Raw genomic sequence first — 57,081 nt, forward strand, 5'->3', positions numbered from 1 at the left:
ACCCGTTGCCGAGGAGGAGAAATGTCGACATCCGTAAACCACCTCGACGAGCGCACGCGGGATTCCTCCGACTTGCTCGAAGAGATCATGCCCTCAGCCATAACCCTTGCCATGATGCTTCGCCACCGGAAAATGGCCGCCTGGCTGCGTACCGAATTTGATGGCTACCAGGATGTTGCTGCCGCGCCACCCTACCGCAGGGAGCTACACGGACACATCGTTGCCAAATCGCCCCAGTACGGCTGGATTCCTGCGCCAGTAGACGATCAGCAGAAGGAAGAGTTCGGTTACATGAATCTGCTCGAGGGTGTAAAAGCCCTTGAGAAAATTTGCGTGAACTGCAAGAAGGGCAACGGCAACCGGGTTCTCCTGGAAAAAGACGAGATGGCGGTGCTGCAGAAGCAGATCAACCTGACGGCCGAACTGGCTATCAACCTGAGCCGCGACGTTTACTGCCGCCTGCTGAGAACCGTCCGGGCCGCCATCTATCTCTGGACCCAGGAACTCATGGCCGAAGGCATTGCAGGAGAACACAACCATTACAGCCCTGACGAGCGGGCCAAAGTGGCCCACCTGGATGAACCCGAGAAGTTCTGGCGACGGGCCATGGAAGAGGTCGACAGCCTGCCGATACCGAACGTGCGGGAGGTTGGATTCTTTGAAAGGGTGTTCGGGCGCGCGGGCTAAAGCCCGCCGCCCCGCTTACCACAAGACGCTGACAATCCCGATACTGCTTACCAGCAGCAGTACCGCTCCCAGCAACCGGAAAAACACCGGGGTTTCAGCCTGGAGGATGCGGTCATGGGCGTAGAGCCCGATGATATGCCCCACGGCTGCGCAGGGCAGCAGCCAGAGATGATGGATAAGCTGGAGATCGACACCGGCCCAGACGAAAGCGGCCATCTTGATCAGCACCAGGATGAACCATAGCGCAAATAACGTATCCCTCAGTTTCTCCTTTGGCAGGTGCTGAGCTGCCACGGCAATGATCAGGGGTGCACCGATCAGGGAAGTGCCACTGATGTAACCGCCCACCATCAGGAATATCGCATCCACCGTTTTACTGCCACTGCGAAACGGCCGGTTGATGATGTACGAGACGGAGTAGAGCGCCACGATCACAAAGATGATGGCACTGAGTATGTCAGAGGGCATGGTTATCAGACCGAAAACACCAATCAGCTTGGGCACGATCATGATGCCCAGAATTCGCCACAGGTATTGCCAGTCGACGGTTCCCGATCCCTCCTGACGTTGCTCTCCGTTCCCGGTTCGATTGTTCATCCAGATCGTCAGTGACGAGAACACCAGAAGATGGACCGCAATAATCGGCAGGAATACCAGTGGCTGATCAAGAACCAGCAACAGAAATGGCAGGGACAGAACTGCACCACCAAACCCCAATCCGGAGCGGACAAAACCACTCCAGACGAAAATCAGGGCAATCAGAAAATACTGTACAAACGAAAGCTCCGACATCGGCTCCCCGGTCAAGAATAAAAGATCAGCGAATGTTACCTGCCCAGGGAGCAAGTCTGCGAAATTTTCTGGTTGATGAGAGCAAACGGCAAGGGTACCATCGAATTACTGTTCATACATACAGTATATGGATTCCCCATGAAAACTCGCGCCACCGCCCTGAATCCCCATAACCGTTTCCAGCCGATTGTCACGGACCGTGAAGTCGACCCTGACTGGTATAACGATCCCGAAGACGACCTGAACCCCGACACCATGGCCACTGAAGTCATTCAGGAAACCGCAAAATCCATCATTAGCCGCAACACGTCACCGGATGTACCTTTTGATCAGTCCATAAACCCGTATCGCGGCTGCGAGCATGCCTGCATTTACTGTTTTGCCCGCCCCACCCATGCCTATTGGGACATGTCGCCGGGCCTGGATTTCGAGACGCGACTGATCGCCAAACCCAACGCTGCGGTGCGGCTGCGAGAAGAACTGGACAGGCCCGGGTACCGGGTTTCGCCCATCGCTCTGGGCGTCAATACCGACGCCTACCAGCCACTTGAGCGGGAGCAGAGGATTACCCGACAGGTACTGGAGGTTCTGGCCGAGTATCGTCACCCGGTGTCGATCATTACCAAGGGTGCTCTCATTCTCAGGGACCTTGATCTTCTCGCCGATATGGCCTCTGATGGGCTCTGCTCTGTGCGCATCAGCCTCACCAGTCTGAGCAACGACCTGAAACGACGAATGGAGCCAAGAACAGCGGCCCCGGCAACGCGCCTGAAAATGATCCGCCAACTCTCGGAGGCCGGCATTCCGACCGGCATTATTCTCGGGCCGGTCATCCCCTTCATTAACGATCACGAGATCGAGTCGATCCTGGAAGCCGCCGCAGAGGCGGGGGCAACCCAGGCCAGCTGGATTATGCTTAGGTTACCCCATGAACTGGACGAGCTGTTCCAGGACTGGTTGCACCGGCACTTTCCGCAAAGGGCCGAGCATGTAATGAACCGGATGCGCGACTTAAGGGGCGGCAAGAGTTATGACGCCACCTTCGGCCGAAGAATGACGGGCACGGGCCCCTACTCGGACCTGATTCGCCAGCGTTTCACCAAGAAATCACGGCGCTTGGGACTCAACCTCCATGAAGTGGAACCATTGCGAAACGATCTTTTCCGGCGGCCAGGTGGGGAACAAATGCCTCTGTGGTAGCATCAAAGTATTGCCCCACCTACCACTGCAATTTAATGCCTCTCAGGGATGAGGTGGAGAACACCCATGCATGGAATCAGACGTTTTTACCTCGCCACAACATTTCTTGCCCTGTTTGCCGCCCTCTGGCACCCCGTCTGCCTGGCAGCAGATGAAGCCATTGTATCCAGGATTGAGGCCATGGAGGCCGGCTTCCCAGTGCAGGTGCTTGGAAGCAGGCTAATGGCCCACAAGGCACTGTCGGCCTTTTATGGGGCCAACGGATACCAGCGCGCCTGGCAATCGCCCGATCTTCGCCGCCAACTCATTGATGCGGTTGAACAGGCCGCCGGTGACGGGCTGAACCCGGCAGACTATCACGCAGATATTCTCTCTGGCCTTGCGCTCAGGCCCATGAGCGATTTTTCCGAAGACCTTAGGGCCGATCTGGATTTGCTCTTCTCAGACGCTTTTCTCATGCTCGGGTCACACATGCTGGAGGGCAAGGTCAATCCACAGACGGTTCACGCCGAGTGGACCGCCAATCGTCGCCAGCGAAAGATGGAATCCATTCTGACTGAAGCATTGGAACGTGGGGATATTGCCGTCACCCTGGATTCCCTGCGGCCTGCCGATCCTGCCTACCGAAAGTTGATGGCAGCCCGGCAGGATCTGACAAAATTGCTTGGCCAGCCGTGGTTGCCGCTGGCTGTGCGGCCGACAATCCGGCCCGGGGACCAGGATGACCGGATGCCTGAAATCCGCCACAGACTCTCCAGGCTGGGGGAACTGAAGGAGCAACCCGCCACAGGCGAAGACCCGCGCCAGTATGATGAAGGCCTTGAATCGGCGGTAACCCGTTTTCAGGCCCGGCACGGCCTTGAACCCGACGGTCTCATTGGCCCGGACACCGTGACAGCGCTCAACCTGATGCCAGTGGAGCGCCTGCGCCAGATTGATGCCACTCTCGAGCGTTGGCGATGGCTGCCCGAATCCCTCGGCGAGACCTACGTGCTGGTCAACATCGCCGGTTTCGAACTACAGATGGTGGAAAATGGCGAGGAGGTGCTGCGAAAGCGCGTTATCGTGGGCCAGCCCTTCCGGCAAACCCCGGTGTTCAGTGATCGCATCCGGTACCTGGTATTCAACCCCGACTGGACCGTACCCCGGACGGTAATGATTCAGGACCAGTTGCCCCAGATTATCCGGGATCCGGACTACCTCTCCCGACTCAACATCAGCGTCTACCGGGGCTGGGGCGCAGATCGACAGAAAGTGGATCCGCTGGACGTTGACTGGTCATCACTGAACCGGAACAATTTTCCTTATCAACTGGTTCAGGAACCCGGCCCTCAGAATGCTCTCGGGCAGGTAAAATTCATGTTTCCGAACCAGTATGATGTTTACCTGCACGACACCCCGGGCCGGGGCCTGTTTACACGGAGCGAGCGATCGTTCAGCTCCGGCTGCATCCGGGTTGAACAGCCGTTTGATCTTGCCCAGCGCCTATTGGCGGCATCGCCGGACTGGTCCCGTGAGAAAATCGACCGTGTGGTTTCAGAAGCCGAGCCCCGGACCGTATTGCTGCCCGAACCGGTGCCGGTGCATATCCAGTACTGGACGTCCTGGGTGGATAGTGAAGGCCGCCTGCAATTTCGAAATGATCTGTACAACCGGGATACCCCCCTGATCGATCAGCTCAGGGGAACACCCGACGGAGACGCACGCTACAATACACCGGTTGTTGGGTTGGTTCAGGAACCTGGCCCGCAATGAACCAAGGCAAGTGGATAAGCTGAGGAGATACCATGAAACAGGCCCTGCTCGTGGTTTTCGGTTCACTATTACTCTACGGATGCCAGTCACTACCCTCTGCCGAGGATGGCATCGAAGCAGACGCTGTCTATCTCAGCGCCAGTCATTGCCTGAACGAATATCTGGATGATCTCGAAAAGGTGCATTACGGCCCCTGCCTGAAGGTCATCAGCATCAACGGCGAAGAGCCGGCTGTCCGGGAAGACGGCTTCATAGAAATCCCGGCTGCAACGGCGCTGACGATCGGAGTCAGCTGCGTTTATCGCCACGCCGACGGCTCGCCTATTCCGGCAACCATGGAAAACGCGGACTTTACCGTGGGCAGAAATACCTTCGCAGAAGCCGGCCAGCGTTGGTATCTCCACGCCCATAAACAGGCCCGTGGCGTTGTCGGCTGCGAGCCCACCCTGTCGCGCTCGGTCTATCCCACCTACGACACGGACTGATTCATCATGACTAGCAAAATCGATATCCACTACTGCACCGGTTGCCGCTGGCTTCTGCGCTCCGCCTGGATGGCGCAGGAGCTGCTGACAACCTTCGATGGCGAGATCAGTGAACTGAGCCTGCACCCGGGTACTGGCGGCATTTTCGAGGTATGGGTTAATGACAGGCGTATCTGGTCCCGCAAAGAAGACGGCGGCTTCCCGGAAATCACCAAACTCAAGCAACTGGTTCGGGACCAGATTGCGCCGGAACGTTCGCTTGGCCACTCCGACGCAAAAACTGGCGCTCCGGAATAATCATTCAAAAATACTGACAGGCTGTGTCGATATTCTTCGCTTTAAGAGTCCGCGGCACGGCCCGATAGTAGATGCCCAGCAATTCACTGAAATGTGAGGGTATCTATGAGCGACGTGATGCAATCCATCAAATTCAAATCTATCGAGGTACCTAATCGGTTCGCCCTGGCACCGATGACGCGCACCAGCGCGGAGCCAGACGGCACTCCGAATGCCCTGATGGCCGACCACTATGAAGGCTACGCCAAGGGCGGCTTCGGTCTGGTGATCACTGAGGGAACCTATACCGATGACAAGGCAAGCCAGGGCTATGCCAATCAGCCCGGCATCATCAACCAGGATCAGATTGATGGCTGGAAGACCATTGTTGACAGGGTGCACGCCGCAGGCAGCAAAATCATTGTGCAGTTGATGCATGCCGGCGCGCAGTTCCAGGCCAACCGTTTCACCGAACAGCCCCAGGGTCCCAGTGAAGTCACCCCAAAAGGAGCCCCGCTGGGTTTCTATGGCGACCAAACCGAGTGGCAACCCCCCAGCGCCATGACCAAGACCGACATTCAGGCAGCTATTGATGGTTTCGCAAAATCCGCCACCAATGCGAAAGCCGCCGGTTTCGATGGCATTGAAATTCACGGTGCCAATGGCTATCTGCTGAATCAGTTCCTGAGTACCTACTTTAACCAACGGGACGATGAATACGGCGGATCACTTGAGAACCGGCTGCGCCTGGTGGTTGACGTGGTCCGTGCAGTTCGCGAGGCCGTCGGCGAGGACTTCACAGTAGGGATTCGCCTGTCCCAGGGCACAGTCACCGACCCTGACTACCAGCTTCCGGAAGGTGAAGCCGGATTCCGTCAGATTGTGGAAGCGGTCCGCGATGCAGGTGCCGATTTCGTCCATACAACCGACGGTGACGTTAACCGGAAGCATTTTGTAGAGGGTGATGAGAGTCTGGCTGGCGTGGCCGCCAGCGTTGAAGGGGTCGGTCTGATCCTCAATGGCAACATTAACGAAACCAACTGCCAGGACGTGGCCAATCATTTCCCAGGCACACTGCTGGCGGTCGGTAAGAAAGCGCTCGCAAACCCTGACTTTGTTCAGCGCCTCAAGGACGGCAAAGAGATTGCAGACATCGATTTCACGATGCTGCAGCCGAAGGCCACCATTTCCAACGAACTGGCATGGCGCAAGCAAAACGCCGCCTGACCTCTCCCTCCCGATTAATGCAGCCGGAGGAACCCAACAGGGTTCCTCCGGCGTAGCTACTTCAAGCTGCTATGCTGACATCACAAGCCAACGGGAGACTGAATGACCTCAGACATCAGTATTGTCTGGCTGGGCACAATTGCCAGCCTGCTGGCAGGCCTCGCCAGCGGTGTGGGCGCTCTGGGTGTATTCCTTGTCCGTACCCTCACCCATAAACTACGGGACGGAATGCTGGCTTCAGCCGCAGGTGTGATGCTGGCAGCTTCATTTTTCTCATTGCTGTTGCCGGGTCTGGAGTATGGTGAGCAGATTACCGGCGAAAGCTGGACCGCCGCGCTGATTGTCATCTTTGGTCTGCTCTCCGGCGCCGCCGCGCTCTATTTTGTTCACCAGAAACTTCCACACCAGCATTTCGAGCTTGGCCGGGAGGGGCCGGACGCCTCCTACATTCGCGGCATCTGGCTCTTTATCGTCGCCATCACCCTTCACAACTTTCCCGAGGGCATGGCCGTGGGCGTCGGATTTGCTGGCGGCGACGTGAATAACGGGTATGTATTGGCCACCGGGATCGGGCTCCAGAATATCCCCGAAGGGTTGGCAGTAGCATTTTCACTGCTTGCCATCGATTATTCCCGAATCAAGGCCTTCAGCATTGCTCTGATGACCGGCCTCGCCGAACCGTTGGGCGGCCTGTTCGGTGCAACCCTGGTGTGGCTTGCCGAGCCACTGATGCCCTGGACTCTGGGCTTCGCAGCGGGCGCCATGTTGTTCATCATCAGCAACGAAATTATCCCCGAAACCCACCATCGGCAATGGAAAATCATGTCTACCTTCTGCCTGATGGGTGGTTTCGCCGTGATGATGTTCCTGGACGCTACGCTGGGCTAACAGCCCAGACGCCCGACAAGGCTTCCAGCGCTTCCGCAATCAGGGGCTCGTCCTGGCGGTCGCGGTGCCATATAAAGCTGAGCGCACAGGGCAGTTGCACTCCGTCGACAATTTCCAGGCCGGTTTCCTGGCGCTCAGCCATGGCAAGTGCATCCCGCGCGAGACTCAAACCCACACCGGCCCGAACCAGGTCCAGCATGCAGGCCTCCTGATCGACCTCTGCTACGCCCCGGGGCATTAACCCAAGTGGTTCCAGAGTGCCTTTGAGCAGCCGGTGATGAACGGAGTCCACGGGTGTCACAATCCAGGGCATGATGGCCAGATCAGACCATTTCGCAGATCGAATTCTCGGTCCCCAGCCTGCCGGGGCAACGACATAATAATTGAACCGGGTCAGCTCACGATGAGTCACATCGGGTGCCAGGGGACCCGGCCCAACACCCGGCGGCGCCAGGAAAAACCCGACGTCGAGCCGGCCATCCCGGACCTGCTCCAATACGCTACCGCTCATGCCCTGCCGTAGTTCGGTTTCCAATTGCGGCGCCCGCTCGACCAGCCGGTGCAGAAATGCCCCCAGACGGATGAATTCCGGATCCACAATGGTGCCGATTCGCAAACGCCCTCTCAGGGTGCTGTGCAGTGCCCGGGCGCTCTGCTCAAAGGCCGCCACGGCCGCCAGCGCTTTCTCTGCCGTGGGCAGCAGCGCCTGGCCATCCGGTGTCAGGACCAGCCCCTGAGGTTTGCGCAGAAACAGCTTCAGGCCCAACTCGTCCTGCAATTGCTTCAGTTTCAGACTAACTGCCGGCTGGGTCAGGTGAAGGCGAATCGCAGCACGGGAAACGCTACCCTCCCGCGCTACGGTAACGAATGCCCGAAGGCTCTGAAGGGGATGCATACAAGACCTCGTTTCCAGGGCAACAATATAAGATTAACTTATATCTTGCTTTTAAAAATCTCAATTGCTTTACCCAATAGCCAGCCCTATCCTACATGGTCATATATTAACCAATGCGCATCTTTAGCCCGCAGAATCGAAATTTCTGCCACTTTCCATCGGCTAAACACGAAAAGACAGAGGCACCCATGACCGACGCGACCATCCAGCATTATATCAATGGCCAAATATCACCAGGCACTGGCAGTCAGACACAGGATGTGTTCAACCCGGCCACCGGCCAGGTAACCGGACAGGTCGCCCTGGCCAGCGGCGACGATGTGAATGCCGCTGTTGCTGCCGCCGATGCGGCGTTCCCGGCCTGGGCCGACACACCACCCATCCGCCGGGCACGGGTGATGTTCAAGTTTCTGGAGCTGCTGAATACGCACAAGGATGACCTTGCCCGCGCCATCACCGCCGAACATGGCAAGGTCTTCACCGATGCCCAGGGGGAAGTGGCCCGGGGCATCGACATTGTCGAGTTTGCCTGTGGTATTCCCCAGTTGCTCAAAGGCGATTACACGGAACAGGTGAGCACGGGTATCGACAACTGGACCACCCGCCAGCCGCTGGGCGTGGTCGCCGGGGTAACACCTTTCAACTTCCCTGCCATGGTGCCGATGTGGATGTTCCCGGTGGCCATCGCAGCGGGCAACACTTTTGTTCTGAAGCCCAGCCCGCTGGACCCCAGCGCCTCCCTGATGATCGCCGATCTTCTGAAACAGGCCGGCCTGCCCGATGGCGTATTCAATGTGGTCCAGGGTGACAAGGACGCAGTGAACGCACTGATCGAGCATCCGGATGTCCAGGCCCTGAGTTTTGTCGGCTCCACACCGATCGCCAACCTGCTGTACGAGAAAGGCGCCAAACACGGCAAGCGCATCCAGGCCCTTGGCGGGGCCAAGAACCACATGGTGGTGATGCCCGATGCCGATCTGGACAAAGCCGTCGACGCCCTGATCGGCGCGGCTTATGGCAGCGCCGGCGAGCGCTGCATGGCCATCAGCGTTGCGGTACTGGTTGGGGATGTTGCGGACAAGATTATGCCAAGACTGGCCGAGCGGGCCCGAAGCTTGAAAGTGAAGAACGGCGAACAGCTGGATGCCGAGATGGGACCAATTGTTACCGCCGCCGCACACCAGCGTATTACCGGCTACATTGACAAGGGTGTGGCCGAAGGTGCCGAACTGCTGGTAGATGGCCGCGAGTTCGATGCATCGACCACCGGTGAGGGCTGTGCCGAAGGTTTCTGGATGGGCGGTTCACTGTTCGATCATGTCACGCCCGACATGACGATCTATAAAGAAGAAATCTTCGGCCCCGTTCTGGCCTGCGTTCGGGTGCCGGATATTGCTACCGCCATCCGCCTGATCAATGATCACGAATTTGGCAACGGTGTCAGCTGCTTCACCGAAAGCGGCACCGTCGCCCGGGAATTCGGTCGCAGAATCCAGGTGGGCATGGTCGGGATTAACGTTCCCATTCCCGTCCCAATGGCGTGGCACGGCTTTGGCGGCTGGAAACGCTCCATGTTCGGCGACACCCATGCCTATGGCGAGGAAGGCGTGAAGTTCTACACCCGTCAGAAATCCATCATGCAGCGCTGGTCCGATTCCATTGATGCCGGTGCGGAATTTGTTATGCCAACAGCCAAGTAACAACGGAACCAGCTGCGGAGAAAGCGCCATGTCCGACAACAAAAACGCGACGGGACAGCAGGAATTCGACTACATCGTGGTAGGCGCCGGCACTGCCGGCTGCCTGCTCGCCAATCGCCTGAGCAAAAACCCCGACAACCGGGTACTGCTTATTGAGGCAGGAGGGAGGGACAACTACCACTGGATACACGTCCCGGTCGGCTACCTGTATTGCATAGACAACCCACGCACCGACTGGCGCTTCCGCACCGAGCCGGACCCCGGCCTGAATGGCCGTTCCCTGATTTATCCCCGGGGCAAGACCCTCGGCGGCTGCTCCAGCATTAACGGTATGCTCTACATCCGTGGCCAGGCCCGGGATTATGACCAGTGGTCCGACATCACCGGTGAAAGCGACTGGAGCTGGGACAACTGCCTCCCAGACTTCATGCGCCACGAGGATCATTACCGCCTTGATGATGGCGGCGATGCCGACCCGGAGCACCACAAATACCACGGCCACGGCGGTGAATGGCGGGTAGAGCACCAGCGGCTGAAATGGAAGGTTCTGGAAGACTTCGCAACGGCCTGTGTTGAGGCGGGTATTCCGCGAACGCGGGATTTCAATCGCGGCGACAACGAGGGCGTGGATTACTTCGAGGTGAACCAGCGCTCCGGCTGGCGCTGGAACACCTCCAAAGCCTTTCTGCGGGAAGCAGAAAAACGCCCCAACCTGACGCTCTGGCACTCCACTCACGTGCTCGGTCTGGAAACGGAAATCTCTGAAACCGGCCCCCGATGCACGGGTGTGCGCGTTGAACGGCCCGGTGAAGGCAAAGTCACGGCGAGGGCGAAGCGGGAAGTCATTCTCTCTGCCGGCGCCATTGGCTCACCGCAACTGTTGCAGCTCTCCGGAATCGGTCCCGCCGATCTTCTGAAAGAGCACGGCATTGACGTGGTTGCCGATCTACCCGGTGTGGGTGAGAACCTTCAGGACCATCTGCAGATCCGCTCCGTGTACAAGGTGAAGGGTGTCACCACTCTGAATACCATGGCCAATTCGCTGATTGGCAAGGCCCGTATAGGTCTGGAGTACCTCCTCACACGCTCCGGACCCATGAGCATGGCACCGTCACAGCTTTGCCTGTTCACCCGCAGCTCCGAGGAGTACAAACACGCCAACATTGAATACCACGTTCAACCCCTGAGCCTGGATGCCTTCGGCCAACCACTGCACAAGTTCCCGGCCATCACCGCCAGCGTCTGCAACCTGAACCCCACCAGCCGTGGCACGGTGCGTATCCGCAGTAACGATCCTAAACAGGCACCGGCCATCGTTCCCAATTACCTGAGCACGCCGGAAGACAGGAAAGTGGCCGCAGATTCATTGAGGGTGACCCGGCTTATAGCAAACCAGCCGGCGTTTCAGCAGTACCAGCCGGAGGAATTCAAACCCGGTCTGGAGTACCAGACCGACGACGAACTGACCAAGCTGGCCGGGGATATTGGCACGACGATCTTTCATCCGGTGGGCACCACCCGCATGGGGCGTGCCGATGATGACCAGGCGGTGGTGGACCCGCACCTTAGGGTTCGGGGCGTTTCCGGACTGCGTGTGGTGGATGCTGGCGTGATGCCCACCATCACCAGCGGCAATACCAATTCCCCAACCCTGATGATTGCTGAAAAGGCCGCCCGCTGGATTCTGGCGGGTGATTGAGCATTGAACTGATTGCAGTTTCCAGGTTTTTGACAATGATCAGGCTGCTAGAATTGGCGGCCTGTTTCATTTGCAAAGGACGGATCCACCATGACGCTTGCCACCTGGTTGGCTGTTGTCACTATCTGTATTCTGGGCGCCATGTCACCAGGCCCGTCTCTGGCACTGGTGCTCAAGCAGACGCTTACCGGCGGTCGCCGCAACGGTGTGATCACCGCCCTTGCCCATGGTATCGGTGTCGGCATCTATGCCTTTCTGAGCATCCTCGGGCTCGCCGCCATCATCACCGCCTCGCCAACGGCGTTTTCAATCCTGCAGTGGGGCGGCGCCCTGTACCTGGCCTGGCTGGGCGTGAAGGGACTGATGGCAAAGCGGCAGTCGGATGACGAACTGCCCGAGCCGCCCACCACCAAAAGTGCAGCCCGCGACGGTTTTCTGATCGCGTTCTTCAACCCGAAAATCGCCGTGTTCTTTCTGGCCCTGTTCAGCCAGGTGGTCGGCACTGAAACCAGCTTGCTGGCCAAATTCGGCTACGCCGCAACGGCTCTTGTCATTGATACCAGTTGGTACCTGATCGTTGCCTGGCTGTTCTCCAACCCGAAATGGCTGACCCTGCTCAGACAGAAAGCTGTGTGGTTCGAGCGTATCTTTGGGGCCATTCTCATTGGCCTTGCCGGCCGTCTGGTGGTCGGCATTCTGAACGGCAAATAGCTGGCTCAGTCTGCCAGTTGGACGATCTCATCGTATTCGCGCGTCTGGACCACTTGCTCGGCGGTGGGTTCCGCCGCCAAACGGCAGACCTCATTGACCATGGCACTGGCCACTGTTTGCGCCTCAATGCCGCGGTACTTATCCAGGGGACCAATAAGCAGACGGTTGACCAGAGGCATCGCCTTGATGCCCAGGGCCTCGGCGGTGCGCTGTTCTTTCCGGTCGCCCAACAACAGACTGGGGTGATAGATGGACAGGTAGGGGTAACCGAGATTTCTCAGGGCATCTTCAAGCTCGCCCTTCACCCGGTTATAGAAAATGGTCGACGAGGATGAGGCACCGATGGCAGACATCAGGATAAAAGCCCGCACCTCATGAGAGCGGCCCAGCTCCCCAGCTTTCAGGGGGTAGCCCAGATCAACCTTCCGAAACTGATCCTGTGAGCCGGCCTTTTTGATGGTTGTGCCCAGGCAGCAGATAATCACATCCACATCGAACAGTTCGGCATGCTCTTCCAACCGATCGAAATCGACTTCATGCTGTGCGAGTTTGTCGTGCAGCGTCGGCAGCTTGTGCCTCACCAGCGCCACCACCTGCGAAACTTCATCCCTGCCCAGCAAACCCTGTAGCACTTTGCCACCAGTCAGGCCGGTAGCGCCCAGCAACATCACCCTCATAACAGTCTTTCCCTCGGAATTCTCTATGCCCATCCTACCAAAGACGGTCAAAGCAGGTCTGTCACCTTTTGAGTCGTATTCCCGACTTTCTTTATGACACACAAAAAAGCACCGGGACAGGCCCGGCGCAAAGACTGACTGCAGATCGTCAGGTGGGAGTAATCAATCGCTGACCGGGCTCTCTTTCATAGCGGCGTTCATTCGCCGACGCAAAAGGGGGCCTACCAGGTAGGGAAGAATCAGTCCCAGGCCTGCAACGATCCAGAGCCCCATTGCAAGCGGGCTTGCCCAGAGCACGCTCCAGTCGCCATCGGAGAGCACCAGGGCATGGCCAAGGTTCTTTTCCATCTCCGGCCCCAAGAGCAGGCCCAGGATGATCGGCACCAGGGGAATTTCCAGCTTGCGCAGGAAGTAGCCGGCGACACCGAACGCCACCATGAAGTACAGATCGAAAGTGCTGTGGCTGATCGAATAGATGCCAACGAACGCCACCATCGTAACGATGGGCAGCAGATACATCGGTGGCACCGACAGCAGCTTCACGAAGAAGCCCACCAGCGGAATATTCAACACCAGCAGCAGGACGTTACCGATCAACAGGGCTGCGATGACGCCCCAGACGATGTCCGCGTTCTGGGTAAACATCAGCGGTCCCGGCGTGATGTTCAAGGAGATCAGCATGGCAAGCAGAACCGCGGTGGTGCCACTACCTGGAACCCCCAGGGTCAGCATAGGCACCAGGGCCCCCGAAGATGCACCGTTGTTGCCCGCTTCCGGCGCCACAACACCCCGGATGTCGCCCTCACCAAACTTGCCTTTCTTACCGACCACCTGCTTTTCGAGGGTATAGCTTATGAAGCTGCCCAATGAAGCACCGGCCCCAGGCAAAACACCGGAGATAAAACCAAGCACACCACCACGCAGCTGGGTCGGGATCGTCATCATCAACTCTTTCATGGTCAGAGTCAGCTTGCCCACGTTCATCTTGTCGCGGCCACGCCCCATCCGGGATTCCACGAAAAACAGCAGCTCGGAGATGGCAAACAGCCCGACAATGGCCAGGATGAAATCGATACCCTCATACAGCTCCAGAACACCAAAGGTATAGCGCTGGGTTCCGGTTGAGATGTCGATGCCGACAGTGGAGATCATGATCCCCAGTGTCGCCGCGACCACGGTCTTCATGGGATTCTTGCCGGTGATTCCGCCCAGAGTGGCAAACGCCAGCAGAAATAGGGCAAAGTATTCGGCCGGTCCAAAGGTAAGGGCAAACTTCGCCAGCACCGGGGCCAGCATGATCAGACCAATGGTGCCAATCAGACCGCCGGCGAAGGATGCGATCGCCGAGACTGCCAGTGCATCCGCTGCCCGCCCCTTCTGGGCCATGGGGTAGCCATCCAGGCAGGTCATCATCGCCGGCTCGTCACCCGGAATGTTCAGCAGAATCGAGGAAATCCGCCCACCGTACATGGCGCCAGCATAGACAGCTGTCAGCAGGATCATCGCGGTTTCAGGAGGCAAGCCAAGGGTAAAGGCCAAGGGAATAAGAATGGCGACACCATTGGCAGGCCCCAGACCGGGCAGACACCCGATCAACGTGCCCACGAAAGCGCCGAACAGAGCAAACATCAGGTTATACGGAGTCAGGGCCACCGCAAAACCGTCCATCAGGAAGCCTAGAGTTTCCATCAGTGCACCTCCAGCAAGCCGGCCGGCAGACTCAGAGACAGGCCATAGTTAAACAGCACGAAGACCACGACGGCGCTCAACAGACCGGTGAGAAACGCCGGCCTTGGCGCTGCCCCCATGCGCCAACTGAGTGTACCCACAGCCAGGGTAGTGGCGATGACAAAGCCAAGGGGTTCCAGCAGCAGCGTATAGACAACAAGAACCACCAACGAGATCAAAAGCTCAACGGCGGACTTGCCAACAGGCCACTGGGCATCTGGATCCGGTTTGATCATCAGGTAAAGACTGCCTGCCACCAGTACGACTGCCAGCATTGTAGGAAAGGTCTCCGGACCCACGGTCTCGGCGCCACCGAAAGGCTCGGGCCACTGTTGGGCTGCCCAGCCATAGGCAACGGCGAGGACCAGAAGGCCCAGGCCGAGAATGCGATCGCCGAAGCTGGTCATTTCAGTAACCCTATTTCCCGTGAAAGGTTTTCGATGTCCTGCACCTGGTTGCGCACGAACTCATCGAACTGGCTTGCCGGCGGATGAAACGGGATCAGGCCGTTGCTCTTCATGACCTTTTTCCACTCGTCACTGGCATACAGCGTATCGACGGCCTCCACCCAATAGGACTTGGCTTCCTCGCTGGCGCCTTTGGGCATGTAAAAGCCACGCCAGTTCGGGCCAACCGCATCAATACCCTGCTCCTTTGCGGTTGGGAGGTGGCTGAACTTGCCGGGCAAACGCTCCTCGGCGAGCACCGCGACGACTCTCAGGTCACCCGATTCAAGAAAGCCGGTGGCTTCGGAAATATCTCCGGTGAAAGCATCCACCTGCCCACCAACAACCTGGCTCATGGCTTCACCACCGTTGTTGTAGGAAAGGTAGGGAATGGAGGGGAGCTTGTCGGCGCCGGCCGCCTTGGCCGCAATCAGCACCTTGAGATGATCCCAGCCGCCACGGGCGCTGCCACCGGCGAATTTCACGGATTTCGGGTTGGCTTTCACTGCGGCCATCAACTCGCTGAGGTTCTGGTACTCGGAATCCTTGCCAACGGCGATGATGCCGTAATCGGCCCCCAGGGCCCCGACCCAGGTGACCATATCCGCGTTCATGCCCGGGAACTGCTTTTGAGCCAGGCGGGTGGTGGTTGCCGTCGAAGCGGCCACCAGCAGCTTGTTGTCCTCCGCCCGCTTGCTCACGGTGTGGGCATAGGCCACGCCACCGCCGGCGCCCGCCATGTTGACTGTCTGCACGCTACCATCAACCAGGCCGAGGTCCTGCAGAACATTGCCGACGCTGCGACAGGTAAAGTCCCAACCGCCGCCGGGGTCAGCCGGGGCAAGACATTCAACTTTCCCGGAGGGCTGCCAGGCCATGGCAGACATGGAGACGGCCGCGGCCGCCACAAAGGACAGGGTTCGTTTGATAATCATGGTTGTCACCTCATCAACTTGTTTTTGTGATCACTCCTGAGGCAGGACCGTGTTGGCCGGGTCCCTGGCTATGGCAGGCCAGAGGAGCGATTGCAGGCAGGTTAATAGGTGAAACCCGAGACCCGGAAGCTTGTGCACGTAACGCCTTTAACGGGCTTAACGGGCATTTTGTTCATATTGATTACGGGCAACCCGGGCGATCATGCAGTACCCTGAAAACCAAACGACAACAAGCCATGACCAATCCGTGTTTCGAAAAACCAAACTCAAAACCCGAATGATCCTCACGCTGGGTCTGCTCGGCGCGCTGCAAACCATGCTCATTGGTGGCTTTGCCGGCTATTACCTCAGCGATTCCCTGTACGATGAGATCGGCCAGCGGGCACTTATGGTCGCAAAGACCGTGGCCGCCACCCCCGCCGTCATTGATGGCGTGCGCTCCCGCGATGTGGATGGTCTGAACCGCCTCGCCACGCGACTGACGAAGACCAATGAGGCTTTGTTCATTGTGATTGGCGATCACGACGCCGTACGCCTGGCGCATCCGGACCCGGACCGTATTGGCCACTCAATGGGTGATGATGACGGCGACTTTGGCCGCAAGGCCCTTGTGGAAGGCAACGCCTATGTGGCCCTTGCCAGAGGCAGCCTCGGCGAATCCATGCGCGGCAAGGCTCCTATAACCGTTCCAGAAACCGGGGAGATCGTCGGCATCGTGTCGGTTGGCTACAGCCTTGGACAGGTAGAGGCCACGATTCAGCGCTACAACTTTGTGCTCTATGGCGTGGTAGGGCTGATGCTGCTGGTCACCATCCTGTCGGCCATTGTCATTGCCGGCCGGTTCAAGCAGGCCATCTTCGGGCTGGAGCCGGAGGAAATCGCCCGGCTATTCCGGGAACGGGAGGCAACGCTGCAATCGGTGCGGGAAGGGATCATTGCCGTCAATCGGGACGGCATAATCACAACAGCAAACCGCGCCGCCTATGAAACACTGGACCTGCCAACCGACAAAACACTTGCCGGCAGGCCCATTCTGGAGGTTCTGCCAGAAAGCAGTCTGATGTCGGTACTGTCATCCGGTCACCCGGATTTCGACCGGGAGATCTGGCTGCGCGGGCGCCAGATGGTGGTCAATCGGCTACCCGTTCGACAGGGCGACGAAATCATTGGTGTGGTTGCCAGCTTCCGGTTGCGCAATGAACTGGATCAGGTAAGCCGTCAGCTCACCCGTATCCAGCAATACGCGGATACCCTGCGCAGCCAGACCCACGAGTACTCGAACAAACTCCACACCATTGCCGGACTCATCCAGATAGGCGCCAACGAGGAAGCGTTGAGCCTGATCGGCAGTGAAGTAAGTGATCACCAGGCGTTAATTCACCTGTTATTGGAGGCCGTGCCCGATCCGGTTATCGCAGGTTGCCTGCTCGGCAAATACAATCGCGCCCGCGAGATGGGGCTACGGTTGGACATTGATCCTGACAGCCAGATGGCAGACCTGCCCGCCGCCCTGCCCCGGGATCAGCTTGTCAGCGTGCTTGGCAATCTGATCGACAATGCCCTGGATGCCACACGCCTTGAAACAGGAGCGGGTGGGCGAGTGCAGCTTTCCATGACCGACCTCGGACAGGAGCTGATTTTCGAGGTGCAGGATCAGGGCCCCGGTATTCCGGAGGCTGAGCGGCAACGGATTTTCGAGAAAGGGGTCAGTAGCAAGGAAGGAGAAGCCCGTGGCTATGGCCTGCATCTGGTCCAACAGTTTCTGGGGTACTGGGGCGGCTCGGTAACGGTCGATAACATCCCGGAAGGCGGCAGTCGCTTTACCTTATACTTACCGAAAAAGCCCGAGCGGAGGTTCGAACATTGAACACCATTCGCCTGCTGATCGTCGAGGATGACCGGAAAATCGCCGAAATACAGCGACGTTTCGTTGAACGGCTGGAAAACGTTGAACTTTGCGGCATCGCCCATACGCTTGCCGATGCCCGGGACCAGATCGAGATACTGACACCCGACCTCATTCTGCTGGATGTTTACTTTCCCGACGGCAATGGACTCGAACTGCTTCGCGAACTGCGGGCTGAAGACAGCGGCAGCGATGTCATTCTGATAACCGCCGCCAAAGAGGTCGAAACCCTGCGCAGCGCTTTGAGAGGCGGTGTTTTCGACTACATACTGAAACCTCTGGTTTTCGAACGTTTGCAGGAGGCGGTCAACCGCTACCGCGAACACATGGAGCGCTTGTCATCACTGCACCATGTTGCCCAGAAAGAGGTGGATGCACTGCTCCCAAGAACCACTAGCGAAAGCACCCAGAGCACAGAACAGCGATTGCCCAAGGGTATTGATGCCCTGACTCTGGACAAAATCCGGGCAGTGATGGCAAGCGGCCGCCACCTCAGTGCCGAGGATGTCGGTGGTGCCATCGGGGCCTCCCGAACGACCGCCCGGCGTTATCTGGAATACCTGGTGGGTACCGAAGAGCTGTCCGCTGAAGTGACCTATGGTAGTGTCGGGCGCCCGGAGCGACGATACTGTGCCCAGACCCCTTAACCAACTGCCAGATCTGATTCAGTCGCACTCACCGTATAATTGACTATCATCAAGTTAAGCTGCGCGCGATTACTGAGGCAGATTCCATGGTGGAACGCTTGCCACACCCGGATGGTTTCCGGCTGGTCCTGACCCCCAACCGCTCCCTCAGCTGGCATGGCAATGTCAGGATCTGGGCAGCCCTGTTTGTCCTCTCAGCCCTCATAGCAACAGGCTTCACGCTTATGGGCGCCTGGGTGATCATCCCGTTTGCCGGGCTCGAGCTTATTGCCCTCGCCTGTGGAATCTACCTCACCTCCCGCGAGTGCCAGCGACAGGAGGTGCTGTCCATCGACACCGACGACATTCATCTGGAGAAAGGCAGAAAGCGCAAGCAGGCCGAATGGACCCTCCCGACCCGCTATGCGCGGCTCCAAGTGCATTCACCACCCCACCCGTTCACACCTGCCAGACTGTCCCTCACCCACCGGGATACAGAGGTCTCGATTGGCGGTTTCCTGAATATTGAGGACACAGAGAAGCTCATCGGCCTGCTCGAACAAAAGGGACTGCTGATCGAACGTAAAGAGCCCGATCCGCAGATCGGGCTCTGGTTCTGAGTTGGGCGCTATTTGAGCGGAGGAGTCTGCTTGCGCGCCAGGAAGTAATAGACGAGACTGGCAACACCACAAACAATCATCACCCAGCCTGCTCCCTCGGCCATCTGCGTATCTCCGCTTCCCAGGCCTATCAGCACCACAATACCGATAATGATGCTGTACATCGCTGACAAAAACAGAATTATCAGACTTTTGCGTGGCTCGCGCTTAACAACCGTTTTCGGATCTTCCATAGTCCATCCTCCCGTTCGGTCGATGAGCGGGCAGGCGATCACGAAGCCTGCCATTTTGCAACGCTCTAGTCGGGAGTGTAGATCATTTTTTGCTCACACACGGCTTTCAGGCATAGCGAATACCACTTATCCGCTTTTCTGCATCGGCGCGCTTACTCGTAGCTGGCAGCGATTCTTTCGATCTCTCCAGCCTCACGAGCCTCATCCAGAGCCTGCTGGAGATCCTCGATCACAGCCGGATCTGTGTTGTTGCTGAACGCCAGATACATGGGCGTCTCGCGGAATACCAGCACCGGCTGCAGCCCGGTGATGCCGTGCTCTTCTTCTGCCATCAGGGGGCCCACCAGGCCATCAGTCACCCACAGATCGGCCTGGCCCAGGGTAAGGCGACGAGTGTTCACATCACCTGAAACTCCCATCACCACGTTGAATCCCTGGTCAACCAGGTACTCAGACATCACATCGCCCTTGTACCCGGCGATTCTCAGGTCTTTGGCGTCTTCCAGGGAGTCCAGGGTGATATCGGAATCTGGCGCGGCAAACAACGTCCACTTGATCGATGCCAGAGGACCTACCCATTGAAACTGATCTTCCCGCTCGTCGGTGCGCGCGGTGCAAAACAGACCATGGTTTTCCCGATCCTGAACCCAGTTATAGGCGTAACTCCAGTCCCGCATTTTCATGACATAGTCATAGTCGACTCTGGCCAGCATTGCTTTCACCATATCTGCGCAAATGCCGGTAATGTCCTCTTCGTTATGGGCAAATCCCTTTCCGGTTTCAGAAGCATTATAGGGAGGGTAGTTTTCAGTGAAGATATACAAACGCTCGGCTGCAAAAGCCGGGTGACCGATGGCCGACAGGGTCAACGCAATGATGCCGGTTTTTATGCCTTTGATTATCTTCGAGGAGACCGATGCAGTTTCTGTGGGCATTCTCTAGTCCTTTTCGACGATTCAGCTGGAACGGGAGTCAGGCGGCCGCAATTAAGAGGCCACAAACCAAGGATATGGTTGCAAAAGCGACACTCTGGCATTTAATGTCAGCCATTGTGGTTGATTATGCCAGCAAAGCCCATGATTACGCTTCCTGCCGGAAAAGTCAGTGACAAAACGTATCTGAAACCCACCACCATCGTCAGGCAGTGCCGGGAATCACGTTGTTGTTGCCACCGCTTGCGGCGGTGCTGACGACCTTCGAACCGATAACACGAAGGCTGCCATGCCTACACACTACGTAGAGAGGGGTTCGGGAGACCACATCACCGTCGGCCGTCACCGTTTTTGGTTTGCCGGTGTGTACCAGGCAGCGCTGGCTCTTGATATGGACCAGAGTGCTGGTGCGCCGCGGAGCCTGCCTGTTCAGGCGAACCATCAGAAACGTAAACAGAAGCTGAAGCATCGGGCGCGGACGGACAGCGATCATATCCAGCTGGCCATCGCTGGCCGACGCCTCTGGAATCTCATTGCCGCCACCGAAAAAAGCGCCACTGGCGACGGCAATGGAAAGCCAGCGTCCTTTCACGACGCCCCGGTCGCATTGAATCGTTGCCCGGAAACCTCGCTGTGCGTTCAACCGACGCAGCAATTCGACAGCATAGCTGAAACGCCCCAGGATTTTCTTCTCGGTACCCCGGGACTCCCGTGCAGGCAAAGTCCCCATGCCAACATGGGCGACATTCAGAAAGATGCCATCACCATAGTCTGCAACATCGACCGTTTGCGTAATGCCCCTGGCAATCAGCTCGCACAGGGCTTGTGGCTGGTGAGGAAGCCCGAGATTCCGGGAAAAGTCGTTGGCCGTACCTGAGGGCAGGATAGCCAGCGTGGCGCCCTTGTTCTGACAGATGGCAGCGGCCCGGTTTACCGAGCCATCGCCGCCTGCGACGATAACCGTGTCCCTGGCGCCGAGATTCTCGCTCCAGTCCGCCTCTTCAAAGTCACGGCACTGGGGATTGTGGATACCGGCGGATGCCAGGTGGTCCAGCCAGAAGTCCCTGCCACGCTCCCCATCACCTGCCCTGGAATTGCAAATCAACCAATAGGTCATTGCGCTTGTCTCTGCCCCCTCGCTCCAGCACAATTCTGTGCAACCATTCCCTCACAATAATGAACAACAAGGCAAGCGCGATGGATTTTGTCAGAACCCCGGAAAGCCGCTTTGAAAGACTGCTGGACTATCCGTTTGAGCCCCACTATATGGAGGTGGGCGGTCTGCGAATGCACTACGTGGATGAGGGGCCTTCCGAGGCAAACCCCGTTCTGATGATGCACGGTGAACCGTCATGGTCCTACCTCTACCGCCATATGATTCCGATATGCGCGGCGGCCGGGCACCGGGTTATCGCCCCGGATCTGATCGGTTTCGGCAAATCAGACAAACCCACGGCCATCGACGACTATTCCTACCAGCAGCACATGGACTGGATGCAGTCGTTCCTGGATCAGCTCGGACTCACCAACATCACTCTGGTATGCCAGGATTGGGGCTCATTGCTGGGGCTGCGGCTGGCAGCGGAGAATCCTGACCGATTCCGGGCTATTGTGGTCGGCAACGGCATGCTGCCTACCGGCGATCAGAAAACCCCGCCGGCGTTCAAGATCTGGAAGAATTTTGCCCTGCACAGTCCCTGGTTTCCCATTGCACGGATCATCAACACCGGCTCTTTTCGCAAGCTGGGGCCCGATGAAATGAGGGCCTACGACGCACCCTTCCCTGGCAAAAAGTACAAAGCCGGCGCCCGGGCCTTCCCCCGGCTGGTGCCAATGCACCCGAACGACCCCGCCAGTGAGGCCAACCGCAACGCCTGGAAAGTGCTCGAACGTTGGGAAAAGCCGTTTCTGACCACCTTCAGCAACGGCGACCCGATCACCCGGGGCGGCGATGCGTATATGCAGAAGAGGATTCCGGGCGCGAAAGACCAGCCCCATGTAACCCTCAAGGGCGGACACTTTCTTCAGGAAGATTCACCCGTGAACTTCGCCCGGGCCATCAATGATCTGCTCGCCACCTTCTCCTGAGTGATGCAGTCCTAAGGGTGGCAGATTTAATCCTGGCCGACCGGCACCCGTGGCCGGTAGTGCCAGGAAGACCAGCTATACAGTCCCAGTGCGATCCAGATCACCACGAAACTGATCAACTGAGCGTCACTTAATGGTTCAGCGAAAACCAGCAGGGCAATAAAGAACTGCAGTGTGGGGTTGATGTACATCAGGAAGCCAACAGTCGCCAGCCGCAGGCGCCGGGCAGCACCGGCAAACAGGAGCAACGGGATGGCAGTCACGATCCCGCTGGCCATCAGCAAGGCACCAAGGTAAGCGCTATCGCCAAAGTGAGATATGCCCTCCCTGGCAAGCCAACCAAAGGTAAGCAGGCCGACCGGGAGCAGCAACATGGTTTCAACAAACAGCCCGGACAGACCATCCAGCATCACCTGTTTTCGAACCAGGCCGTAGGTGCCAAAACTGATGGCCAGAGCCAGAGAAATCCAGGGCAGCTCACCGAGTATCACCAACTGGATCAGGATACCGACGCCAGCAAGGACGACAGCCGCCATCTGCCATGGCCCCATACGTTCACGAAGCACGATCATGCCGAGGGCAACATTCACCAGCGGTGTCAGGAAATAGCCAAGACTGGCCTGGAGAACATGGCGGGTTTCAACGGAATAGATGTAGATGCCCCAGTTGGCGGCAATGAGCAACGCACAGGCAAGCACCCGCCAGAGCTGGGACGGGTTTGCCAACGCCGCCCGAACCGCAGGCCACCGCCGCAAGCCACTTATGACAAGGGCCAGGAACACGCAGGACCAGATTATCCGGTGAATCAGGATTTCAAACGCCGGCACGCCTTCAAACAGGGCAAAGAAAAGAGGAAAGCAGCCCCAGATGGTATAGGCGCCCAAACCATACCAGACGCCCTTGGTCACTTCCGTCATGTGTTAACTACCCCTGGGAACAGTTTTTTAAGCCGGTTTTTTCTGGGTAACCACCAACGCCACACCAACAATGGCGATCAGGCCCCCCGTCATGGCAAGCGCGCCCAGACGCTCGTCGAACAGAAGGAACGCCTCCAGTGCAGTAACCGGTGGCACCAGATAAAACAGGCTGGCGACCTGGGAAGCCGCACCCTGGCGGATCAGCCACATCAGTAGCAACACGGCGCCGATGGATAAGCCGACGACAAGCCAGGCCATGGACAACTGCAATTGCAGAGTCCACTCAACCTCTCGGGTTTCCAGGGCAAAAGCCCCTACTGCAAACAAGGCGGCCGCTGCCGAAAATTGAATCAGCGAGCCCGCCACCAGATCCGCGTTGGTGCCGTATCGTTTCTGATAGACGGTGCCCATGGATATGCCGGCAAGTGCAAAAACGGCCCAGAGCAGGCTCCAGGGTGAGTACATTGAGTCTGAGCCGTTGACTCCAAATTTTTCCAGAAGCACCAGGGCAACACCGACAAGGCCCAGGGCCAACCCGACCCACTGCCGACCAGTGACAGATTCCTTAAGGAAGACAACTGCCGCAGCCGCGGTTACAAGTGGCTGCAAGCCAACAATCAGGGAAACAATCCCGGACGCCATACCGTCCTGGATCGCGTAGTAGACCCCGCCCAGGTAGCAGCCGTGCACCAGCATTCCGGTGACCGCAAGATGCCCGGCACCGCGCCAGCCCGGCCAACGGGTTTTCATGATCCAGGCCAGCCCCGCCAGCAATACCAGTGTCAACAGCATGCGGATCAGCAGCAGCGTAAACGGCTCCGCAAACGGCAGACCATACTTGGCGCCGATAAAACCGGTACTCCAAAGCCAGACAAACAGCGCGGGCACGAAAAACGAGTAGAACAGTGAACGCATGGACCCCAACCGGATTCGATGTATTTGTCAGTCAGCTTACTTTATAAGTTAGCAGGCAAACAAAACAGATACAGAAAACCGGTTTCATGACCAGTACAGATTGTCAGCCGTCAGTCTCCGGAAGCCTGATCTCGATATCGGGTTCTGCCTTGTGCCAGTTGCCCTCCCAGGTTACTTCATGCACCTCACCTGGCCGCGGCGTAATAGTGATGGAAATGCTTCCGAAGCTGGTCGGTGCCGGACCAAAGCGGATTGGTTTGTCCTGCTCCAGCCAGCGCGGGGGAATACCGGAACAGAGAATCAGGCGGTCGCCCTCCTCCCGAACAAAGCAGTTGCGAACCATCAACACCCATTCGGCAGATGCCCAGACATGGTGACCATCGCCCATGCACCCGCCCCCGGTCGCTGGATGGATCGCTTCGGGCCACTGCCCGGTGGGCGATGCCAGTCTGGCAACGGCATCCACCAGATCGAGAAACCGTGGATCATCCGCGCGCAAGAGTACTTGTGCCACATGCAGGGTCAGGTAGGCGTTAAGGCCCGAGTGAATCATGTCCTGATAGAACGCCCCTTTCACAAAGCATTTGTCGAGCAGGAACTCGACACAGTCGAGCAACCTGGGGTCATCCGGCTCACACAACTGGGTTGGGTAACCGATCGCCAGAGAGCCAATGGCGCCGGCATCCAGGCGGCGGTATGGCGAGGCCGGCATTCCCGGTCGCTTCAGGCGTTCCTCACAGGTTGCCAGACTGCGATCAACAGCCTGACTGAACTCCCGGGCCCCGGCGCCAAAATGCTCGCTGGTTTGCCGGTCAAAGGGGCCAAGCAATGCTTCGCCGGCCTTGAGGCCGGCGATTCCCCAGAAATCGTCCCAGTAGTAATAATCATTGGGCCCCAGGTGCTCGGCACTGAAACCTGCGGGCAGCAGACCGGCGTGAGGCTCATCAATGGCCTCACCGAGGCGTTTGTTCTCGATCCAATGAGCGCCCTTACGCACGGGCTCCTGCCATTCACGGTGCAGCGGCCGGCCGGTGAGTTCATGGAAGCGCCGGAGAATCCAGAGCACTTCACCGTTGGCATCCCACTCCCCTTCCTGGGAACGGAAATAGCCATTTTTCAGCTGCCGCGCCGGAAACTGGCTCAGCGCCCGTTCGGCCCGTTCGGGAAGCCCGGCGCAGAGCAGTGCGTGGATGATGAACGCAGCATCGCGAAACCAGAAGCGCTTGTAGGTGTATGGCCCGGGGTATACATCCTCCGGCGAATGCAGCACCAGGGAATGAAGAGCTGCGTCGTACAGAAACTGCCAGGTTTCATCGGGGCACTCCAGCCTGGTGTGGCCTTCCAGGGATCTGCCCCAGGCATCAGAACGGATGGTGGGCGCAGAATCATCGGACAGCGGCACCCTCACCGTGAGTTCTGAATCCTCGCCGGCCTTGAGCGTAAACAGGGCGGCGGCTGTAACCATACCGACATCGCACTGGCCTTCACTCTGGTCCTCCGTGTCCTGAAGGTGAATGCGGACATCGCCCTGGCGGTAGTCGGAGACATGGTGCCGCTCTGCCGGACGGCTGAAAAACACCGCCTGCTTGCCATCCACGGTCCAAGCGTCTCTCTGCTCGGACAGCCGGACCTTGTTGATAAAACTGATCCCTTCAGGATTGGCCGGTCGCAAGGCGAGCACCAGTGAGCCAGAGGTCTCTGCCCGCGCCGTCACAACCATCTCGCAAACCGGCCGGCCATTTTCGACCACAACACGGGAACGACTGGTCAGGGCCAGACCGTCCAGTTCGGACTCAGTGACCACACAGGGGCCATCCGAAAACTCCTGGCGCTGGCTGGCCGTTTTGCTGCGCGAAGGCAACAGGCATCGGCCATCGTCTGCAAGCAGCCAGGCATCGAGCGACCAGCCGTCATGGAACGGCGTCAGCAACCCACGGGGATCGACAACCGGCAGTTCATCCACATCCGGCTGGCCAATGGCCGTCCAGTTACGGTTGCTCAGATTAATGTGGGTGATGGAGAACGCCCTGGGAATAAAGGAAACGTCCTGGGGATCAAACTGACGCTCCACCCAGTAGGGCCAGACCCAATCGAGGTTGTGCTGGATAACCCGGCTGTTGATCAGACCCCGCGCGTGAAAAACTACGCCGGCTCTGAGCAGCTCAATGGGCTCGCCGACTTCCGAAGGTTGGGCAAAACTGTGCAGTTTTCCCAGCAGCGCAATCGGATCAAGAAAGCCGTGACGATGGGCCATGCGTTTCACCAGATAGCGCCAGGGCAACCACTTCATCCAGCTCATTCATTTGCCTCCTGTTCCGTTGGCTCAGTCTCGACTTTGTAACGGGCCAATGCCCGGCGGGCCAGACGATTAAGAAACACGACCGCCAATACGGTGCCTACGAAGCCGGCACCGTATATGGTCCACTCCAACGGTGTACGACCAGTCTCCCGTACGCCCAGTGTGGACAGATCAGCCGCCAGCGACCCCAGATAAACGTTATGGAGCGAAAAGGGAATAACTCCCAGGAAAGTCCCGGCAACGAATCCGCCGAACGAGAAATTGGTGAGACCGAACAGGAAATTGGACAGTTTGCCCGGAAAGAAAGGAATCAGACGGGTGAGCAGCACGATTTTCCAGCCATGGGGCGCCATTTCGTTGCTCACCACAGACAATCGCGCCCGATTGCGGATATACACGTGGGCGTGTTCGCCCAGAAAATGCCGGGCGATCAGAAAGGCAATGGCAGCTCCCAGGGTGGTACCCACCACCACGTAGGCCGTGCCCTCAAGCAAACCAAATACAAAGCCGGCGCCGGTGGTAAGCAGCACTCCCGGAAGCAGCAGTACCATGGCAAGCACCATGATGCCGATAAACAGCAAAGCCGCCCAGGCTCCCTGGGTATCGAACCAGCGCAACAGGTCAACCACCTGCTGATGAACCCCGAACGCATAGAGCAGACCAACAATCAGCCCGACTCCGGCAATGCTGCCGCCCATCCAGAGAACGGGCGATTTCTTCCAGTTGCTCATGGCCTTACCCTAACGCGGGAAGACACCGGGTCTCAAAGTGGGCAGGTTCCTCCCCGATTCAGGGACTACTGAGAATCGACTGGAGTTTCTGAGTCAGGTCTACGGCTTCCGCTCCGAGCGGGGTGAGGTAGCCTCCATCTTTCTGGCTGATCAGACCTTTGGCGTGCAGGCTTTCAGCGGCTCTCACCGTTTCCGGGGCCGCCGAATGGGCATGCACCTTAAGGCCCTCCTGAGTAGACGTTGAGGGAAACTGGCCCAGCAGATTGAGTTCGGCAAGGTGATCAACAGAGAATGGCATGGCATTTCCTCGTATTATTGTCGGGGGTTAATATTCAGCATAGCCGATTCACACCATGAAGCTTTCCCGAATTCTCAGCAACCAAAACGGCGTCAGTCGTCGCCACGCCAATTTCCTGATCGCTTCCGGTCGGGTGGCCGTTAATGACGTAATCTGCCGAGACCCTGCTGCCGAGGTGGATCGATTTTCATGGGTACGGATGGACGGCGAGATCATTCAAGAGGCTGGAGCCTGCCATTACCTCATGCTCCACAAACCCGCAGGCTTTCTGAGCGCAACGCTCGACGACACCCACCGGACCGTGATGGAGCTGATAGCGCCGGAACTGCGCGAGAACCTGCACATTGCTGGACGGCTCGACCGCGCCAGTACTGGCCTGTTGATTCTTACCAATGATGGCCGCTGGTCACGCCAGCTCACCGAGCCTCGAATCAAGATCCCGAAAGTCTACCGGGTCGGCACCGCCTATCCGATTTCTCCAGAGACCCCTCATCGATTCGCGGAAGGAATCTGGTTCGAGTTCGAGCAACTCACCACCTCACCTGCGAACCTGGATCTCCTGGCTCCCTGCGAAGCCCGAGTGACCATTTACGAGGGCCGCTACCATCAGGTGAAGCGCATGTTCCATGCCGTAGGTAATCGCGTGACTGCTCTGCATCGGGAATGCATGGGAAAGATCCAGTTGGACCAAACCCTTTCTGAAGGCGAGTATCGGAGCCTGACCGACGAGGAACTCGATCTCACGCCGGAACAAGAGCCTGACTAGATACTGTCAGAGCGCCTTTCTGATTCCTCATCCAGCTCTTTCTCGGTGTCACTCCATTGCTCCGAAAGCGCTTCATAGGCCTCCGAAAATCCCTTGCGGGCACGTTCCCACGCTGACGCGGAACTTTCTTTAAGCTCCTGGTACCAGCTTTGAACACGAGCCCGCTGTTCCCGCAAAGACTCCAGGCTCTTCTGGGCCCGCTCCCGAGCGGTGTCGCTCATATCGTCCCAGTTTTCGGAAAGTTGTTGCTCAAGCTCCTGGATCCGTTTGTCCAGGGCGGACAATGTTTTGTTGATCGAATCCTCAGCCTGCTCTTTCTGGTCAGAACCATAGTCCTGAAGCGCCTCGCCCAACTCCCGGGTTTCCTGTTTAAGCGACTCCACGGAAGAATCCGTCGAGGAATCCGCCGGTGGCGTTTCGGCCAGAGCGGCACCTGAAAAGATTCCAAAAAAAGTGATCGCAAGCACGTAAGTCCAGTTCTTCATTGTTCAATCCTCCAAACACATATCTGGACTGTAGCAGCGAGATCTGGCTCGATGCACCTTAACGAAACCTAATACTGGGGCTCACCGCTGATCTGAAAACAAGCTATTGACGACCGCTTCGCAGACCTGATCCTGATTCAAACCTGCCCCCTTCACCGTCAGATCCGCATACCGGGAATACAATTCAAACCGTTCTTCAAACAAGGCTTCCAGGGACTGGTCCGGCCGCCGGGAAATGCCCCGCATGCTGTGATCGCCGATTCTTTCAATAACCAACTCGAGCGGGATATCAAGAAACACCACGGTACCGTTGGTCTTGAGGTGTTCCATGGCGCGGGCACTGTAGACGGCGCTGCCTCCCGTGCTGATGACCTTGTGCCGGACATCCAGCTTGAGAAGCACCTGCTCTTCGATTCGCCGCAGGGCTTCGTAGCCGTCCTGGTCTACAATTGCCTGGAGGGTGCGGCCAGTTTCTTCCTGAATGAGCACATCGGTATCGACAAACCCGAGGCCCAGGCGCTTGGCCAGCAGAACACCCACCGTGCTCTTGCCACTGCCGGGCATACCGATCAGAACGAGGTTGCCTGTGTCGGTCGGGTTAACCATGATGCTCTAGATGGACCTCTTCATAGAATGAGAACTGGCCGGCATTAAATGCAGAACGTAACATTTTTACGACAGAGCGCGCGCTTTATTCCGCCCCGTAAGCCCGTATAATTCCGGCTACGGCTGTTTTTAGAGAATACCTGAAGCCGGCCATTGACGGCATCTTTCGCGAGTGAGTAATGACCATCGGCAGATCATTTCTGATCCCATCCATCGCAGCGCTTGTGCTTGCCCTGTCCGCATCCGCCATGGCAGACGGCATCAAGCGTATTGTGCATCCGGATGGCACCGTTGAGTTCACCAACGTTAAAAGTGCCAGTCAGCCCAGGGCCTCTACGGGCAACGATACCGTCTATCGCTACACCGATGACAACGGTGTGGTGGCCTATAGCAGCGTGCAGCCTGCCGGTGCCGAGTTCGACGTTATCCGCTTCCATTGTTATGCCTGCGACCCGGAATCCAGCGTCGACTGGCGCAAGACGCCACTGTTCACAAAGCCATTCGATTCCGAGATCCAGACCGCTGCACAGGAATTCGGGGTTGATCCCGCGCTTGTTCGCGCTGTAATCCACGCCGAATCCGCATTCAACGAAAAGGCCCTGTCCCCGGTGGGCGCACAAGGGCTGATGCAACTAATGCCAGGTACGGCCGAAGAACTGGGTGTGCGCAATGCGTTGGCGGCGGCCGAGAACATCCGTGGCGGGGTGCATTATCTGGCCAAGATGCTCGACCGGTTCAAAGGCGACATCCGGCTGGCTACTGCCGCCTACAATGCAGGGCCCGGTGCCGTGAGCCGCTACCAGGGCGTGCCGCCCTACGCCGAAACAAAGGCCTATGTTGAACGGGTTGGCATCCTTCACGAGCGCTATGCGGCGCTTTAGGCCCCTCTGAGGTCCGGGAATCAATGAACTTCAAGCGTCTGGAGACCTTTATCTGGGTTGCGACGCTGGGTAGCTTTCGCAAGGCTGCAGAGCACCAGCACACCACCCAGCCAGCCATTTCCAACCGTATCGCGGCTCTTGAAGAAGAGCTGGGAGTCAGGCTGTTCGAGCGCGAATCCGGCCACAGCAAACTGACCAGCAAGGGCCAGGAACTCCTGCCCTACGCCGAGAAGATCGTCTTTATGGCCCAGCAGCTGCGCAAGCGGGCAGACCGTGGGGCCTCGCTGTCAGGCATTCTTCGACTTGGCGTTTCCGAAACCATCGTTCACTCCTGGCTGCCGCGTTTTTTCCGGGAACTGCATGAAACGGCCCCCAATCTGGATGTGGAAATCACGGTGGATGTCTCCGGCAACCTCCGATCCGGTTTGCTGGATCGGAGCCTGGATCTGGCCTTTTTGATGGGCCCCGTATCCGAGCCGAAAATTGAGAATCGGGCGCTGTGCAGTTTCCCGCTGATTTGGGTAGCCAGCCCGGAGCTGAATCTTCCAGACAGGCTTTTGAAACTCAAAGAGCTCGCCGAGTGGCCCGTCATTACCTATGCCAGAAACACCAAACCCTTTGCTGAAATCAGCCAGAAATTCAGTGAGCTGGATGACCTGCCAGCGCGCTTCTATTCGTCAAGCTCGCTGGCAGCCTGCCGGCAGCTGACCCTCGATGGCATTGGCATCTCCACACTTCCCCTAAGCGTAATCAAGCACGAACTGGAAAGTGGCCGGCTGGTCCAGCTCAACACCTCGTGGACGCCCTCAGAACTCGCCTTCACAGCTTCTTATTCCGGCGCTCCCTTCAACCCTATTGCGGAGCTGGCAGCAAACCTTGGAGTGATGGTCTCCGACGAATACGACCGGGCAACACATCACGAAAAGTTATCGCAAGACCTAAAAAACGATAATTAGACTTTTTCACCAGCCGGTATACCCTGAAATTTAGTTGTAAAAGACAATTTCAATCAGGGGTTACCGTCATGCACACCGGTGCGTATTCCGATTTCAAGAACAACCTGCTTGATCAGGCCTCAGAAGTACGCGCCCGCATTCGTTCGGGCGCCCACACAGCGCCCACAAGTGGCCTGGCCAACAGCCTGCTCCAGGGGAACGTGGTCATCCTGCCGTCCGAATGGGCCGGCGATTTTCTCCTATACTGTCAGAATAACCCGGTTGCCTGCCCCCTGATTGGCATGTCTCAACCCGGTGACCCCAGCCTCCCAGACCTGGGACACGATCTGGATATCCGGACCGATGTACCGGAATACCAGGTATTCCGGAATGGCGAGCGGGCGGAGAAAGTCACGGACCTCAAGAGCCTCTGGCAGGACGACCTGGTGACCTTTGTCCTGGGTTGCTCGTTCTCGTTTGAAGATGCCCTGATCAGGGCCGGCCTCTCTGTCCGGAACGTGGACGAGGGACGGAACGTTTCCATGTTCCGCTCGAACATAGCTACCCGGCCCGCGGGCCGGTTCAGTGGCAACATGGTGGTCTCCATGCGCCCGTTCAACGGTGCGGATGCGATCCGCGCGATACAGATCACGACCCGCCTGCCAAAGGCCCACGGTGCACCGGTTCACATCGGCGATCCGGCCCTCATTGGCATCCGGGACGTTAACCAGCCTGATTTTGGAGATCCGGTAACGATCAGGCCGGGCGAGCTTCCGCTGTTCTGGGCCTGCGGGGTTACCCCGCAACTGGCCCTCGAGAACGCGCGCCTGCCTTTCGCAATAACCCACGTACCGGGAAAAATGCTGCTTACCGAGCGGCTGAATGAAGAACTGGCGGTACTCTGAAGCCCCAGTTCCTTTTAAACGATAAAAAACAGAAACACGGGAGATTCGTTATGTTCAAAAAACTCGCCACAGCCACCCTGGTTACCGGGGCGCTGCTTACCTCAGCCGTTCAGGCCGATCAATGGCACATGCCAACGCCCTACGGCGACGCCAACCTGCCTACCCAGATCGCCTACGGTTTTGCCGAGGACATCAAAAACGGCACCGATGGTGATATCACCATCACCGTTCATTCCGGTGCATCCCTGGTAAAGCACCCGGAGATCCCCCGGGCGGTGAGAACCGGCCAGGTACAACTGGGTGAAATCTTCATCGGCATCATGGGTAACACCCATCCGGTGTTCAAACACGACAATATTCCGTTCCTGGCAACCAGCTTCGAAGATGCCAAACGACTCTGGGAAGCCGCCAAGCCACAGATCGAGAAGCAACTGGACAAGGAGGGCATGACCCTGCTGTATACCGTGCCCTGGCCCGCACAGAGCCTGTATACCAAAGCCCCGATTAACACGCTGGAAGATCTGGAAGGCCTGAAGATGCGAGCTTACAGCCCCTCTACATCGCGTCTGGCTGACCTGATGAACACCACCCCGACAACGGTTCAGGTACCCGAGATCCCGCAGGCGTTCAGCACCGGCATCATCGACGCCATGATCACCTCGCCGTCAACGGGTGCCAACGGCCAGGCCTGGGATTACCTTTCCCACTACACCGACATCAAGGCCTGGATTCCCAAGAACGTCGTAGTCGTCAACAAGCGCGCCTTCCGTCGCCTGAGCGATGAGCAGCAGCAGGTCATCCTGGATGCGGCCGCCGCTGCCGAGGCCAAAGGCTGGGAAGGCGTTCGCAAGACCGCGGCAGAGGACACTGCCACCCTGGCTGAAAATGGCATCACGGTTTCCGAGCCGTCTGATGAACTGATGGCCGAGCTCCAGAAGATCGGCGACATCATGGTGAAAGAGTGGGAACAGGAAGCACCGGAAGAAGTCGGCGCCATCCTGTCCAACTACCGCTAAAAGTTCACTCAACGGAAGCCTCCTGAGTCTTCGGGAGGCTGTTCCGGGAGGCATCCGTTATGAACTCTCTTCGAGAGAAATTTTATCTGGCATCCGGCTACGCTGCTGGTTTCTGCATCGCCCTGATCATGGTCGTTATTCTGGCCCAGATCGTCGGCCGCCTGTTCGGCTTTATCATTCCCTCAGCGGAAGACGTGTCCGGCTGGGCTCTTGCCGCCTCCACTTTCTTCGGTCTTGCCTACACCTTTCATAACGGCGGCCATATCCGCGTCACTCTGGTTATCCAGAAGTGGTCGGCACGGCCGAGATTCTGGCAGGAGCTGGTCGTACTTGTTTTCGGGTTCGGGCTCGCCTGCTACATGACGTTCTATTGCTGGCACATGGTGTGGGAGTCCTACATCTTCGAGGAGGTGTCCCACGGCTATATCCCGATCCCCATCTGGATACCGCAGGTTCCGGTTGCACTGGGCATGACGGCACTCAACATTGCCATCCTGGACGACCTGGTTGCCGTGATTCGCAAGCGCACACCGTCCTACCAGCAGCATGAAGACGAGCTCAATCTGGAGGAAGTGTAATGGATATCGCATTTCTCTCCATTGTCCTGGCAGTTGCGATGATCCTGATGCTTGCCGTAGGCGTGTGGGTCTCCCTGACCCTGGTTGGGGTAGGCGTTCTGGGCCTGCTGCTGTCCGGCAACGATCAGATCGGCCTGCTGTTCGCCACGTCCAGTTGGGGCGCCAGCACCAGCTGGTCTCTGACGGCCCTGCCCATGTTCATCTGGATGGGGGAGGTTCTGTTCCGTACACGACTGTCCGAGGATTTGTTCAAAGGCCTGGCCCCCTGGATGGGCGGACTGCCGGGCAAACTGCTCCATGTAAACATTCTGAGTTGTGGCATTTTCGCGGCTGTTTCCGGCTCTTCCGCAGCCACGGCCGCAACCATTGGGCGAATGACTCTGCCGGAACTGAAAGCCCAGGGTTACAGCGACAAGATGGCGGTAGGCACTCTGGCCGGCTCCGGCACGCTGGGGCTGTTGATTCCGCCCTCCATTATTCTGATTGTTTATGGCGTGGCCGCGGAAGTTTCCATTGGCCGCCTGTTTATTGCCGGTGCTCTGCCCGGCCTGATGCTGGTTGCCATGTTCATGGGTTACACCATGATCTGGGCCAAGCTCAACAAGGATCAGTTGCCAACCACCAAAAAGGAAAACCTGGCGTTCTCGGTCAAGATCAAGGCCCTGAAGATGCTGCTTCCGATCGTTGGCCTGATCATTTTCGTACTCGGTTCTATCTATACCGGTTTTGCCACGCCAACCGAAGCCGCTGCACTGGGTGTGTTCGGCGCACTGATCATCGCGGCCGCAACCGGTTCACTCAGCATCCAGAGTTTCAAGGACAGCCTGTTGGGGGCTGTGAAAAGCTCCTGCATGATCGGCCTGATTCTCGTCGGTGCCCACTTTCTGACCCTGGCCATGGGCTTCCTGGGTATTCCGCGGGAACTGGCCGCCTGGATCGGCAGCATGTCCCTGTCGCCGTTCGAGCTGCTGATCGGCCTGACAGTGCTGTTCGTCCTTCTCGGCTGTTTTCTCGACGGAATTTCAGTCGTGGTTCTGACTGTCGCGGTTGTCATGCCAATGGTTCAGCAGGCTGGCATTGATTTGCTCTGGTTCGGAATCTTTATTGTACTGGTAGTTGAAATGGCACAGATTACGCCCCCGGTTGGCTTCAACCTGTTCGTCATCCAGGCACTGACCGGTAAGGACATACTCTATGTGGCCCGGGCAGCCCTGCCGTTCTTCCTGCTGATCATGGCGGCGCTTTTCCTGATCGGCTGGTTCCCGGAGATTGTCACTTACCTGCCCCAGACCATGAGCCAGGGATGACGCAGGCAACAACGTTTTTCGGAGGTACACAATGAAACTCAACTGCGATATGGGTGAGAGCTTCGGCACCTGGACCAAGGGTATGGATGCCGAAGTCATGCCCTACATTGATATGGCCAGCATTGCCTGCGGGTTTCATGCATCCGACCCGCTGACCATGGATCACACGGTCAAGCTGGCATTGGCCCAGAACGTCACCATCGGCGCCCACCCCGGCTACCCGGACCTTCTCGGTTTCGGCCGCCGCGACATGGACTGCCGGCCGGACGAGCTCAAGGCCATCCTGGTTTACCAGATGGCCGCACTGAACGGGATCTGTCAGGTGCATGGCACCTCCATTTCCTACGTGAAGCCCCACGGGGCTCTCTATAACCGGATGATGGTGGACAACACCACGCTATCCGTTGTTATGTCCGCAGTGCGCTCTTATGCGCCGCAATGCCCGCTGGTGGTTATGGCAACCCCCGAATGGCAACAGGTCAAGGACCGGGCGGATGAGTACGGTATTGAGGTCTGGTTCGAGGCCTTTTCCGATCGCGCGTACAGCGACGAGGGCAAACTGGTAAAACGGTCGGTACGCGGTGCCGTCCACGAAACCACAGAAGCCATTGAAGAACAGGTCACCCAGATTATCCGGGACGGCACTGTCACCTCAATTTCAGGCAAACGCATTCCGATCAAGGCCGATACAATCTGTATTCACGGTGACAGCTACCATGCCGTCGATGCGGCGCGGCACATGCGGAAGGTTGTTGAGGCACTATGAAGATCGAGTCGGTCAACGAAAACACCTGCATGGTGTATTTTGGCGACCAGATTGGGGCGAAATCTGCGGGCCTGGTCAAACAGGCCAGCGACCGGCTGCGGCGCGATATGTCAGACCTCATCATCGACCTGGTGCCGTCTTACACGTCGATCCTGGTGACCTGGGATCTGGAAAAGGCTGATCGGTTTGCCATCACCCGCAGGGTGCGCGAAGTGATAGACGCCGACGACAATAATTCCACCGAGGACGATTCAGCCCGGATCGTCGAGCTGCCCGTCTACTATGATCCGGAAGTGGGGCTGGACCTGAAGGATGTCTGCGAGCATGCCGGCCTGTCCCGGGACGAGGTCGTTCGCATTCACAGTGAACAGCTTTATCAGGTCTACGCCATCGGCTTTGCTCCGGGGTTTGCCTACCTGGGAAGTACCGATGATCGGATTGCCATTCCCCGGAAATCCACGCCCCGACTGAAAGTCCCTACCGGCAGTGTCGGCATCGCAGGCACTCAAACCGCAATCTACCCGAGCTGCACGCCCGGTGGCTGGCAGATCATTGGTCGCACGCCGCAGAAAATGGTTGATTGGGACAGCGACTCGCTGGCGCTGGTACAGGTGGGCGATCAGGTCCGCTTTCGCGCCATCAGCCGGGACGAATTCCTCGAGCTGGGAGGCAACCTTGATGAGCTTTGAAGTCCTCGAACCCGGAATGCTCGCCCTTGTTCAGGATGCCGGCCGCTACGGCTACCAGCATATGGGGGTGACAACCGGCGGCCCCATGGACGAGTTTGCGTTTTTCTGGGCGAACCGACTGCTGAACAATGATCTCAATGCCCCCCAGATCGAAATCACCTTTGGCAGGTTCAGCCTGAAGGCGAACCATGATGCCTGCATTGCCATTACCGGCGGCGATCTGGGCGCCCGCATCAATGGTCGGGCCATTGAGCCCTGGCGCACCCATCAGATCAGCGCGGGTGACCGGCTGGACTTCACTGCGCCGATGAGCGGCCTGCGGGCCTACCTGGCGGTCAGCGGCGGATTCAAGCCAGCCATGAAACTGGGCAGTTGCGCTACCGTCAGCCGGGAAGGCCTGGGCGGTATCAATGGCCAGGGAGCGAAGCTGGCAAAAGGTGATAGGTTGGAGTTTGAGACAAACGCAGCATTTGTCGAGGCGTTTCTGCCCGAATCAGACATCCCCGATTACCAGCAACATCTTCGTCTGGGCGTTATTCCAGGCTACCAATACGAAAGCTTCCCTGCCGTTCAGCGAATGAAATTTTTCTCGTGCGACTATGAAATCAGCCAGAATATCGACCGCATGGGCTATCGCCTGAAGGGCGACGCCATTCATTCGGACCTGAACGGGATTGTCTCGGAGGGGATTGCCTATGGCGCCATTCAGGTGCCCAGCGACGGCCAGCCGATTGTTCTTATGAAGGATCGGCAAACCATTGGCGGCTACCCGAAAATCGGCTGCCTGAGTGCCCTGGATGCGGGTCTTCTGGCTCAGAGGGGGCCGGGGGCATCGGTGAGTTTCTATCTTTCGGACGTCGCCGAGGCCGAAGGCCGCCGGATGCTGTTTAACCAACGCTTAAAAACAAACGCGCCCGGCATCAGGGCTGACTGACGCCGGGCGCGTTTGTTACTGATTGCTGCCGATTATTCGGAGGCGGCAATCAGGCTGGCGTTACCGCCCGCTGCAGTTGTGTCGACACACAGGTGACGTTCGATCACAAACCGCTGATCCAGGGTGTGCTCTGTAATCAGCGGCAGCAACGCGCCATCACGCTTGGCCAATGCCTCACGATAGGCCTTCAGCAAAGACTGAACGCCGCAGCTGACCACCGCCTCGAAGCCGTCGACGGTTGCCAGTGCCTCCGGCTCCAGCAGACCTTCCGCGCCAGTGATTGGCAGTCCGGCATTGGCGGCCTGGTCCACGGTGTCCTGAACACCCGGCGCAATCACCACCACCATATTACCTTGTGACAACGCGGTGCCGGCCTGCTCCAGAGCGGTTTCCTTATCCGGCCCCAGACACACCACCACACCACGGGCATGGTTGGTCAGGCGGTTGGTCTCACCGGTTGGCCCGGGCAGCTCTTCCACGTGAGCGTCGAGCGGCGCCGGAACGTCCCCGAAGATAGGCTTGATGGCCTCCATGCGGGCATCCGGCTTGGGCGCCTTCAGCTTATCCAGCTGGCCGATCAGCTTCTGCAACTGCTTGGCATCCACTTTCCTGGCGCCGGAATCCGCCTCACGCTCAACCGTTTCACCTTTCAGGAAACGACGAACATACTGGGGACCACCAGCCTTGGGACCTGTGCCGGAAAGGCCTTCACCACCGAAGGGCTGGGAGCCCACGATGGCGCCGATCTGGTTCCGGTTTACATAGGTGTTACCCACCTTGATCCGGCTGGAGATGCGCTCAACCCGGCGATCAACACGACTGTGGATACCAAACGTCAGACCGTAGCCCTTGGCATTGATGTCATCCACCACCTTGTCGATATTCTTCGCCTCGAACGTGGCCACATGCAATACCGGCCCGAAGATCTCCTCTTCCAGTTCCTCAATACCACTGACACTGAGGACCGCAGGAGAAACAAACAGCCCTTTCTCGGGAACTTTCAGCTTCTTCAGGAGCTTGCCGTTGCGCTCGAACTTGTCGCAATGGTCCACAATTTTCTTGCGGGCATTCTCGTCGATCACCGGCCCCACATCCGTAGACAGCAACCAGGGGTCACCGATACCCAGTTCTTCCATGGCGCCGTACAGCATCTCTAGCAGACCATCGGCAATATCTTTCTGCACATAAAGCATGCGCAGGGCCGAACAACGCTGGCCGGCACTCTGGAAAGAGGAGGCCAGTACATCGCGCACCACCTGCTCCGGCAGTGCCGTGGAATCCACGATCATGGCGTTGAGACCACCGGTTTCCGCCACCAGCGGCGCGTCCGGCGCCATGTTCTCGGTCATCACCTTGTTGATGCGCTGAGCGGTGGCGGTAGAGCCGGTGAAGCATACGCCACTGACACGGGAATCAGAGGTCAGGGCCGCACCCACGGTGGCGCCGGTGCCCGGCACCAACTGGATGGCACCCGTCGGGATACCGGCCTGGTGCATCAGTTCCACTGCGCGAATGGCCAACAGCGAAGTCTGCTCCGCCGGCTTGGCCACCACGGTGTTACCTGCGGCCAGGTTGGCCAGGATCTGCCCGGTGAAGATGGCCAGCGGGAAGTTCCAGGGGGAAATACACACCATGACACCGCGGGCATCGCCACTGTCTTTATAGCGGATGGCCTCGTTGGCGTAATACTGGGAGAAGTCGACCGCCTCACGGATTTCCGCCACCGCATCCAGCAGCGATTTCCCCGCTTCACGGGTGGTGAGGGCGAACAACTCTTCGTAGTTCTCCTCATACAGGTCGCCGACCTTACGAACGCACGCTGCGCGCTCTTCAGCGGACTTCCCGGACCAGCTTTTGAACGCAGCTGCAGCAGCGGTAATCGCGGTGTCCACATCAGCGTCCGAGGCCTGGGTTACATGGCCGACCAGATCGTCCGGATCGGCGGGGTTACGCACTACCTGCACTTCGGTGCCGGCCACTTCGCCGGCAATCACCGGACCGCCCTTCCAGCGATAGTCCTTGTAGGCACCGCGACCCTTCTCGATCTCGTTAACCGTTACCGGATCGGTGATATCCCAGCCCTTGGAGTTGCGACGCTGATCGCCAAACAGTTTGAACGGATGAACGATCGCCTTGCTGGAGATGTTTTTACCCATCTGCTCAACGCTGACAATTGGATCCTTGGCAATTTCCTCGGGGGTAATGCTGGTGTCCACGATCTGGTTCACGAAGGAACTATTGGCACCGTTCTCCAGCAGGCGACGCACCAGGTATGCCAGCAGATCCTTGTGTGGGCCAACAGGCGCATAGATGCGACAAGGCACGCCACTGACTTTCAGAACCTCATTGTGCAGTGACTCGCCCATGCCATGCAGACGCTGGAACTCGTAGTTGTCCACACCCTTGGTTTTGGCCATTTCCAGAATGGAGGAAACTGAATGGGCGTTGTGGGTGGCGAACTGCGGGTAAATGCGGTTCGTCATGTTCAGCAGCTTGGTGGCGCAGGACAGGAACGACACGTCGCTACAGGCCTTGCGAGTGAACACGGGGAAGCCGTCCAGGCCCATTACTTGGGCACGTTTGATTTCGGCATCCCAGTAGGCGCCCTTCACCAGTCGCACCATGAATTTGCGGTCGTATTTTTCAGCCAGGCCGTAAAGCCAGTCGATCACGAACGACGAACGCTTGCCGTAGGCCTGGACCACCACGCCGAAGCCATCCCAGTTCGCAAGCTCGGGATCGGCAACCAGTGCTTCGATCACATCAAGGGAAAGATCCAGACGATCCTGCTCCTCGGCGTCGATGTTGAAACCCATATTGGCGGCCGCTGCCTTTTTGACCAGTTCGCGGGCCCGGGGCAGCAGTTCGTTCATCACCCGCTCTTTGTTGCCGTATTCGTAACGGGCCAACAGGGCAGAGAGTTTTACAGAGATGCCGGGATTCTTACGGACATCGCCCTTGCTCGCCTTGGCAATACTATCGATGGCATTGGAATAGGAGTCGTAGTAACGCTTGGCGTCATCATCGGTGCGGGCGGCTTCACCCAGCATGTCGTAGGAATAGGTATAGCCCTTGGCCATGTATTCCTTGGCTTCATCCTGGGCTTCCTCGATATCACGGCCCAGCACGAACTGACGGCCCATTTCCTTCATGGCCTGGCCGGCAACGGTGCGGATGACCGGCTCACCAAAGCGCTTGAGGAGTTTCCGCAGGGTTTCGCCCACGGTATTGCGCTCTGAATCCTTCAGCAGATTGCTGGTCATCAGCAAGGCGACCGTGGCCGTGTTGATCAGTCCAGACGACGCCTTGCCCACGTGGGTACCCCAGGCGCCGGAGGTGATCTTATCCTCGATCAATTCATGGATGGTCGTGTTGTCAGGCACACGCAACAGCGCCTCCGCCAGACACATCAGTGCCACGCCTTCCTTGGTGGTCAGACCATACTCCGCCAGGAATTTTTCCATGATGGTGGACTTGGCATTCTTGCGAACGCTACGCACCAGTTCAGCCGCACGGGCAGAGATAGCATCGCGCTCGGCCTGGGACAACTGGGCACCAGCAATCATCTCGTGGATAACCTTGTGCTCGTCAGCGAGATAATAATCACGAATCGCCTGCCGGCTATCGACAAGCTCGGGCGTCTGTGATTGCTGCGGTCTCATAGTTGTACCCTCTTAGTTGTTTGTCTCTCCCGCATTCTACCGAGATCAACAAAGACTATTTCTCTATAAAATTCGGACAAGCGCCCCATTACGGCTTTTTTAGATAATAAAAATTTAATATTTTTCTTCCAAAACCTTATCTTTAGGGCGTTTTGCCTCTCATCGCCCTCTAAGCGGCTTTCATTGCCAGCTCTCTGAGGACGCCATGTGCCACCGAGAAAACAGCACAATCCACATCATTGGCGGCCTGCATGTCGTTCAGCATCCGCTCCCAACGGGCGAGCAACATCCGCTTGTCCTCGCGCCAGGACTCGAGACGGCTTTCCGGCGTTCCCTCACCTTCCACCGGCTCGGAAAACACGCTGAACGTCAGGTTCCGCAACTGATGATCCAACTCGTCGCGGAAATGAATGGTCGCCAGTACCTGCCAGTGGCCATTCGCCCGGAACGCTCGCATCTGCCGATCCAGCCAGGTCAGGTTCAGACTTTCACCAAGAGTGAAATAGACCCAGGCTACGGATTCCAGGTCCTCACCCAGCTGACGGGAGATCTCGATCATATCCATCAGCCAGTAGCGGCTTTCTGCGGACGCACACCAGGCCGATAAGTCCTCGGGAACCATCCGCTCACAGTACTCAGCATAGCGGTCATACCACCGACTTGCAGGAATCACCGATTCAAGACGGCTTCTGGAGGCCAAAACGTCCGACATCGGGGCCCGGTAATGATCAATGCAAGAAACCGGGTCCAATGCCTGCCGGCGGTTCTGCAGCAGCCAACTGGTGCTGCGGGTAACCAGTCGGATGGCGTCGGCAAACAGATCTGCCTGAACGTCTGCGCTGACTTTTCCATCCAGTGATTCCATAGCCTCCCAATGGGCGTCTACGTCATGAATTCGCAGGGAGATCAGGTAGGCCGCAGCTATCCGGCCGACATCTGCCCCCGTGGCACTGCGAATACGGTCGAACCAGGTGATACCCATACGGTTCACCATATCGTTGGCAATCTGCGTGGCCGAGATTTCTGCACGCAGGGGATGAGACTCGACCGCTTCCGGGAAAGCGGCCAGCAGGGAGGCAGGAAAGGCCGAGTGCAGCGCTGAGTTAAAGCGCGTGTCATGGACGATTGGCGATGCAACCAGGGCCTGCTTGAGCTCAATCTTTGCGTAGGAAACCAGAACCGCCAGCTCCGGCCGTGTCAGACCTCCCCCGTGTTCTCGGCGGGCCTGCAACTCCTCGTCAGAAGGCAGAAATTCAAGACCACGGTCCAGCTTTCCCTCAGCTTCAAGCCTGCGCATCAGGCGATCATACTGGTCAACAGTGGCAACCGCCGGGTTCTGGGCCAGGCTGAGCGCCATGGCCTGCCGGTAATTGTTGCGGAGAACAAGCTCAGCCACTTCCGGGGTCATGGCCCTGAGCATCCGGTTTCGCTCCGGAAGCGACATCAACTGCCGATGCACCAGGTCGTTGAGCAGGATCTTGATATTTACCTCGTGGTCCGAGCAGTCGACGCCACCGGCATTGTCGATAAAATCGCTGTTCACGGAGCCGCCGCGACGGGCGAAGTCGATCCGGGCCTTCTGGGTCACACCCAGATTGCCGCCTTCACCAAGAGCTTTGCAGCGCAGCTCGGTGCTGTCGATACGCAGAGCGTCATTGGTTTTGTCGCCCACATCCTCGTGGGACTCCGAGGGTGCTTTCACATAGGTACCAATGCCACCGTTCCACAGCATGTCTACGGGTGCTTTCAGCAGAGCGCTGATCAGATCCGCCGGCGACAGGCTTCGAGCCTTTATGCCCAGCACCTTACGCATTTGCGCAGACACCGGGATGGATTTCATGGAACGCGAGAACACCCCGCCGCCATCGCTGATCAACCCGGTGTCATAATCGGCCCAGGAGGAGCCAGGCAGATTGAACAGTCGCTGTCGCTCGCGAAACGACGCCGCGGCATCCGGATTCGGGTCCACAAAAATATGCTGGTGGTTGAACGCACCCACGAGGCGAATCCGGTCTGACAGCAGCATCCCGTTGCCAAACACATCCCCACCCATGTCACCGATACCGACCACCGTGAACTCATCGGACTGGGTATCCGTGCCTTCTTCGAGGAAATGCCGCTTTACCGATTCCCAGGCGCCCCGGGCTGTAATGCCCATTTTCTTGTGGTCATACCCCTCGCTGCCGCCAGAGGCAAAAGCATCGCCCAGCCAGAACCGGTACTCGGCTGCCAGTGTGTTGGCTATATCGGAAAACGTGGCAGTGCCTTTATCGGCGGCGACCACCAGATAGGTATCGTCGCCGTCATATCGAACCACATTATGCGGGGGGACGACCTGACCATCATCCAGGTTGTCGGTGATGTCCAAAAGCCCTCTTATAAAGGTCTGATAGCAGGCGACACCTTCCTCCCGCAGAGACTCCCGTGAGCCGTCACGTGGCGGCTGTTTCACCACGAAGCCACCCTTGGCGCCCGCGGGCACGATCACCGAGTTCTTCACCTGCTGGGCTTTCACCAGACCAAGAATCTCCGTGCGGTAATCCTCAATCCGGTCAGACCAACGAAGCCCGCCCCTGGCCACCGGCCCCGAGCGCAGGTGCACGCCTTCAATCCGCGGCGAATAGACAAAAATCTCGAACTTCGGCGTCGGGCGTGGAATATCCGGAATCGACGACGGATCCAGCTTGAGCGACAGGTAGGAAGGAAACCCTCCATCCTCCCGGGTCTGAAAATAGTTGGTTCGAAGCGTTGCCCGGATGAGCATAAAGAAGCGCCGAAGAATGCGGTCGTCGTCCAGGCTTGCCACGGCTTCGAGGGAATCCCGAAGCTCAGCCTCCAGCCTTTCGGCTTTTCCCTTCCGACCTTTGATATTGGGCTCGAAGCGACTGAAGAAGAATGCAACCAGCCGCGAGGTAATATCCGGATGACGGGCAAGTGTTTCTGCAATGAAGGGCTGACTGAAACCGAATCGAATCTGCTTGATGTAGCGGGCATAGGCCCTGATCAACGCCACTTCACGCCAGCCGAGGCCGCACAACATGATCAGCTGATTAAAATCGTCGTTTTCGGCAAAGCCGTTCCAGATTTCCCGGAACGCTGACTGGATCAACGGCCTGGCAGTGCCCAGATCGGCGGCTCGGCACCTGTCGTGGAGCTCTACGGTAAAATCACTGACCCCGAAAGTTTCGCCATCCCGGCGACGGACCCGATAGGGATGCTCACCGAGAACACGCATTCCCAGGTTCTCCAGAATCGGGATAACGTCTGAGAGAACGACCGGCTGGCCTTCGCTGTAGAGTTTAAAGTGGAATCCCGTCTCGGCCGAATCCCGCGGCTGGTAAAAGCGCATGGGGACATCGGTGCTCACCGCGATGGACTGGATCTGCTCGATATCGGCCAGGGCTTCAGCCACCGCAAATCTTGCCCGGTAGGCGGAGGGAAAACCGCCACTGAACACCTGGGCGTAGCGCCCGCCAATCGAATCTCCAAAACTCCGGACCAGCTCGCCATGCAGGTCGTCGTCCCAGGATCGGGATTCCTCCACCATCCGGGCCACGATCTCCCGGAGCTCGAGGGAGTCGTCGTTGTCAGACGCCTGGTTCTGGAGGACGTCGGCAAGCTGTTCCAGCAGGGTTTGTTTTTGTAATGCGCGGGAATCGGTCATCGAAACTCTCCGGACTTGGTCAACATTCACACTGGGCTGATTGAGCTACCAGTATACGCAAGCCCAGAAAGTCACTTAGACCATATAGTTTCGGATTAGAGGAGTTTCGATTATATTTGGCACATCATTTAGCCGTTAATTTAACCCGGAACAGACAACATGGCCGATTTGGATCGAATAGACCAATCCATTATCCGCGAGCTGCAGAAGAACTCCCGGATTACGGTAACCGAGCTTGCGTCCCGGGTGGGCCTCTCCAAAACCCCCTGCCAGGTTCGGATGCGTCGCCTTGAAGAACAGGGGTTCATTACCGGCTACACGGCCCTGGTGAACCAGACGAAGCTGGGCCTCAGCCATATTGCCTTTGCCCAGGTCACTTTGAATGACACTAGCAGCGGCGCTCTCTCCGCCTTCAACAAGGCCGTCCAGAATGTCTCGGCGGTGGAGCAATGCCACATGATTGCCGGAAATTTCGATTATCTGCTCAAAGTCAGAACCCGCAACATGCAAGAATATCGGCAGGTTCTGGGGGAAGAGATTTCGGCCCTGCCCCATGTATTGCAGACGAGTACCTTTGTGGTGATGGAGAACGTCAAGGACGCCGGATTGTAGGCCCCTCGCACCACCCGGCGTCGGCTGTCACTCGGACTGCTCGTACTTGGGCTTGTAGCCACTTGCATCGACACGGGCCCGATCAGGCTCTGCTTCTTCCAGTGGCTGAACTTCCTGCAAGCTGGCGAGGGACCGAAGCGTCAACCGCTGGTATTCTTCAGTCCCCTTCTTCTTCCATGCAATTTCCTTATCGCTGAGCATCCGCATTACCTTGGCCGGTGAGCCAACGATCAGTGAGCCTGGCTCACAGGTGAACTTCGCTTTTACGAAGGCGCAGGCGCCAACGATGGAACGAGGGGCAATATGGGCCTCGTCCATCACCACCGCGTTCATTCCTACCATGGCATCCTCGCCGACGATGCAGCCGTGGAGAATCGCCCCGTGCCCGATATGGCCATTCTTCTCGACAACCGTATCCATTCCCGGGAAGGCGTGCATCACGCAGGTGTCCTGGACATTGGAACCCTGCTTGAGAACGATCCGTCCGAAATCCGCACGTAACGAAGCCGCCGGCCCAACATAGCAATCCGGCCCAATCCAGACATCGCCAATCAGAACGGCAGTGGGATGCACATAGGCGGACGGGTGAACGACGGGAACAACGCCTTCTATACTGTAGCTGGGCATAGCGATCTCCTGGTTGGCCAGGTCCGGCAGTGATCAGCCATACACCGGACTGAAACGTGGGACCCGAAAAGCTATTGTGATTCATTTTCTGTATCACATTATCCTTTTCCGGGAGTTTTTTCATACCCTGGCAGCTGTTTCCAGTCCGTAATCCACCATCCTTTGCCTGCCTCACCCAAAGCCTGTAAAAATTTTTATCTATTTTTCAGAGACATAGAATTCGAACTCTAGCACGATCGACTAAAGTGATACAAAACCAGGCCAGCACAATCCTTGACGAGTATCAATTCTAAGATATACTCATTTTCCACGATCGATAGCACCGTGCCGATCAAGGACACCTTTCACGCTATCCCCCTACAACAAACAACAGGACAACAACGCCATGACTCAGCCGAGCATTCTTCTTGAAATCGATCAGGGCGTGGCTCTGCTTACCCTGAACCGTCCGGACAACCTGAACAGTTTCAATGTCGAAATGCACGAACGCATGCGCGATGCCATCAGCACCGTGCGCAAGGATGAGTCTGTCCGTGTACTGGTCATTACCGGCTCAGGTCGGGGCTTCTGCGCGGGGCAAGACCTTTCCGACCGCAGCGTCTCGCCGGATCAGGAAATGCCGGACCTGGGCGCTTCCCTGGAGAACTACTACAACCCGCTGATGCGTAGCCTGCGTGATCTGCCCATGCCGGTACTGTGTGCCGTGAATGGCGTGGCGGCCGGCGCAGGCGCCAATATCGCCCTGGCCTGCGACATTACTCTTGCAGCCCGTTCTGCGAATTTCGTTCAGGCCTTCTGCAAGCTGGGCCTGGTGCCTGATTCCGGTGGCACCTGGACACTGCCCCGCGTTGCCGGCATGGCGCGAGCCAAGGGTATGGCGCTTCTCGGCGACAAAATCAGCGCCGAGCAAGCCGAAAACTGGGGCATGATCTGGCGCTGCGTTGATAACGAGCAACTCATGGAAGAGACCATGAAACTTGCCCGCCATTTCGCGACCCAACCCACCAAGGGCCTTGCGCTTATAAAGCGGGCGCTGCACGCCAGCGCCAGCAACACCTTTGAAGAGCAGATCAATCTGGAGCGCGATCTTCAGCGCATGGCCGGGCAGACCGAGGACTACCGCGAAGGCGTTGCCGCCTTCATGGAAAAACGTACGCCGAACTTCAAGGGGAAATAAGCCATGCCGGCACTGGACACCCAAACCAAAGTTGCCGTCGTCGGCGCCGGAGCCATGGGCTCTGGCATTGCCCAGGTGGCCGCACAGGCTGGCCACCAGGTTTACCTGCACGACCAGAGAGAGGGCGCGGCGGAAGCCGGCCGTGACGGTATCGCCAAACAGCTTCAGCGTCGTGTCGACAAAGGCAAGATGCAGCAGCAGGAGCTGGACGATGTTATTGGCCGGATTCACCCGGTTGCAAAGCTTGATGACGTCGCAGACGCCGGGCTGGTGATCGAGGCCATCATCGAAGACCTCCAGATCAAACGTCAGCTGCTGGCGAGCCTTGAAGACCTGTGTACCGCCGATGCGATCCTCGCCACCAACACCTCCTCCATATCTGTTACCGCCCTCGGTGCTGAAATGAACAAACCCGAGCGCTTGGTAGGCATGCACTTCTTCAACCCGGCGCCCCTGATGGCGCTGGTCGAAGTGGTCATGGGTCTGGCGACCAGCAAAACCGTTGCCGATACCGTTCACGCCACGGCCACCGCCTGGGGTAAGAAACCGGTCTACGCGACATCGACTCCCGGCTTTATCGTCAACCGCGTGGCCCGTCCGTTTTACGCGGAAAGCCTCCGTCTGCTGCAGGAACAGGCCACCGACGCCGCTACACTGGATGCCATTATCCGCGAAGCCGGCCAGTTCCGCATGGGCGCATTCGAGCTGACCGACCTGATCGGACACGACGTCAATTACGCGGTGACCAACTCGGTCTTCAATTCCTATTATCAGGACCCCCGCTTTCTGCCGTCACTGATCCAGAAAGAACTGGTGGAAGCCGGCCGCCTGGGACGCAAGAGCGGCCAGGGATTCTATCCCTATGACGAGAGTGCGGAAAAGCCGCAGCCAAAGACCGAGCCGGCACATCAATCCGATGAGTCCGTGGTCATTGCCGAGGGCAATCCCGGTGCGGCTGCTCCGCTGCTGGAACGTCTCAAGGCTGCCGGCCTGACGGTTGTCGAGCGCGACGGTCCGGGGCAGATCCGTTTTGGCGATGCGGTACTGGCACTCACCGACGGCCGAATGGCTACGGAACGCGCTGCCAGCGATGGTGTTTCCAATCTGGTGCTGTTTGATCTGGCCTTCGACTACAGCAAAGCCTCCAGGCTTGCCCTGGCGCCAGCCGACCAGGCTTCCGAAGCAGCAGTTTCCTGCGCCTGTGCTTTACTGCAGAAAGCGGGTATTGCCGTCAGCCTGATCGCTGACCGCCCCGGCCTGGTCATCATGCGCACCGTTGCCATGCTGGCCAACGAAGCCGCCGATGCCGCCCTGCACGGTGTGGCGACAATCGCGGATATCGATCTAGCAATGAAAGCGGGCCTGAACTATCCCGACGGCCCCCTGAGCTGGAGCGACCGCCTTGGCGCGGGCCACGTGTTCAAGGTGCTCACCAACATCCAGACCAGCTACGCAGAAGACCGCTATCGCCCTGCCCTGCTGCTCCGGAAGAACGCATTTGCACAGAAGGGGTTTTATTCATGAGCGAGATGGATCCGCAAGTACTCGCCGAAGAATGCGCCAAGGCCATGTTCGCGCGGGACCGCGCCAGCCAGAAACTGGGCATGAACATCGAGTCCGTTGCCCCGGGCAAGGCAGTGCTCACCATGACGGTCACCGGCGACATGATACAGGGCCACGGCTCCTGCCACGGCGGTTACCTGTTCACCCTGGCCGATTCGGCATTTGCGTTTGCCTGTAACAGCTATGACCGGGCCACCGTGGCCTCCGGTTGCAGCATTGATTACATGTACGGCGCCAAGGAGGGCGACCTGCTGACCGCCACCGCCGAAGAACAGGCCCGCGGCGGCCGCACGGGCGTTTACGACATCACACTAACCAATCAGGACGGCCGCAAGGTTGCCCTGTTCCGGGGCCGCTCCTATGAGGTTCGTGGCACCGTACGTAATTCGGAGGAAACTGCATGAGCACCGACAATACCCTTAAAGACGCCTACATCGTCGATGCCATCCGCACCCCCATCGGTCGTTACGGCGGTGCCCTTTCCGCCGTGCGGGCAGATGACCTGGGCGCCATTCCCATCAAGGCGCTTACCGAACGCCATCCGGATCTGGACTGGTCGAAAATTGACGACGTTCTCTATGGCTGCGCCAACCAGGCTGGTGAAGACAATCGCGACGTTGCCCGCATGTCCCTGCTGCTGGCAGGCCTGCCAGTGGACGTACCGGGCAGCACCATCAACCGTCTGTGCGGTTCCGGTATGGATGCGGTCGGCAGCGCCGCCCGGGCCATCCGTACCGGCGAAACCCAGCTGATGATTGCCGGCGGCGTCGAATCCATGTCCCGCGCTCCCTTCGTTATGGGCAAGGCCGACTCTGCATTCAGTCGCAAGGCGGAGATTTTTGACACCACCATCGGCTGGCGCTTTGTAAACCCGGTACTTAAAAAGCAATACGGCATTGACTCCATGCCCGAGACGGCGGAAAACGTTGCGGCCGACTTCGGCATTTCCCGGGAAGACCAGGACGCGTTCGCCCTGCGCAGCCAGCAGCGCACCGCGGCTGCCCAGAAAGAAGGCCGGCTGGCCGCTGAAATCACGCCGGTAACCATTCCCCGCCGCAAGCAGGACCCACTGGTGGTGGACACCGACGAGCATCCCCGGGAGACCAGCCTGGAAAAGCTGGCCTCGCTGCCGACCCCTTTCCGCGAAAACGGCACGGTGACTGCGGGCAATGCCTCCGGCGTGAACGACGGCGCCTGCGCACTGCTGCTGGCCGGAGCCGACGCCCTCAAACAGTACAACCTCAAGCCCCGCGCCCGGATTGTTGCCATGTCAACCGCCGGCGTGGAGCCACGGATCATGGGCTTTGGCCCGGCACCGGCCACCCGAAAGGTTCTGGCCACGGCTGGTCTGGAACTGGCAGATATGGATGTGATTGAGCTGAATGAAGCCTTCGCAGCCCAGGCCCTGGCGGTAACCCGGGATCTCGGCCTGCCGGATGATGCCGAGCACGTAAACCCGAACGGTGGCGCCATTGCCCTTGGCCACCCCCTGGGCATGAGCGGCGCCCGGCTGGTAACCACTGCCCTGAACGAACTGGAGCGTCGCCACGCCGCCGGCCAGAAAGCCCGGTATGCCCTCTGCACCATGTGCATCGGCGTTGGCCAGGGCATCGCCCTGATCATTGAACGGACGGATGCGGTGGCCTGAAGCCACCCGTCAACAAGAACAAAGACCCTTATTCGACAAGAACAACGCAGGACAGAACCATGACCTTACCACTGCAAAAACTTGGCAAACTTGACCGCATGGAAACCGCCAGCATTGATGAGCTGCGCCACGAACAGCTGCAGCGTCTGCGCTGGAGCGTTGTCCATGCCTACACCAACGTGCCTTTTTACCGCAAAGCGTTTGATGACCTGGGCCTGAAACCCATGGACATCAACTCGCTGGAAGACCTGGCCAAGGTGCCATTCACCACCAAGGCGGATCTGCGGGACAACTACCCATTCGGCATGTTTGCCACACCCATGTCCGATGTGGTGCGGGTACACGCCTCCAGTGGTACAACCGGCAAGCCAACCGTGGTCGGCTACACCCAGAGTGATATCAACACCTGGGCCGACATTGTGGCGAGGTCCATCCGGGCCGGTGGCGGCTCCCGTGGCGACAAGGTCCATGTAGCTTACGGCTACGGCCTTTTCACCGGCGGTCTGGGCGCCCACTACGGCGCCGAACGCCTTGGCTGCACGGTCATCCCGATGTCTGGCGGCCAGACCGAGAAGCAGGTCCAGCTGATCAAGGATTTCGAACCGGACATCATCATGGTAACGCCGTCCTACATGCTGAACATCGCCGACGAAATGGAGCGTCAGGGCATTGATCCCCATAAACTGCCCCTGCGGCTCGGCATTTTCGGCGCAGAGCCATGGACCAACGCCATGCGATCAGAGATCGAGGAGCGCCTGGGCATCGAGGCTCTCGATATCTACGGCCTGTCGGAAGTTATGGGTCCGGGCGTGGGCATGGAATGCATTGAAACCAAAGATGGCCCGACCATCTGGGAAGATCACTTCTATCCGGAAATCATCAATCCGGAAACCGGCGAAGTACTGCCTGACGGTGAATACGGTGAGCTGGTCTTCACATCATTGACCAAGGTGGCCCTGCCGATTCTGCGCTACCGCACCCGAGATCTCACCCGCCTGCTCCCGGGCACAGCGCGTCCGATGCGCCGGATTGACAAAATTACCGGCCGCAGCGACGACATGCTGATCATCCGCGGTGTAAACGTGTTCCCCAGCCAGATCGAGGAACAGGTTCTGAAGTGCGAGTCCCTGGCGCCTCACTACGAGATCGAGGTTTACAAGGATGGCAACCTGGACTGCGTGGACATCCGTGCCGAGCTGAAACCGGGCGTAACCGACACCCCCGAAAGTCGTGCCGCGGCAGCCAAGGAACTGGCGCACCACATCAAATCCTACATCGGGATCAGCACCCGTGTCGAGGTGGTGGAAACCAATCGTCTGGCTCGCTCAGAGGGCAAGGCCAAGCGCGTTTTTGATCGCCGTAACAAGTAAACCCGACCGACCAGCGGAGAGTCAGCCGGCAGCGTATGCCACTGACTCTCGCGCCTTTATCTGTTTTCCTTACCTCAGAATTGCCGATTTAATTTGACTCTCCTTTTGCTGATCTCAATAGCATTTTCTCACGTATCACTTTTTTTATTATGCAAATCAGCAATATAAGAGCCTAAAATGAAGCTTTAAGATATAACATGACACACAAAGACAGTTCTTGATATTTATTCAGTATCATATAATATGGAGTCATTGGCCTTCAGTCCTTACTGAGGGATCTCTGTTCACGGACAACAGAACAACAAGCCCGATCCGGAGGTAATTGTTTATGTACGCCCAGCTCGTTGAAACCGGCGCCAAGCGCCTGAAGACCAAAGAGGAAATGTCGCCCGAAGAGCGCGAGTTTCAGGAAAAGGTCGACGCCGAAACCAAGATCGAACCCAAAAACTGGATGCCGGAAGGCTACCGGAAGACCCTGATCCGCCAGATTTCCCAGCACGCTCACTCTGAAGTGGTTGGCATGCTGCCGGAAGGCAACTGGGTAACCCGTGCACCGACGCTCAAGCGCAAACTCCAGTTGATGGCGAAGATTCAGGACGAAGCGGGTCATGGCCTGTATCTGTACAGCGCCATGGAAACCCTGGGTGCTGACCGTGATGAAGAGATCGAGAAGCTGCACCAGGGCAAGGCCAAGTACTCCAGCATCTTTAACTACCCGACCCTGAACTGGGCGGACATGGGTGCCGTTGGCTGGCTGGTGGATGGCGCTGCCATCGTGAACCAGGTGGTTCTTCAGCGTACCTCTTACGGCCCGTACTCCCGCGCCATGATCCGTATCTGTAAGGAAGAGAGCTTCCACCAGCGCCAGGGTTACAAGATCCTGCTGGACATGATGCGCGAAGGCACCGAGGAGCAAAAAGCCATGGTGCAGGACGCGATCAACCGTCTGTGGTGGCCCGCCCTGATGATGTTCGGACCGCACGACGACGAGTCCCCGAACTCTCAGCAGTCCATGGCCTGGAAGATCAAGCGCAAGAGCAATGACGAACTGCGTCAGATGTTCATCGACCAGACCGTACCCCAGCTTGAATTCCTGGGTTGCACCGCGCCGGATCCGGACCTGAAGTGGAATGAAGAAACCGGCCACTACGATTTCGGTGAGATCAACTGGCAGGAATTCTACGACGTTCTCAAGGGCAACGGTCCCTGCAACCGCGAGCGCATCAAAACTCGCAAAAACGCAATTGACGAAGGCGCCTGGGTCCGTGAAGCGGCCGTCGCCTACGCCGAAAAACAAAAACAGCGCGCACAAGCCGCCTGATACCGGAGGAACACAACATGTCTGAATGGCGCCTTTACGAAGTCTTTGTACGGTCCAAGCACGGCCTGAACCACAAACACGTGGGCAGCGTGCATGCCGCTGACGCCGAGATGGCCATGGAAAACGCCCGTGACCTTTATACCCGCCGCAACGAAGGCGTAAGTATCTGGGTGGTTCCCTCCGACGCTATCACGGCCTCCGCATCCGATGAGAAGGAAGTACTCTTCGATCCGTCGGAAGACAAGGTTTACCGGCACGCTTCCTTCTACAAGCTGCCCGATGAAGTCGGACACATGTAAGGAGCGGTACCAATGACACAAGCAGAAGCATTAAAGGAATACCTGCTGCGCCTGGCGGATTCCGACATGATCCTGGGTCAGCGCCTGTGCGAACTGTGCGGCAAGGCTCCGGCACTTGAGGAAGAGATGGCACTGATGAACGTTGCCCTCGACCTCGTCGGCCAGGCCCGCAACTGGTACGAGTACGCAGCTGAGCTGATCAATGATGGCCGTGATGCCGACAAACTGGCATTTCGCCGCGATGCGCATGAGTATCGCAACCTGCTGATGACCGAGCAGCCCAACGAGGACTACGCGGTCACCATGGGTCGTCAGTTCTTCTTCGACGTGTACCACTACTTCACGCTCAAGAGCCTGACCGAATCCAGCGACGAGCGTATTGCAGGCATTGCCGCCAAGGCTCTGAAAGAGGCGACCTATCACTTGCGTCGTTCCTCGGAGTGGGTGAAGCGTCTGGGCGATGGCACCGAAGAAAGCCACCGCCGCATGCAGGAGGCTGTCGATATCCTGTGGCGCTTTACCGGTGAGCTGATCACTCCAGACGACACCGATCGTGTGATGGCTGAGGCGGGCATTGGCCCGGATCCTGACCAGCTGGCCAAAGACTGGCGCGGCATGGTCAACGAGGTGCTCACCCAGGCAACCCTGACGCCGGGCGCGGAAGACGCCTGGATGTACATGGGTGGCAAGCACGGCGAGCATACCGAACACCTTGGTTTCATTCTGGCAGAAATGCAGTTCCTGCAGAGGGCCTATCCCGATGCCACAACATGGTGATTCAGACAGCCGGTCAGCTGTCGACATTCTGATTGCCAGTGACCGGGTGCCGGCCAATGCCCGCCCCGATCTGCTGACAGAGGACGACATCTGGGCACTGCTTGAAGAGGTCAAAGACCCTGAAGTGCCGGCAGTCAGTGTCGTGGAGCTCGGTATTGTCCGGGCGGCTCACTGGGATGGCAAAGAGCTGTCCGTTGATGTGACCCCGACCTACTCCGGTTGCCCAGCCACCGAATTGATTGAGGAACTGATTGCCGAGGCCCTGCGGGCCGCAGGCTTCCGGGATCCGAAAATCAAACAGGTGCTGACCCCTGCCTGGACCACCGACTGGATCACAGACGAAGGCAAAGAGAAGCTTCGGGCATTCGGCATCGCGCCGCCTGAGGGCAGTTCGAGCAAGATGAGCCTGCTCGGGGAGCCGGAAGTCATTGCCTGCCCCCACTGCGGCAGCAAGGACACCGAACGGGTCAGCGAGTTCGGATCCACCGCCTGTAAAGCCCTTTACCGTTGCAAGGAATGCCTCGAGCCCTTCGACTATTTCAAATGCATCTAGAGCCGATACGATCATGAACAAATTCTACTCACTGACCCTCAAAGAGGTCAGACCTGAAACAAGAAACGCCGTATCACTTGCTTTTGACGTGCCGGAAGATCTGGCAGACAAGTTCCATTACCAGCAGGGCCAGCACCTGATCGTGCGCACCAAGCTGGATGGTGAGGAAGTCCGCCGCTCCTACTCGATCTGCCGCAGCGTCAACGACCAGGAACTGCGTATTGCCGTCAAACAGGTTCCCGGTGGTCGCTTCTCCACGTTCGCCAATGAGCAGCTCAAGCCCGGCCAGACACTCGAAGTCATGCCTCCCCAGGGTCATTTTTCCATCGATCTGGACCCGGAGCGTGAAGGCAATTACCTGGCCGTTGCCGCCGGCAGTGGCATCACACCGATTCTGTCGATCGTGAAAACCACACTGGAGACCGAGCCTAAGAGTGAGGTCACCCTGTTCTACGGCAACAAGGCCACCAGCAGCACCATGTTCCGTGACGAGCTGCAGGACCTGAAGAACGAGTACATGTCACGCCTGAACCTGGTGTACATCTTCACCCGCGAAGAGCAGGACATTGACCTGTATAACGGTCGCATCGATCACGAGAAGTGCGACAAGCTGTTCGACCACTGGATTAATGCCAAGGAACTGACAGCTGCCTTCATCTGTGGCCCACAGTTGATGACCGAAACCGTGCGGGACTCCCTGCTGAACCACGGCATGGAAAAGAGCAAGATCCACTTCGAATTGTTTACCCCGGCTGGCGGTGTTCCCCAGGCCCGGAAAGACCGGGATCCGGCCCACGTCGATCCCCAGTCGATCAGCGAAGTGACCGTGATTGCGGATGGCCGCTCCCTGACTTTCCCGCTGGTGCGCGATACCAAGAGCATCCTCGATGCCGGGAATGAAGAAGGCGCCGATCTGCCCTACTCGTGCAAGGCCGGCGTCTGCTCGACCTGCCGCGCCAAGGTGGTGGAAGGCGAAGTGGAGATGGACCAGAACTTTGCTCTGGAAGACTACGAGGTGGAAGCCGGTTACGTGCTTTCCTGCCAGTGCTATCCGATCAGCGACAAGGTGGTTCTGGACTACGACGAAATGTAGTTTCCGCCCCCAAAACAAGACAAGAGTGAGGCAAGTCCCGCAGCAACGGGGCTTGCCTTCGCGTTTCAGAAACGAATGGAGTTCCCCATGTCAGTCCTGAAAAGTTTCATTGCCGGCCAATGGGTCGGTGAAAAGCCTGCCAAGGCTTTGCCCAGTGCGGTGAATGGCGAGATCGTTGCTCACACCCACGACGACACCCTCGATTTCAAGAACGCTGTTGAGTATGGCCGCAAGGTTGGCGGCAAAAATCTGATGGCGATGGATTTCCAGGAGCGTGCCCTGGCCCTGAAGGCCATGGCCCTGTACCTCCAGGAACACAAGAAAGAACTTTACGCCCTGTCGATGCATACCGGTTCCACCAAAGGCGATAACGGCATCGATATCGATGGTGGCTTCGGCACACTGTTCTCCTACGCGAGCATGGGCCGCCGCGAACTGCCCTCGGGCAACGTGGTTCACGAAGGCCCGGTGACTCCGCTGGGCAAGAACAACCACTTTGCAGGCACCCATATCCTGGTGCCCCGTGGTGGTGTGGCGGTTCACATTGATGCCTACAACTTCCCGGTGTGGGGCATGCTCGAAAAGTTTGCACCCACCTTCCTGGCGGGCATGCCGTCCATCGTGAAGCCGGCCACCTCAACCTGCTACGTGACCGAACTCGCCGTCCGCCTGATGCAGGAATCCGGCGCGCTTCCGGAAGGCAGCCTGCAGTTGATCATCGGCAGCACCGGCGACCTGTTTGACCATCTGGAAGAGCAGGACGTAGTGACCTTTACCGGTTCCGCCGCAACCGCCCGCAAACTCAAGAACCATCCGAACATCATTAACCGTTCGATTCCGTTCAACGCCGAGGCCGATTCACTGAACAGTGCCATTCTGGCGCCGGACGTCACCCCGGAGCACGAAGAATTCGACATCTTCGTGAAGGAAATACGCCGCGAGATGACCGCTAAGGCCGGTCAGAAATGTACCGCCATTCGTCGTATCCTGGTGCCGAAAGATCAGGTGAACGCGGTCTGCGATAAGCTCAAAGAGCAGCTTTCCAAGGTCACCGTGGGCGATCCTGCAGTAGAAGGCGTTCGCATGGGCGCCCTGGCTTCCGTCGACCAGCTGGAAGATGTGAAAGCCAATATCCAGGAACTGCTCAAGACCAGTGAGCTGGTTGTTGGTGGCGAAGGCAA

General features: G+C 58.0%; 55 protein-coding genes (1 of these 55 only partly in view). 36 read left to right on the top strand and 19 right to left on the bottom strand.

Annotation, left to right across the window (positions count from 1 at the left end):
* The first annotated feature begins 21 nt into the window (after positions 1 to 21).
* On the top strand, positions 22 to 687 hold the full coding sequence (locus A8B84_RS04190) for a hypothetical protein (RefSeq protein ID WP_064228230.1): 666 nt from the start codon (positions 22 to 24) through the stop codon (positions 685 to 687).
* 15 nt (positions 688 to 702) lie between these two features.
* On the opposite strand, the gene A8B84_RS04195 is transcribed toward A8B84_RS04190, so the two are convergent.
* Positions 703 to 1,479: a sulfite exporter TauE/SafE family protein gene (locus A8B84_RS04195; RefSeq protein ID WP_064228229.1), complete on the bottom strand. Its 777-nt coding sequence runs from the start codon at positions 1,477 to 1,479 to the stop codon at positions 703 to 705.
* Between the two features lie 138 nt (positions 1,480 to 1,617).
* Here A8B84_RS04195 and A8B84_RS04200 point away from each other — a divergent pair, with 138 nt between their 5' ends.
* The 6 genes from A8B84_RS04200 to A8B84_RS04225 all read left to right on the top strand — a co-directional run bounded on the left by A8B84_RS04200 (position 1,618) and on the right by A8B84_RS04225 (position 7,310).
* Positions 1,618 to 2,679, top strand: a complete 1,062-nt coding sequence (locus A8B84_RS04200; protein WP_064228228.1) for a PA0069 family radical SAM protein — start codon at positions 1,618 to 1,620, stop codon at positions 2,677 to 2,679.
* A gap of 66 nt (positions 2,680 to 2,745) precedes the next feature.
* The gene (locus A8B84_RS04205) at positions 2,746 to 4,434 is read left to right on the top strand and encodes a L,D-transpeptidase family protein (RefSeq protein WP_064228227.1); all 1,689 of its coding nucleotides are present in this window, start codon (positions 2,746 to 2,748) and stop codon (positions 4,432 to 4,434) included.
* A gap of 32 nt (positions 4,435 to 4,466) precedes the next feature.
* Complete coding sequence (locus A8B84_RS04210) at positions 4,467 to 4,919, top strand: hypothetical protein (RefSeq protein WP_064228226.1); 453 nt, start codon at positions 4,467 to 4,469, stop codon at positions 4,917 to 4,919.
* Positions 4,920 to 4,925: 6 nt separating this feature from the next.
* A complete protein-coding gene (locus A8B84_RS04215) occupies positions 4,926 to 5,216 on the top strand; it encodes a SelT/SelW/SelH family protein (protein ID WP_064228225.1) in 291 nt (96 codons plus the stop codon).
* Positions 5,217 to 5,321: 105 nt separating this feature from the next.
* Positions 5,322 to 6,422 (top strand): NADH:flavin oxidoreductase, encoded by a 1,101-nt coding sequence (locus A8B84_RS04220; RefSeq protein ID WP_064228224.1) that lies wholly within the window; start codon positions 5,322 to 5,324, stop codon positions 6,420 to 6,422.
* 102 nt (positions 6,423 to 6,524) lie between these two features.
* Entirely contained in the window at positions 6,525 to 7,310 is a 786-nt protein-coding gene (locus tag A8B84_RS04225; RefSeq protein WP_064228223.1) for a ZIP family metal transporter, read from the top strand.
* Here A8B84_RS04225 and A8B84_RS04230 read toward each other — a convergent pair.
* Positions 7,297 to 8,205 carry a LysR family transcriptional regulator gene (locus A8B84_RS04230; protein ID WP_064228222.1) on the bottom strand — a complete coding sequence of 303 codons (909 nt, stop codon included), beginning with the start codon at positions 8,203 to 8,205 and terminating at the stop codon, positions 7,297 to 7,299. The genes A8B84_RS04225 and A8B84_RS04230 overlap by 14 nt on opposite strands.
* Before the next feature lie 188 nt (positions 8,206 to 8,393).
* Between A8B84_RS04230 and A8B84_RS04235 the strand changes: the two genes are divergently transcribed.
* The 3 genes from A8B84_RS04235 (at position 8,394) to A8B84_RS04245 (ending at position 12,315) form a co-directional block, all read left to right on the top strand.
* Positions 8,394 to 9,905 carry a CoA-acylating methylmalonate-semialdehyde dehydrogenase gene (locus A8B84_RS04235; protein WP_064228221.1) on the top strand — a complete coding sequence of 504 codons (1,512 nt, stop codon included), beginning with the start codon at positions 8,394 to 8,396 and terminating at the stop codon, positions 9,903 to 9,905.
* Between the two features lie 28 nt (positions 9,906 to 9,933).
* Entirely contained in the window at positions 9,934 to 11,604 is a 1,671-nt protein-coding gene (locus A8B84_RS04240) for a GMC family oxidoreductase (protein WP_064228220.1), read from the top strand.
* Between the two features lie 90 nt (positions 11,605 to 11,694).
* Entirely contained in the window at positions 11,695 to 12,315 is a 621-nt protein-coding gene (locus A8B84_RS04245; protein WP_064228219.1) for a LysE family translocator, read from the top strand.
* Between the two features lie 5 nt (positions 12,316 to 12,320).
* Here A8B84_RS04245 and A8B84_RS04250 read toward each other — a convergent pair whose 3' ends face one another.
* The 4 genes from A8B84_RS04250 to A8B84_RS04265 form a co-directional block, all read right to left on the bottom strand.
* Positions 12,321 to 12,992, bottom strand: coding sequence for an NAD(P)H-binding protein (locus A8B84_RS04250; RefSeq protein ID WP_064228218.1), 672 nt, complete (start codon positions 12,990 to 12,992; stop codon positions 12,321 to 12,323).
* A gap of 162 nt (positions 12,993 to 13,154) precedes the next feature.
* The gene (locus A8B84_RS04255) at positions 13,155 to 14,681 is read right to left on the bottom strand and encodes a tripartite tricarboxylate transporter permease (protein ID WP_064228217.1); all 1,527 of its coding nucleotides are present in this window, start codon (positions 14,679 to 14,681) and stop codon (positions 13,155 to 13,157) included.
* Positions 14,681 to 15,127 (bottom strand): tripartite tricarboxylate transporter TctB family protein, encoded by a 447-nt coding sequence (locus A8B84_RS04260; protein ID WP_064228216.1) that lies wholly within the window; start codon positions 15,125 to 15,127, stop codon positions 14,681 to 14,683. The genes A8B84_RS04255 and A8B84_RS04260 overlap by 1 nt, the downstream gene beginning before the upstream one ends.
* Positions 15,124 to 16,101, bottom strand: coding sequence for a Bug family tripartite tricarboxylate transporter substrate binding protein (locus tag A8B84_RS04265; protein WP_064228215.1), 978 nt, complete (start codon positions 16,099 to 16,101; stop codon positions 15,124 to 15,126). The genes A8B84_RS04260 and A8B84_RS04265 overlap by 4 nt, the downstream gene beginning before the upstream one ends.
* Before the next feature lie 202 nt (positions 16,102 to 16,303).
* On the opposite strand from A8B84_RS04265, the gene A8B84_RS04270 reads away from it, so the two are divergent.
* The 3 genes from A8B84_RS04270 (at position 16,304) to A8B84_RS04280 (ending at position 19,253) form a co-directional block, all read left to right on the top strand.
* Complete coding sequence (locus A8B84_RS04270; protein ID WP_064228214.1) at positions 16,304 to 17,968, top strand: sensor histidine kinase; 1,665 nt, start codon at positions 16,304 to 16,306, stop codon at positions 17,966 to 17,968.
* On the top strand, positions 17,965 to 18,654 hold the full coding sequence (locus A8B84_RS04275) for a response regulator (RefSeq protein WP_064228213.1): 690 nt from the start codon (positions 17,965 to 17,967) through the stop codon (positions 18,652 to 18,654). The genes A8B84_RS04270 and A8B84_RS04275 overlap by 4 nt, the downstream gene beginning before the upstream one ends.
* Positions 18,655 to 18,740: 86 nt before the next feature.
* Positions 18,741 to 19,253, top strand: coding sequence for a DUF2244 domain-containing protein (locus A8B84_RS04280; protein ID WP_064228212.1), 513 nt, complete (start codon positions 18,741 to 18,743; stop codon positions 19,251 to 19,253).
* Between the two features lie 8 nt (positions 19,254 to 19,261).
* Here A8B84_RS04280 and A8B84_RS04285 read toward each other — a convergent pair whose 3' ends face one another.
* The 3 genes from A8B84_RS04285 to A8B84_RS04295 form a co-directional block, all read right to left on the bottom strand.
* Complete coding sequence (locus tag A8B84_RS04285; RefSeq protein ID WP_227512721.1) at positions 19,262 to 19,486, bottom strand: hypothetical protein; 225 nt, start codon at positions 19,484 to 19,486, stop codon at positions 19,262 to 19,264.
* Positions 19,487 to 19,638: 152 nt separating this feature from the next.
* Positions 19,639 to 20,421 carry a substrate-binding periplasmic protein gene (locus A8B84_RS04290; protein WP_064228210.1) on the bottom strand — a complete coding sequence of 261 codons (783 nt, stop codon included), beginning with the start codon at positions 20,419 to 20,421 and terminating at the stop codon, positions 19,639 to 19,641.
* A 202-nt stretch (positions 20,422 to 20,623) separates the two neighbouring features.
* The gene (locus A8B84_RS04295) at positions 20,624 to 21,535 is read right to left on the bottom strand and encodes a diacylglycerol/lipid kinase family protein (RefSeq protein ID WP_064228209.1); all 912 of its coding nucleotides are present in this window, start codon (positions 21,533 to 21,535) and stop codon (positions 20,624 to 20,626) included.
* Between the two features lie 80 nt (positions 21,536 to 21,615).
* On the opposite strand from A8B84_RS04295, the gene A8B84_RS04300 reads away from it, so the two are divergent.
* Positions 21,616 to 22,506, top strand: a complete 891-nt coding sequence (locus A8B84_RS04300; RefSeq protein WP_064228208.1) for a haloalkane dehalogenase — start codon at positions 21,616 to 21,618, stop codon at positions 22,504 to 22,506.
* Between the two features lie 26 nt (positions 22,507 to 22,532).
* Here A8B84_RS04300 and rarD read toward each other — a convergent pair whose 3' ends face one another.
* The 5 genes from rarD to A8B84_RS04325 form a co-directional block, all read right to left on the bottom strand.
* The gene (rarD, locus tag A8B84_RS04305) at positions 22,533 to 23,423 is read right to left on the bottom strand and encodes an EamA family transporter RarD (RefSeq protein ID WP_064228207.1); all 891 of its coding nucleotides are present in this window, start codon (positions 23,421 to 23,423) and stop codon (positions 22,533 to 22,535) included.
* A gap of 27 nt (positions 23,424 to 23,450) precedes the next feature.
* Positions 23,451 to 24,338 (bottom strand): DMT family transporter, encoded by an 888-nt coding sequence (locus A8B84_RS04310; protein WP_064228206.1) that lies wholly within the window; start codon positions 24,336 to 24,338, stop codon positions 23,451 to 23,453.
* Positions 24,339 to 24,441: 103 nt separating this feature from the next.
* Entirely contained in the window at positions 24,442 to 26,637 is a 2,196-nt protein-coding gene (locus tag A8B84_RS04315) for a hypothetical protein (RefSeq protein WP_064228205.1), read from the bottom strand.
* Complete coding sequence (locus A8B84_RS04320; protein ID WP_064228204.1) at positions 26,634 to 27,368, bottom strand: TVP38/TMEM64 family protein; 735 nt, start codon at positions 27,366 to 27,368, stop codon at positions 26,634 to 26,636. The genes A8B84_RS04315 and A8B84_RS04320 overlap by 4 nt, the downstream gene beginning before the upstream one ends.
* A gap of 58 nt (positions 27,369 to 27,426) precedes the next feature.
* Entirely contained in the window at positions 27,427 to 27,666 is a 240-nt protein-coding gene (locus A8B84_RS04325; protein WP_064228203.1) for a TIGR02647 family protein, read from the bottom strand.
* A gap of 55 nt (positions 27,667 to 27,721) precedes the next feature.
* Between A8B84_RS04325 and A8B84_RS04330 the strand changes: the two genes are divergently transcribed.
* Positions 27,722 to 28,432, top strand: a complete 711-nt coding sequence (locus tag A8B84_RS04330) for a pseudouridine synthase (RefSeq protein WP_064228202.1) — start codon at positions 27,722 to 27,724, stop codon at positions 28,430 to 28,432.
* Here A8B84_RS04330 and A8B84_RS04335 read toward each other — a convergent pair.
* Both A8B84_RS04335 and A8B84_RS04340 read right to left on the bottom strand, forming a co-directional pair.
* Entirely contained in the window at positions 28,429 to 28,917 is a 489-nt protein-coding gene (locus A8B84_RS04335; protein ID WP_064228201.1) for a hypothetical protein, read from the bottom strand. The genes A8B84_RS04330 and A8B84_RS04335 overlap by 4 nt on opposite strands.
* Positions 28,918 to 28,998: 81 nt before the next feature.
* Positions 28,999 to 29,523, bottom strand: a complete 525-nt coding sequence (locus tag A8B84_RS04340) for a shikimate kinase (RefSeq protein WP_064228200.1) — start codon at positions 29,521 to 29,523, stop codon at positions 28,999 to 29,001.
* A gap of 179 nt (positions 29,524 to 29,702) precedes the next feature.
* Between A8B84_RS04340 and A8B84_RS04345 the strand changes: the two genes are divergently transcribed.
* From A8B84_RS04345 to A8B84_RS04385, 9 genes are all read left to right on the top strand, one after another.
* Positions 29,703 to 30,404, top strand: coding sequence for a lytic transglycosylase domain-containing protein (locus tag A8B84_RS04345; RefSeq protein WP_064228199.1), 702 nt, complete (start codon positions 29,703 to 29,705; stop codon positions 30,402 to 30,404).
* Between the two features lie 23 nt (positions 30,405 to 30,427).
* The gene (locus A8B84_RS04350) at positions 30,428 to 31,360 is read left to right on the top strand and encodes a LysR family transcriptional regulator (protein WP_064228198.1); all 933 of its coding nucleotides are present in this window, start codon (positions 30,428 to 30,430) and stop codon (positions 31,358 to 31,360) included.
* Between the two features lie 68 nt (positions 31,361 to 31,428).
* Positions 31,429 to 32,244 carry a putative hydro-lyase gene (locus A8B84_RS04355; protein ID WP_064228197.1) on the top strand — a complete coding sequence of 272 codons (816 nt, stop codon included), beginning with the start codon at positions 31,429 to 31,431 and terminating at the stop codon, positions 32,242 to 32,244.
* Between the two features lie 50 nt (positions 32,245 to 32,294).
* The gene (locus tag A8B84_RS04360) at positions 32,295 to 33,260 is read left to right on the top strand and encodes a TRAP transporter substrate-binding protein (RefSeq protein ID WP_064228196.1); all 966 of its coding nucleotides are present in this window, start codon (positions 32,295 to 32,297) and stop codon (positions 33,258 to 33,260) included.
* Between the two features lie 59 nt (positions 33,261 to 33,319).
* Positions 33,320 to 33,838, top strand: coding sequence for a TRAP transporter small permease (locus A8B84_RS04365; RefSeq protein WP_064228195.1), 519 nt, complete (start codon positions 33,320 to 33,322; stop codon positions 33,836 to 33,838).
* A complete protein-coding gene (locus A8B84_RS04370) occupies positions 33,838 to 35,145 on the top strand; it encodes a TRAP transporter large permease (RefSeq protein WP_064228194.1) in 1,308 nt (435 codons plus the stop codon). The genes A8B84_RS04365 and A8B84_RS04370 overlap by 1 nt, the downstream gene beginning before the upstream one ends.
* A gap of 31 nt (positions 35,146 to 35,176) precedes the next feature.
* On the top strand, positions 35,177 to 35,911 hold the full coding sequence (locus A8B84_RS04375; protein WP_064228193.1) for a 5-oxoprolinase subunit PxpA: 735 nt from the start codon (positions 35,177 to 35,179) through the stop codon (positions 35,909 to 35,911).
* Entirely contained in the window at positions 35,908 to 36,600 is a 693-nt protein-coding gene (gene pxpB / locus A8B84_RS04380; protein ID WP_064228192.1) for a 5-oxoprolinase subunit PxpB, read from the top strand. Before A8B84_RS04375 ends, pxpB begins: the two co-directional genes overlap by 4 nt.
* Positions 36,590 to 37,534: a biotin-dependent carboxyltransferase family protein gene (locus A8B84_RS04385; protein WP_064228191.1), complete on the top strand. Its 945-nt coding sequence runs from the start codon at positions 36,590 to 36,592 to the stop codon at positions 37,532 to 37,534. The genes pxpB and A8B84_RS04385 overlap by 11 nt, the downstream gene beginning before the upstream one ends.
* Before the next feature lie 32 nt (positions 37,535 to 37,566).
* Here the strand turns inward: A8B84_RS04385 and putA are convergent, their stop codons facing one another.
* Positions 37,567 to 41,196 (bottom strand): bifunctional proline dehydrogenase/L-glutamate gamma-semialdehyde dehydrogenase PutA, encoded by a 3,630-nt coding sequence (putA, locus tag A8B84_RS04390; protein ID WP_064228190.1) that lies wholly within the window; start codon positions 41,194 to 41,196, stop codon positions 37,567 to 37,569.
* A 169-nt stretch (positions 41,197 to 41,365) separates the two neighbouring features.
* Positions 41,366 to 44,860, bottom strand: a complete 3,495-nt coding sequence (locus A8B84_RS04395) for an NAD-glutamate dehydrogenase (protein WP_064228189.1) — start codon at positions 44,858 to 44,860, stop codon at positions 41,366 to 41,368.
* A gap of 159 nt (positions 44,861 to 45,019) precedes the next feature.
* Between A8B84_RS04395 and A8B84_RS04400 the strand changes: the two genes are divergently transcribed.
* Positions 45,020 to 45,472 carry an Lrp/AsnC ligand binding domain-containing protein gene (locus A8B84_RS04400; RefSeq protein ID WP_064228188.1) on the top strand — a complete coding sequence of 151 codons (453 nt, stop codon included), beginning with the start codon at positions 45,020 to 45,022 and terminating at the stop codon, positions 45,470 to 45,472.
* Between the two features lie 27 nt (positions 45,473 to 45,499).
* Here the strand turns inward: A8B84_RS04400 and paaY are convergent, their stop codons facing one another.
* Entirely contained in the window at positions 45,500 to 46,099 is a 600-nt protein-coding gene (paaY, locus tag A8B84_RS04405) for a phenylacetic acid degradation protein PaaY (protein WP_064228187.1), read from the bottom strand.
* Positions 46,100 to 46,484: 385 nt separating this feature from the next.
* On the opposite strand from paaY, the gene paaG reads away from it, so the two are divergent.
* The 11 genes from paaG to paaZ all read left to right on the top strand — a co-directional run.
* Positions 46,485 to 47,276, top strand: a complete 792-nt coding sequence (paaG, locus tag A8B84_RS04410; RefSeq protein WP_008173811.1) for a 2-(1,2-epoxy-1,2-dihydrophenyl)acetyl-CoA isomerase PaaG — start codon at positions 46,485 to 46,487, stop codon at positions 47,274 to 47,276.
* A 3-nt stretch (positions 47,277 to 47,279) separates the two neighbouring features.
* Positions 47,280 to 48,800 (top strand): 3-hydroxyacyl-CoA dehydrogenase PaaH, encoded by a 1,521-nt coding sequence (gene paaH / locus A8B84_RS04415; protein WP_064228186.1) that lies wholly within the window; start codon positions 47,280 to 47,282, stop codon positions 48,798 to 48,800.
* Positions 48,797 to 49,243, top strand: coding sequence for a hydroxyphenylacetyl-CoA thioesterase PaaI (gene paaI, locus A8B84_RS04420; RefSeq protein WP_014577964.1), 447 nt, complete (start codon positions 48,797 to 48,799; stop codon positions 49,241 to 49,243). The genes paaH and paaI overlap by 4 nt, the downstream gene beginning before the upstream one ends.
* Positions 49,240 to 50,487, top strand: coding sequence for a 3-oxoadipyl-CoA thiolase (gene pcaF / locus A8B84_RS04425; RefSeq protein WP_064228185.1), 1,248 nt, complete (start codon positions 49,240 to 49,242; stop codon positions 50,485 to 50,487). Before paaI ends, pcaF begins: the two co-directional genes overlap by 4 nt.
* 59 nt (positions 50,488 to 50,546) lie before the next feature.
* Positions 50,547 to 51,857, top strand: coding sequence for a phenylacetate--CoA ligase PaaK (gene paaK / locus A8B84_RS04430; protein WP_064228184.1), 1,311 nt, complete (start codon positions 50,547 to 50,549; stop codon positions 51,855 to 51,857).
* A gap of 328 nt (positions 51,858 to 52,185) precedes the next feature.
* On the top strand, positions 52,186 to 53,178 hold the full coding sequence (gene paaA / locus A8B84_RS04435; RefSeq protein WP_064228183.1) for a 1,2-phenylacetyl-CoA epoxidase subunit PaaA: 993 nt from the start codon (positions 52,186 to 52,188) through the stop codon (positions 53,176 to 53,178).
* 17 nt (positions 53,179 to 53,195) lie between these two features.
* Entirely contained in the window at positions 53,196 to 53,477 is a 282-nt protein-coding gene (paaB, locus tag A8B84_RS04440) for a 1,2-phenylacetyl-CoA epoxidase subunit PaaB (protein WP_014577967.1), read from the top strand.
* Positions 53,478 to 53,489: 12 nt separating this feature from the next.
* A complete protein-coding gene (gene paaC, locus A8B84_RS04445; protein WP_064228182.1) occupies positions 53,490 to 54,254 on the top strand; it encodes a 1,2-phenylacetyl-CoA epoxidase subunit PaaC in 765 nt (254 codons plus the stop codon).
* Positions 54,238 to 54,807, top strand: a complete 570-nt coding sequence (paaD, locus tag A8B84_RS04450) for a 1,2-phenylacetyl-CoA epoxidase subunit PaaD (RefSeq protein WP_064228181.1) — start codon at positions 54,238 to 54,240, stop codon at positions 54,805 to 54,807. Before paaC ends, paaD begins: the two co-directional genes overlap by 17 nt.
* Positions 54,808 to 54,820: 13 nt before the next feature.
* The gene (paaE, locus tag A8B84_RS04455; RefSeq protein ID WP_064228180.1) at positions 54,821 to 55,900 is read left to right on the top strand and encodes a 1,2-phenylacetyl-CoA epoxidase subunit PaaE; all 1,080 of its coding nucleotides are present in this window, start codon (positions 54,821 to 54,823) and stop codon (positions 55,898 to 55,900) included.
* Between the two features lie 87 nt (positions 55,901 to 55,987).
* Positions 55,988 to 57,081, top strand: partial view of a phenylacetic acid degradation bifunctional protein PaaZ gene (gene paaZ, locus A8B84_RS04460; RefSeq protein WP_064228179.1) — the 5' portion only. 952 nt of this gene lie beyond the right edge of the window; 1,094 of the gene's 2,046 nt are visible here — the first part of the coding sequence; its start codon is at positions 55,988 to 55,990; the stop codon falls past the right edge of the window.

The organism is Marinobacter sp. EhC06, from assembly GCF_001650915.1.
Lineage (GTDB): Bacteria > Pseudomonadota > Gammaproteobacteria > Pseudomonadales > Oleiphilaceae > Marinobacter.

Coding starts and splice junctions, on each gene's coding strand:
- pcaF (WP_064228185.1), top strand. CDS start 49,240: ATGAGCACCGACAATACCCTTAAAGACGCCTACATCGTCGATGCCATC.
- putA (WP_064228190.1), bottom strand. CDS start 41,196: ATGAGACCGCAGCAATCACAGACGCCCGAGCTTGTCGATAGCCGGCAG.
- A8B84_RS04330 (WP_064228202.1), top strand. CDS start 27,722: ATGAAGCTTTCCCGAATTCTCAGCAACCAAAACGGCGTCAGTCGTCGC.
- A8B84_RS04315 (WP_064228205.1), bottom strand. CDS start 26,637: ATGAGCTGGATGAAGTGGTTGCCCTGGCGCTATCTGGTGAAACGCATG.
- pxpB (WP_064228192.1), top strand. CDS start 35,908: ATGAAGATCGAGTCGGTCAACGAAAACACCTGCATGGTGTATTTTGGC.
- A8B84_RS04335 (WP_064228201.1), bottom strand. CDS start 28,917: ATGAAGAACTGGACTTACGTGCTTGCGATCACTTTTTTTGGAATCTTT.
- A8B84_RS04210 (WP_064228226.1), top strand. CDS start 4,467: ATGAAACAGGCCCTGCTCGTGGTTTTCGGTTCACTATTACTCTACGGA.
- A8B84_RS04225 (WP_064228223.1), top strand. CDS start 6,525: ATGACCTCAGACATCAGTATTGTCTGGCTGGGCACAATTGCCAGCCTG.
- paaE (WP_064228180.1), top strand. CDS start 54,821: ATGAACAAATTCTACTCACTGACCCTCAAAGAGGTCAGACCTGAAACA.
- paaG (WP_008173811.1), top strand. CDS start 46,485: ATGACTCAGCCGAGCATTCTTCTTGAAATCGATCAGGGCGTGGCTCTG.
- A8B84_RS04385 (WP_064228191.1), top strand. CDS start 36,590: ATGAGCTTTGAAGTCCTCGAACCCGGAATGCTCGCCCTTGTTCAGGAT.
- A8B84_RS04280 (WP_064228212.1), top strand. CDS start 18,741: ATGGTGGAACGCTTGCCACACCCGGATGGTTTCCGGCTGGTCCTGACC.
- rarD (WP_064228207.1), bottom strand. CDS start 23,423: ATGACGGAAGTGACCAAGGGCGTCTGGTATGGTTTGGGCGCCTATACC.
- A8B84_RS04200 (WP_064228228.1), top strand. CDS start 1,618: ATGAAAACTCGCGCCACCGCCCTGAATCCCCATAACCGTTTCCAGCCG.
- A8B84_RS04250 (WP_064228218.1), bottom strand. CDS start 12,992: ATGAGGGTGATGTTGCTGGGCGCTACCGGCCTGACTGGTGGCAAAGTG.
- A8B84_RS04400 (WP_064228188.1), top strand. CDS start 45,020: ATGGCCGATTTGGATCGAATAGACCAATCCATTATCCGCGAGCTGCAG.
- A8B84_RS04195 (WP_064228229.1), bottom strand. CDS start 1,479: ATGTCGGAGCTTTCGTTTGTACAGTATTTTCTGATTGCCCTGATTTTC.
- A8B84_RS04360 (WP_064228196.1), top strand. CDS start 32,295: ATGTTCAAAAAACTCGCCACAGCCACCCTGGTTACCGGGGCGCTGCTT.
- A8B84_RS04220 (WP_064228224.1), top strand. CDS start 5,322: ATGAGCGACGTGATGCAATCCATCAAATTCAAATCTATCGAGGTACCT.
- paaK (WP_064228184.1), top strand. CDS start 50,547: ATGACCTTACCACTGCAAAAACTTGGCAAACTTGACCGCATGGAAACC.
- A8B84_RS04395 (WP_064228189.1), bottom strand. CDS start 44,860: ATGACCGATTCCCGCGCATTACAAAAACAAACCCTGCTGGAACAGCTT.
- paaB (WP_014577967.1), top strand. CDS start 53,196: ATGTCTGAATGGCGCCTTTACGAAGTCTTTGTACGGTCCAAGCACGGC.
- A8B84_RS04355 (WP_064228197.1), top strand. CDS start 31,429: ATGCACACCGGTGCGTATTCCGATTTCAAGAACAACCTGCTTGATCAG.
- A8B84_RS04370 (WP_064228194.1), top strand. CDS start 33,838: ATGGATATCGCATTTCTCTCCATTGTCCTGGCAGTTGCGATGATCCTG.
- A8B84_RS04270 (WP_064228214.1), top strand. CDS start 16,304: ATGCAGTACCCTGAAAACCAAACGACAACAAGCCATGACCAATCCGTG.
- A8B84_RS04235 (WP_064228221.1), top strand. CDS start 8,394: ATGACCGACGCGACCATCCAGCATTATATCAATGGCCAAATATCACCA.
- A8B84_RS04350 (WP_064228198.1), top strand. CDS start 30,428: ATGAACTTCAAGCGTCTGGAGACCTTTATCTGGGTTGCGACGCTGGGT.
- paaY (WP_064228187.1), bottom strand. CDS start 46,099: ATGCCCAGCTACAGTATAGAAGGCGTTGTTCCCGTCGTTCACCCGTCC.
- A8B84_RS04255 (WP_064228217.1), bottom strand. CDS start 14,681: ATGGAAACTCTAGGCTTCCTGATGGACGGTTTTGCGGTGGCCCTGACT.
- paaH (WP_064228186.1), top strand. CDS start 47,280: ATGCCGGCACTGGACACCCAAACCAAAGTTGCCGTCGTCGGCGCCGGA.
- A8B84_RS04340 (WP_064228200.1), bottom strand. CDS start 29,523: ATGGTTAACCCGACCGACACAGGCAACCTCGTTCTGATCGGTATGCCC.
- A8B84_RS04310 (WP_064228206.1), bottom strand. CDS start 24,338: ATGCGTTCACTGTTCTACTCGTTTTTCGTGCCCGCGCTGTTTGTCTGG.
- A8B84_RS04345 (WP_064228199.1), top strand. CDS start 29,703: ATGACCATCGGCAGATCATTTCTGATCCCATCCATCGCAGCGCTTGTG.
- A8B84_RS04375 (WP_064228193.1), top strand. CDS start 35,177: ATGAAACTCAACTGCGATATGGGTGAGAGCTTCGGCACCTGGACCAAG.
- A8B84_RS04285 (WP_227512721.1), bottom strand. CDS start 19,486: ATGGAAGATCCGAAAACGGTTGTTAAGCGCGAGCCACGCAAAAGTCTG.
- paaI (WP_014577964.1), top strand. CDS start 48,797: ATGAGCGAGATGGATCCGCAAGTACTCGCCGAAGAATGCGCCAAGGCC.
- A8B84_RS04205 (WP_064228227.1), top strand. CDS start 2,746: ATGCATGGAATCAGACGTTTTTACCTCGCCACAACATTTCTTGCCCTG.
- A8B84_RS04230 (WP_064228222.1), bottom strand. CDS start 8,205: ATGCATCCCCTTCAGAGCCTTCGGGCATTCGTTACCGTAGCGCGGGAG.
- A8B84_RS04245 (WP_064228219.1), top strand. CDS start 11,695: ATGACGCTTGCCACCTGGTTGGCTGTTGTCACTATCTGTATTCTGGGC.
- A8B84_RS04320 (WP_064228204.1), bottom strand. CDS start 27,368: ATGAGCAACTGGAAGAAATCGCCCGTTCTCTGGATGGGCGGCAGCATT.
- paaD (WP_064228181.1), top strand. CDS start 54,238: ATGCCACAACATGGTGATTCAGACAGCCGGTCAGCTGTCGACATTCTG.
- A8B84_RS04295 (WP_064228209.1), bottom strand. CDS start 21,535: ATGACCTATTGGTTGATTTGCAATTCCAGGGCAGGTGATGGGGAGCGT.
- A8B84_RS04215 (WP_064228225.1), top strand. CDS start 4,926: ATGACTAGCAAAATCGATATCCACTACTGCACCGGTTGCCGCTGGCTT.
- A8B84_RS04365 (WP_064228195.1), top strand. CDS start 33,320: ATGAACTCTCTTCGAGAGAAATTTTATCTGGCATCCGGCTACGCTGCT.
- paaA (WP_064228183.1), top strand. CDS start 52,186: ATGTACGCCCAGCTCGTTGAAACCGGCGCCAAGCGCCTGAAGACCAAA.
- paaC (WP_064228182.1), top strand. CDS start 53,490: ATGACACAAGCAGAAGCATTAAAGGAATACCTGCTGCGCCTGGCGGAT.
- A8B84_RS04300 (WP_064228208.1), top strand. CDS start 21,616: ATGGATTTTGTCAGAACCCCGGAAAGCCGCTTTGAAAGACTGCTGGAC.
- A8B84_RS04240 (WP_064228220.1), top strand. CDS start 9,934: ATGTCCGACAACAAAAACGCGACGGGACAGCAGGAATTCGACTACATC.
- A8B84_RS04265 (WP_064228215.1), bottom strand. CDS start 16,101: ATGATTATCAAACGAACCCTGTCCTTTGTGGCGGCCGCGGCCGTCTCC.
- A8B84_RS04325 (WP_064228203.1), bottom strand. CDS start 27,666: ATGCCATTCTCTGTTGATCACCTTGCCGAACTCAATCTGCTGGGCCAG.
- A8B84_RS04290 (WP_064228210.1), bottom strand. CDS start 20,421: ATGCCCACAGAAACTGCATCGGTCTCCTCGAAGATAATCAAAGGCATA.
- A8B84_RS04190 (WP_064228230.1), top strand. CDS start 22: ATGTCGACATCCGTAAACCACCTCGACGAGCGCACGCGGGATTCCTCC.
- A8B84_RS04260 (WP_064228216.1), bottom strand. CDS start 15,127: ATGACCAGCTTCGGCGATCGCATTCTCGGCCTGGGCCTTCTGGTCCTC.